This window comes from Lysinibacillus sp. RC46, from assembly GCF_041262385.1.
Classification (GTDB): Bacteria; Bacillota; Bacilli; order Bacillales_A; family Planococcaceae; genus Lysinibacillus.
The window spans coordinates 57,672-99,345 of sequence record NZ_JBGCCF010000019.1 but is presented as its reverse complement, the minus strand read 5'-3'; the positions used below and the strand labels follow the sequence as shown (position 1 = coordinate 99,345).

General features: G+C 36.7%; 42 protein-coding genes and 1 pseudogene (1 of these 43 running past the window's edge). 36 read left to right on the top strand and 7 right to left on the bottom strand.

The features are described 5' to 3' along the window. Positions 1-492 precede the first annotated feature (492 nt). Together ABH966_RS17260 and ABH966_RS17255 are read left to right on the top strand one after the other, a co-directional pair. Positions 493-1,341, top strand: coding sequence for a MerR family transcriptional regulator (locus ABH966_RS17260; RefSeq protein WP_370080483.1), 849 nt, complete (start codon positions 493-495; stop codon positions 1,339-1,341). Between the two features lie 87 nt (positions 1,342-1,428). Beyond that, positions 1,429-2,532: a C45 family autoproteolytic acyltransferase/hydrolase gene (locus tag ABH966_RS17255; RefSeq protein ID WP_370080481.1), complete on the top strand. Its 1,104-nt coding sequence runs from the start codon at positions 1,429-1,431 to the stop codon at positions 2,530-2,532. 264 nt (positions 2,533-2,796) lie between these two features. On the opposite strand, the gene ABH966_RS17250 is transcribed toward ABH966_RS17255, so the two are convergent. Further along, positions 2,797-3,384 (bottom strand): hypothetical protein, encoded by a 588-nt coding sequence (locus ABH966_RS17250; RefSeq protein WP_370080479.1) that lies wholly within the window; start codon positions 3,382-3,384, stop codon positions 2,797-2,799. A gap of 248 nt (positions 3,385-3,632) precedes the next feature. Here ABH966_RS17250 and ABH966_RS17245 point away from each other — a divergent pair, with 248 nt between their 5' ends. The 11 genes from ABH966_RS17245 (at position 3,633) to ABH966_RS17195 (ending at position 11,330) form a co-directional block, all read left to right on the top strand. Further along, a complete protein-coding gene (locus ABH966_RS17245; RefSeq protein WP_370080477.1) occupies positions 3,633-4,355 on the top strand; it encodes an ATP-binding cassette domain-containing protein in 723 nt (240 codons plus the stop codon). Beyond that, positions 4,352-5,101 carry an ABC transporter permease gene (locus ABH966_RS17240; RefSeq protein ID WP_370080475.1) on the top strand — a complete coding sequence of 250 codons (750 nt, stop codon included), beginning with the start codon at positions 4,352-4,354 and terminating at the stop codon, positions 5,099-5,101. The genes ABH966_RS17245 and ABH966_RS17240 overlap by 4 nt, the downstream gene beginning before the upstream one ends. Then, positions 5,102-5,488, top strand: a complete 387-nt coding sequence (locus ABH966_RS17235) for a group-specific protein (RefSeq protein WP_370080473.1) — start codon at positions 5,102-5,104, stop codon at positions 5,486-5,488. A 10-nt stretch (positions 5,489-5,498) separates the two neighbouring features. Next, complete coding sequence (locus ABH966_RS17230; RefSeq protein ID WP_370080491.1) at positions 5,499-6,002, top strand: RNA polymerase sigma factor; 504 nt, start codon at positions 5,499-5,501, stop codon at positions 6,000-6,002. Then, the gene (locus tag ABH966_RS17225) at positions 5,995-6,243 is read left to right on the top strand and encodes a hypothetical protein (RefSeq protein ID WP_370080471.1); all 249 of its coding nucleotides are present in this window, start codon (positions 5,995-5,997) and stop codon (positions 6,241-6,243) included. The genes ABH966_RS17230 and ABH966_RS17225 overlap by 8 nt, the downstream gene beginning before the upstream one ends. Positions 6,244-6,457: 214 nt before the next feature. Continuing rightward, positions 6,458-8,107 carry a sensor domain-containing diguanylate cyclase gene (locus ABH966_RS17220; protein ID WP_370080469.1) on the top strand — a complete coding sequence of 550 codons (1,650 nt, stop codon included), beginning with the start codon at positions 6,458-6,460 and terminating at the stop codon, positions 8,105-8,107. A 26-nt stretch (positions 8,108-8,133) separates the two neighbouring features. Then, positions 8,134-8,919 (top strand): nucleotidyltransferase domain-containing protein, encoded by a 786-nt coding sequence (locus tag ABH966_RS17215; protein ID WP_370080467.1) that lies wholly within the window; start codon positions 8,134-8,136, stop codon positions 8,917-8,919. 90 nt (positions 8,920-9,009) lie between these two features. Further along, positions 9,010-9,162, top strand: a complete 153-nt coding sequence (locus tag ABH966_RS17210) for a YpzG family protein (protein WP_370080465.1) — start codon at positions 9,010-9,012, stop codon at positions 9,160-9,162. A 159-nt stretch (positions 9,163-9,321) separates the two neighbouring features. Continuing rightward, complete coding sequence (locus ABH966_RS17205) at positions 9,322-10,329, top strand: hypothetical protein (RefSeq protein WP_370080463.1); 1,008 nt, start codon at positions 9,322-9,324, stop codon at positions 10,327-10,329. A gap of 120 nt (positions 10,330-10,449) precedes the next feature. Then, positions 10,450-10,974, top strand: coding sequence for a GNAT family N-acetyltransferase (locus tag ABH966_RS17200; RefSeq protein ID WP_370080461.1), 525 nt, complete (start codon positions 10,450-10,452; stop codon positions 10,972-10,974). Next, positions 10,971-11,330 carry a cupin domain-containing protein gene (locus ABH966_RS17195; RefSeq protein WP_370080459.1) on the top strand — a complete coding sequence of 120 codons (360 nt, stop codon included), beginning with the start codon at positions 10,971-10,973 and terminating at the stop codon, positions 11,328-11,330. Before ABH966_RS17200 ends, ABH966_RS17195 begins: the two co-directional genes overlap by 4 nt. A 45-nt stretch (positions 11,331-11,375) precedes the next feature. On the opposite strand, the gene ABH966_RS17190 is transcribed toward ABH966_RS17195, so the two are convergent. Next, positions 11,376-11,861: a GNAT family N-acetyltransferase gene (locus ABH966_RS17190; RefSeq protein ID WP_370080457.1), complete on the bottom strand. Its 486-nt coding sequence runs from the start codon at positions 11,859-11,861 to the stop codon at positions 11,376-11,378. Positions 11,862-11,930: 69 nt separating this feature from the next. Here ABH966_RS17190 and ABH966_RS17185 point away from each other — a divergent pair, with 69 nt between their 5' ends. Then, the gene (locus tag ABH966_RS17185) at positions 11,931-12,359 is read left to right on the top strand and encodes an NUDIX hydrolase (protein ID WP_370080455.1); all 429 of its coding nucleotides are present in this window, start codon (positions 11,931-11,933) and stop codon (positions 12,357-12,359) included. Between the two features lie 82 nt (positions 12,360-12,441). Here ABH966_RS17185 and ABH966_RS17180 read toward each other — a convergent pair whose 3' ends face one another. The 3 genes from ABH966_RS17180 to mscL form a co-directional block, all read right to left on the bottom strand. After that, positions 12,442-13,608, bottom strand: coding sequence for an aminotransferase class I/II-fold pyridoxal phosphate-dependent enzyme (locus tag ABH966_RS17180; protein WP_370080453.1), 1,167 nt, complete (start codon positions 13,606-13,608; stop codon positions 12,442-12,444). After that, the gene (locus ABH966_RS17175; RefSeq protein ID WP_370080451.1) at positions 13,592-14,725 is read right to left on the bottom strand and encodes a methionine biosynthesis PLP-dependent protein; all 1,134 of its coding nucleotides are present in this window, start codon (positions 14,723-14,725) and stop codon (positions 13,592-13,594) included. Before ABH966_RS17175 ends, ABH966_RS17180 begins: the two co-directional genes overlap by 17 nt. 598 nt (positions 14,726-15,323) lie before the next feature. Continuing rightward, positions 15,324-15,713 carry a large conductance mechanosensitive channel protein MscL gene (gene mscL, locus ABH966_RS17170; protein WP_370080449.1) on the bottom strand — a complete coding sequence of 130 codons (390 nt, stop codon included), beginning with the start codon at positions 15,711-15,713 and terminating at the stop codon, positions 15,324-15,326. Positions 15,714-15,881: 168 nt separating this feature from the next. Between mscL and ABH966_RS17165 the strand changes: the two genes are divergently transcribed. Beyond that, positions 15,882-16,577, top strand: a complete 696-nt coding sequence (locus ABH966_RS17165) for a lytic transglycosylase domain-containing protein (RefSeq protein ID WP_370080447.1) — start codon at positions 15,882-15,884, stop codon at positions 16,575-16,577. A 387-nt stretch (positions 16,578-16,964) separates the two neighbouring features. Here ABH966_RS17165 and ABH966_RS17160 read toward each other — a convergent pair whose 3' ends face one another. Both ABH966_RS17160 and ABH966_RS17155 read right to left on the bottom strand, forming a co-directional pair. After that, positions 16,965-17,222: a GlsB/YeaQ/YmgE family stress response membrane protein gene (locus ABH966_RS17160; protein WP_370080445.1), complete on the bottom strand. Its 258-nt coding sequence runs from the start codon at positions 17,220-17,222 to the stop codon at positions 16,965-16,967. 256 nt (positions 17,223-17,478) lie between these two features. After that, a complete protein-coding gene (locus ABH966_RS17155) occupies positions 17,479-18,021 on the bottom strand; it encodes a cysteine hydrolase family protein (protein WP_370080443.1) in 543 nt (180 codons plus the stop codon). 415 nt (positions 18,022-18,436) lie between these two features. Here ABH966_RS17155 and ABH966_RS17150 point away from each other — a divergent pair, with 415 nt between their 5' ends. The 21 genes and pseudogenes from ABH966_RS17150 to ABH966_RS17050 all read left to right on the top strand — a co-directional run. Beyond that, positions 18,437-19,612 carry an amino acid deaminase/aldolase gene (locus ABH966_RS17150; protein ID WP_370080441.1) on the top strand — a complete coding sequence of 392 codons (1,176 nt, stop codon included), beginning with the start codon at positions 18,437-18,439 and terminating at the stop codon, positions 19,610-19,612. Beyond that, positions 19,600-20,922: a D-arabinono-1,4-lactone oxidase gene (locus ABH966_RS17145; RefSeq protein WP_370080439.1), complete on the top strand. Its 1,323-nt coding sequence runs from the start codon at positions 19,600-19,602 to the stop codon at positions 20,920-20,922. Before ABH966_RS17150 ends, ABH966_RS17145 begins: the two co-directional genes overlap by 13 nt. Positions 20,923-21,264: 342 nt before the next feature. After that, positions 21,265-22,935: a dihydroxy-acid dehydratase gene (gene ilvD / locus ABH966_RS17140; RefSeq protein WP_370080437.1), complete on the top strand. Its 1,671-nt coding sequence runs from the start codon at positions 21,265-21,267 to the stop codon at positions 22,933-22,935. A 464-nt stretch (positions 22,936-23,399) separates the two neighbouring features. Next, positions 23,400-25,166, top strand: coding sequence for a biosynthetic-type acetolactate synthase large subunit (gene ilvB / locus ABH966_RS17135; RefSeq protein WP_370080435.1), 1,767 nt, complete (start codon positions 23,400-23,402; stop codon positions 25,164-25,166). Beyond that, positions 25,163-25,678 carry an acetolactate synthase small subunit gene (ilvN, locus tag ABH966_RS17130; protein WP_049664470.1) on the top strand — a complete coding sequence of 172 codons (516 nt, stop codon included), beginning with the start codon at positions 25,163-25,165 and terminating at the stop codon, positions 25,676-25,678. Before ilvB ends, ilvN begins: the two co-directional genes overlap by 4 nt. Before the next feature lie 98 nt (positions 25,679-25,776). Then, the gene (gene ilvC, locus ABH966_RS17125) at positions 25,777-26,811 is read left to right on the top strand and encodes a ketol-acid reductoisomerase (RefSeq protein ID WP_370080433.1); all 1,035 of its coding nucleotides are present in this window, start codon (positions 25,777-25,779) and stop codon (positions 26,809-26,811) included. Continuing rightward, a complete protein-coding gene (locus ABH966_RS17120) occupies positions 26,798-28,336 on the top strand; it encodes a 2-isopropylmalate synthase (protein WP_370080431.1) in 1,539 nt (512 codons plus the stop codon). Before ilvC ends, ABH966_RS17120 begins: the two co-directional genes overlap by 14 nt. A 188-nt stretch (positions 28,337-28,524) precedes the next feature. Further along, positions 28,525-29,625: a 3-isopropylmalate dehydrogenase gene (gene leuB / locus ABH966_RS17115; protein ID WP_370080429.1), complete on the top strand. Its 1,101-nt coding sequence runs from the start codon at positions 28,525-28,527 to the stop codon at positions 29,623-29,625. Positions 29,626-29,641: 16 nt separating this feature from the next. Further along, positions 29,642-31,051, top strand: a complete 1,410-nt coding sequence (gene leuC / locus ABH966_RS17110) for a 3-isopropylmalate dehydratase large subunit (protein WP_370080427.1) — start codon at positions 29,642-29,644, stop codon at positions 31,049-31,051. Between the two features lie 30 nt (positions 31,052-31,081). Further along, the gene (gene leuD, locus ABH966_RS17105; RefSeq protein ID WP_370080426.1) at positions 31,082-31,672 is read left to right on the top strand and encodes a 3-isopropylmalate dehydratase small subunit; all 591 of its coding nucleotides are present in this window, start codon (positions 31,082-31,084) and stop codon (positions 31,670-31,672) included. Positions 31,673-32,118: 446 nt separating this feature from the next. After that, entirely contained in the window at positions 32,119-32,292 is a 174-nt protein-coding gene (locus ABH966_RS17100) for a hypothetical protein (protein WP_370080425.1), read from the top strand. Between the two features lie 12 nt (positions 32,293-32,304). After that, positions 32,305-33,330: pseudogene (locus tag ABH966_RS17095) on the top strand (MFS transporter); the annotation flags it as partial. Further along, positions 33,327-33,500 carry a DUF2197 domain-containing protein gene (locus ABH966_RS17090; protein ID WP_370080424.1) on the top strand — a complete coding sequence of 58 codons (174 nt, stop codon included), beginning with the start codon at positions 33,327-33,329 and terminating at the stop codon, positions 33,498-33,500. The pseudogene ABH966_RS17095 and the gene ABH966_RS17090, both read left to right, overlap by 4 nt. A 92-nt stretch (positions 33,501-33,592) precedes the next feature. Beyond that, complete coding sequence (rbsK, locus tag ABH966_RS17085) at positions 33,593-34,474, top strand: ribokinase (protein ID WP_370080423.1); 882 nt, start codon at positions 33,593-33,595, stop codon at positions 34,472-34,474. Positions 34,475-34,707: 233 nt separating this feature from the next. After that, on the top strand, positions 34,708-36,558 hold the full coding sequence (locus tag ABH966_RS17080; protein WP_370080422.1) for a dynamin family protein: 1,851 nt from the start codon (positions 34,708-34,710) through the stop codon (positions 36,556-36,558). A gap of 144 nt (positions 36,559-36,702) precedes the next feature. Beyond that, positions 36,703-37,935: an RtcB family protein gene (locus ABH966_RS17075; protein WP_370080421.1), complete on the top strand. Its 1,233-nt coding sequence runs from the start codon at positions 36,703-36,705 to the stop codon at positions 37,933-37,935. A gap of 90 nt (positions 37,936-38,025) precedes the next feature. Further along, positions 38,026-39,021, top strand: a complete 996-nt coding sequence (locus ABH966_RS17070) for a LacI family DNA-binding transcriptional regulator (RefSeq protein ID WP_370080419.1) — start codon at positions 38,026-38,028, stop codon at positions 39,019-39,021. 101 nt (positions 39,022-39,122) lie between these two features. Beyond that, entirely contained in the window at positions 39,123-40,544 is a 1,422-nt protein-coding gene (locus ABH966_RS17065; protein ID WP_370080417.1) for an aldehyde dehydrogenase family protein, read from the top strand. A gap of 48 nt (positions 40,545-40,592) precedes the next feature. Beyond that, entirely contained in the window at positions 40,593-40,715 is a 123-nt protein-coding gene (locus tag ABH966_RS17060) for a hypothetical protein (protein ID WP_370080415.1), read from the top strand. Beyond that, a complete protein-coding gene (gene ahlS / locus ABH966_RS17055; protein ID WP_370080413.1) occupies positions 40,672-41,517 on the top strand; it encodes an AhlS family quorum-quenching N-acyl homoserine lactonase in 846 nt (281 codons plus the stop codon). Before ABH966_RS17060 ends, ahlS begins: the two co-directional genes overlap by 44 nt. A 17-nt stretch (positions 41,518-41,534) precedes the next feature. Continuing rightward, positions 41,535-41,674, top strand: partial view of an iron-containing alcohol dehydrogenase gene (locus tag ABH966_RS17050; RefSeq protein WP_370080411.1) — the beginning only. It continues 1,042 nt past the right edge of the window; 140 of the gene's 1,182 nt are visible here — the first part of the coding sequence; it begins with the start codon at positions 41,535-41,537; its stop codon lies beyond the right edge, outside the window.

Genomic DNA, 41,674 nt, shown 5'->3' with positions numbered 1-41,674 from the left:
CCGCGAAGCAAGGTGAATACTCGCGGAAGCAAGATGAATACTCGCGGAAGCAAGTCGAATACCCGCGGAAGCAAGGCGAATACCCGCGGAAGCAGAGCGAATACCTGCGGAAGCAAGGTGAATACCCGCGAAGCAAGGTGAATACTCGCGGAAGCAAGATGAATACTCGCGGAAGCAAGTCGAATACCCGCGGAAGCAAGGCGAATACCCGCGGAAGCAGGGCGAATACTCGCGGAAGAAAGATAATGCTCATTCGAACTAACAGTGCAAACATTCATTGCAGTAATATAAAGTATTAGAAATGCTCATAAATAATATTTAACCAAAAGAGTATGCTCAAATCAGAGCATACTCTTTTTGGGCTAGGGAGGACGTTTGTCATGTTGTGATAATGACATTGAATTTGAAACATTTACCACATTACAATCGTACGATATAGTAATAACTATGCGGTTAATCGAATTCAACAACATTTGAAAAGAAGGTTTTATTATGTATAGCATTGGGAAATTTTCGAATCTGTGCAATGTTCCTATAAAAACTATTCGTTATTATAGTGATATTGGGTTACTTGAGCCATCCTTTATAGACCAAGTGACAGGTTATCGTTATTATGATTACGATAAAATAAACGAGCTGAAGACTATACAGGTACTTAAACATTGCCATTTTTCATTAAACGAAATTGAACAGATTATTAAAGGGAAAAATGATAAGCAAGATTTAGAGATGAGATTAAATGAAAAAGTTCAGGAATTAGAGCATCAACAAGAAGTAATCGCTGAACAAATTCAAAATATTGTCCAAGTGAAAAATTCTATAAGGAACACTGAGACGTTTAATCCAAAGCCAATATTATCAAGTTGTTACATAGAAGAACGACCAAAAACACAGGTGCTTTCCATCCGTGAAAAGATACATATTATTGAAATGGATAAGCTAGTTCAAAAATTATTTGAACGAATATATGCGTATCAATTTGAGATAGATGGGGAGCTTGTTGCAATTCTCCACCAACAGGACAGGAACCAAAATATAGCAGATGTTGAACTTCTGTTACCAGTAAAAGCAACTCAACAAGGGGAGTATATTAAAGTAATACCAGAAGGCGAGTATGCTTGTATAAATGTAAAGGGACCGTATTCAGAGTTACATTTTGGCTATAGTCGCTTGCAGGAATGGCTGACTGAGCAATCCCTCCAAGCAGAAGGGACTTTTATGGAGCAGTACATAAAGGGGTTAATACCAACTGAAGTAGTTAATCCAATTAATATTAAACCAAATATTGAGCTACATCCAAATGATTTTTTGACAAAAGTATTTGTGAAACTAAGAAACTAGCTAAACTCTCCAGTAGATGGAGACTTTATTCTGTATTTAGCAAGGTAAGAAATGTCTTGCTACTAAAATATAGAACGGGGTATATCGATGAAAACAAATACAGGACAGTTTGCATTTCTTAAAGGTAGTTCATATGAGATTGGACAATCACAAGCGAGAGAATTTCAAAATAACCCTTTTGCAAAATCGCTATTCTTTACGGAAAATTTAACTTCTGACAACGCTTATTTTGAAATGAAAGCACAAATAGAGCAGTATTGCCCAGGTTTAAATAAAGAATTAGAAGGCTTTGCAGAAGGTTTTGGTTATGCGCCTGAACAACTAAATTTTTATCAAAATGCGTGGTTAATTCCTGGGGGATGTAGTTTAGGGGCTATTTTACCTGGAAAGATGGTAGATGGTAAAACATATGTTTTAAGAAATTATGATTTATCACCTGATATTTCGGATATGCGCTTATGTACTACTCGTGTTGAAGGGAAATATACTCATACAGGATTTTCTGTTTCAACATTCGGTCGAAGTGAAGGCTTAAATGAGAAGGGGCTATGTGTTGCATATGCATCATGTGGTATGCCTATTGGTAAATATCCTGGTATGAGACCACCAGTAGTACCTGGGTTACAGTTTATGGTTATTGTTAGAGCCCTATTAGAAAACTGTAAAAATGTCGAAGAAGCAATTTATATGGTTAACAATATGCCAGTAGGAACGAATATGAATTTACTTTTGGCTGATGCAAATGGTGACGCGGCTTTGATTGGAACATATGACGGCATTAAAGAAGTAAAACGTGCAGAACTTGATTATCTTATTGCAACTAACCATGGCCTATTTTCCGCAATACAAGAAATGGAGCCATGGAAGCTTGAGCATTCTCAATTAAGGTATGATATTTTAGAGGAGAAATTTAAGGAAAGTGGAAAAAGATCTATTGATGAAATCCAAGAACTTCTTTTAACAGAGTTTCCAAGTGGATTATCAGTTCATAATTATAAAGAAAGCTTTGGAACAGTGCATTCAATTTTGTTTAACCTTACTGATTTACAACTGGAATTTTCATTTGGCTCACCATTACAAAATCAGGTCAACAAAATAGACGTTGGTGAGAATTTAGTGAAAACACAAACATCTGTTGAATTTAATAATAAAAGCTATGGAACTGAATTTTGGAAAATAATAAAATCTTAAACAACAAAAAGACCTTTCCTTTGTGAGAGGCCTTTTTGTCGTGTCCGATTGTTAAAAAGAGAAAGAAATAAAACTCGCCAAATTTAACGCTAGGAGTTGACAATTACTAAAGCGTATTAGCTCGATAAACTTTACATATTATCAGTAGAAAAATCACTATGAGTTGAAATTTTACTTTATGGATCAAATATATTCTGGGGGCTGAGCGAGCTATACAGTGGCTATTATTCGTAGTCAATTCTCTTTATAGGACATACTTGTTTATTAACTTAATTCGTTCGTTACTACTTGGATAAATTCATCTCGATATTGTGATTCAAAAATAGTAACACCTTTTTCTCTGGAAAGTTGTTGTAACTTTTGAATCTTTGCTTCATCTTGCTCTATAAAGGCTTTTTCTACATTTTGTAAATCTTGCAAAATATGATGTATAAATGTATCTCCTTCTCTTTTGATATCTATAGCAATAAAGTCAAAAGATAAAAATGTTTTAGTAGGATTGATAATTTTATCAAACAAATAATTTAAAGCTTTAAAAGGGACATAAGGAATTCCTTTCTTATACTCATATTTCTCAATAATAGGTAGAACCTCATCAATAAATCTTTGTATTTTTTCTATATCGTAAAGCTTTGTATCTTCTAAATCATGCTTCTCAATAATCTGTTGTAATTTATCATATTGATTTTGTTCTAAAAGTTGCTTCATATAAAGGAGCTCTTCTTTGAATTTGGATCGCCCTTTTTTACTTAATTGTCGATGATCAATAACAGCGTATTCGATTAGCTCCCAGTCTATCTCTGGACCAAAATGTGGCCCTAAAAAATACTTAAGTTCTTCAAAATCGCTCACTTCAGTAACTCCCTTAATTAGTATTCTATTAATCGTGAAGTAAAAACAATAGAAAATTTCGTCTAACCACTCATCGTGTTAGGGTGGAATACCTTTGTTTTTACTTAATTTCCAATAATTATTTATTTTACATAAAAAATCATTATATAGAAACATATAATTTTATTTCATTTTTTTAAAAAATAAAATGAACCTTTTACAATCCCCATTTGTATAGTCAGTGAACATATAAAAAGGGAGGGTTTATTTTGGAACTTATTGTGAAGGATATTGTGAAAAAATATAATGGTGTGAACGTTTTGGATGGTGTGTCAGCCACATTTAAATTGGGCTATTGTTATTTATTATTAGGTCAGAATGGAGCGGGTAAATCTACTTTATCAAAATGTATAGCTGGAGATGTAAAACCTGATGGTGGTACCATTCTATTCAATGATTCGTCTAAAAATGTACAAGAGCAAGTTGCGTTACAATACCAATTTTTTTCGAGTTATCAGCATCTTAAAATTCGTGAAGTGTTGGCTCTTTTTACTACATTGACGAACAATAAAAATGATTTGGGAGAGCTATATGAAATATTAGGATTGCCAACTTATGACCACATCTTGTTGAAAAATGCATCAGGCGGTCAACGTAAAGCAGTATCCATCTTCCTTTCTTTTTTATTAAATAAACCAATCATCATATTAGATGAGCCGTTTGCTGATTTAGATTTAACAAAGAAAAAACAATTGATGTTTTACTTACAAGATGAAATTCGTCAACGTAACAAAATGATTATTATTATTAGTCATGAGGTGGCAGGGTTAGAACCTTTATTTGATTATGTAGTGATCTTAAAAGAAGGGAAGCTTATTGAAAATAGCACACAGGATGAACTCTATAGAAAATACACTGACGCGAAATTACCTGGAATCGAAGGTATCTACTATGAAGTGACAGGACAAATTTTAGGAGGAAAAGCGGGATGACTAAACAAATTGCAAAAATGTATATGTTAGAAAGTATTCGCAATCCAGGAATGACTATTGGGAATTTATTACCATCCTTTATATTTATGTTTACTTCAGTGATTTGTAAAAATATAGTGACTGGAGATGCGATAGATTTTATGATTAAAGGTCAGTTTTTACCAATTTCAATTTTAATGTTAATTTTCTCATTTGCATTTTCTAGCGCAACAATATATTTGGCAGATATGAAGGCCCATAGAACGTTTCAATGGGTACAGCGAACAGGCGTTAAGCCACACACTTACTATATTGGGATGGGAATCGGTGTTTTTACATTATTAAATATATTTTTAGTGTTACTACTCATTGGCTATTCCTTCATCATTGATATTTCATTTTCATCTTTTTTTATGATTATTTTGATTAGTAATTTTGTTTTACTGGCATTATATCCATTGAGCTTTATATTGGCAGGTCTATTTAAAAATGAGAAAGTAGCTCAAAGCATGTTAACGCCAATTATGATTTTATTCATGTTTTCAGTAACGATGACAACGGTGTTTTTAACACTTGCAGGGAAAAATCCACATGATTATTATATTTTTCTAAGCTGGAATCCAATGCTTTATTTAAATGATAGCTTGCAAGTGTACTTGAATTTAATTAACGAAACATGGCTTCCGCAATATCAATATTGTATAATTTTAGCAGTTATTAGCTTGGCGTTAGCGGTTATTGCCAAAAAAGTATTTAGAATGAGGTAGGTGATTCCTTTGCCAATTGGATTTATTTGGTCATTGGTTGTTAGTGGAATAATGATGATAATAATATTAACGCTTATGATTCCTATGGATAGAAAATATATTGTTCGTGAACATGGAAAAATAAATTATAAAAAAACAACGATTTATTTGCGTTGGAATGTATTTGATTCGCTAACACTTTTTTTATCGGTTTATACAATTTTCTGTGTGCAGGCGTTAAACATATTACTTTTTTGTGGAAGAACAATTGAAAATTCTTATGTGCAATTCTTTACAAATCAATCACAAGTTTGGATCATTATTATAGTAATTTATTTGGTACTACGTATTTCCGTGACATTAAAATCCATTAAGGCTCATTGGGGGGATGAGCTAGATGATGAGTAATGAGGAGTGGATGGAGGCCTATAAAAACGGTGAAGTAGAGGGCTTTGAACAGCTCTATAATCGTTTGTATGAGCCATTGTACTGCTTTTTATTTCGCTATACTCGGGAAGATCAGCTAAGCATTGATATTGTGCAAGATACCTTTGAGCGTTTACAATATATAAAAACAGATTTTGACCAGCAAAAGGGAACGATTAAGGCGTTTTTATTTCAAATTGCTTATCGCTTAATGATTAATAAATTAAATCGGCGTAAAAAATGGCGCACGCTCTTCCCGTTTTTAGTACCGACGTCAAGCCATCGAATGTCTGCTGACGAGAAATTAACGATTCAAGAAGCGATTCTTCGCTTACCGGATAAGCAACGAGCTGTTATTTTGCTCGTTTACTATCATGATTTGCCACAGGAGGAAATTGCACAAATTTTGTCCATTCCACTTGGTACCGTTAAATCGAGGCTACATAACGCGATAAGGACTTTAAAGGAAGAGCTAAAGGAGGATTTCGATGCTTAAGGATGAATTTCAAAAGGAACAATGGTTAAAAGACAGCTTAGATGATGATAAAGTGGAGATTCCCCAGCAGTTGATGAAATATAAGAAAAGTCGCTGGCAACGTTTTCTTCAGTATTTAGCCTCACCAACGAAGGATCCGTTAGAGTCAATATGTACATCTTCAGTTGGCTACACCTCTTTGAAAATAGTGCCCATTGTCGCGGCAGTATTTATTACAATTCTCCAAATTTTATTGCAATAAATTTTATGACTTACGTTAAATAAAACATTTGTAGCTGACGTTTTGCTTTCGCTACAGAAAATAATTGTAACTGCCGTTTCACTTTCAGTACAATTTGCTGAAAGAAGTTAAATTTCTCACTGCCACAATCACCCGGTTGTGGTATTTTTAATGAATAAAATACTATTCATTGCCCATTTTAAGGAAATATTTGGATTATTTGGAGGTAAATGCTTTGAGGGTTTTAAAAATGATTCCACATCCAAACACGATAAAAGGTCAGCTTCATCGAGCACTTGTTTGGATTACTTTTATTATTGGTCTATGTATTTTTATTCCAACGCTTTATATTGAATATCGGCAAACTATTCAACATCAAAATGAAGAGATGACATATTATTTGGATACCCAAACATATTTTTTTGAAAGCTGGTTATCAGAGCGATCCAGTGATATACATACATTAGCTAACTTAGATTTTATAAAGGCCTTTAATTATAAAAAATCACAAGCTTTTTTTCAAGATTTTAAAGAAAAAACAGATTTTACAGACTTAATATTCGTCAATAAAGAGGGCATCGTGCAATTTGATACAGTTACAGAAAATAATACATCTGGTGTTAGTGTGGATGTAAATGATCGTAAGTATTTTCAAATTGCTAAAAAAACGAAACAACCATACATAACAGATATTTTAATAAGTAAAGTTACAAAGCAGCCTATTATTGCATTTGCTTCACCGATTCTTAATGCACAGCAACAATTCAATGGTGTAGTTTTTGGCGCAGTAAATTTAGACACCATCGATCAACTGCTGCAAGAATCCAGAGTGGGCTTTTTAGGTCATGCTTATATTATAGATCAAGAAGGTACTATGCTCTCTGAATTTAACAATAAAAAACAACGATCTTCAGGAAATTATTTAGTTGATAAGCATATCCTAAACGCAGCCTTAAAAAATAAAACAAGCGGTCTCGAGCTTTATAAAGACGCGAATAATAAGTGGATTCTTGCTAAGAGTAAGCCTATAAATGGAGGGAAATGGTTTATCATATCAGAAATTGGTCTGTTAGAGGCCTATAAACCATTAATCAATAGATTTTTATGGATAACCATTTGTTTAGTAGTAGGGTCATTTTTTATGATTAAAATGATGTTACATCTCTCGAAAAGAATTGAAGAACCTATCCAGCAGCTTCTTACAGGTGTTAGAAAGGTAGAACAAGGTTTTTATGAATATCAAATAGATGATCAACAGCTGACGCCATATGCGCAAGAATTTCAGGAGCTTTGTGCGTCCTTCAATGAAATGAGCGACAAGGTGAGAAAAGATACTATTTTGCTAAAAGAATTATCGATTACCTGTCAGTTGACGAAGCTGTATAATCGTCGTTATTTGATTGAACAGGGGGAGCTTGCTTTTCAGAAATGTTTAGAAGAACAAAACCATTGTTCGTGTATAGCGATTGACATTGATTTTTTCAAAAAGGTCAATGATACATATGGACATTTAATCGGTGATGAAGTACTAAAGCACGTCGCAAACACCATTACAAATTCTGTGCGAAGAATCGACATTGTTACAAGGTATGGGGGAGAGGAGTTTGTCATTTTATCTCCAAATACTACGCTAGAGAGTGCAGTGGAAATTGCGGAAAGAGTCCGGCAACATGTTGAAGATCATCCTTATATTGCGGATGATTTTGAAATCAATGTGACAGTGAGTATTGGCATCGCAGGATACGGTCATTCTGAAAATATTTCAACATTTTACGAGCTGCTTGACAAGGCGGATCAAGCACTTTATATTGCAAAGGAAAGCGGTCGAAATCAACTAAGAGTATATGATAATACAGGTATAGTTGATATAGGACAAATGCTTTAAAAATTACATTTGGAAGTGGTTTTTATATGAAGGAAATAATACTTAGTAAATTAAAAGAAATTGAAAATGAGTATCAAGTGAAAATTTTATATGCAGTAGAATCGGGTAGTCGTGCTTGGGGATTTCCTTCTAAAGATAGTGATTATGATGTTCGTTTCATATATATTCATCAACCTCAGTGGTATCTTTCAATAGACCCTCAAGGGATTGGGGCAAAGAGGGATGTTATTGAAGTACCAATCAATGATTTGTTGGATATTAGTGGTTGGGAAATAACAAAAGCATTAAGGCTATTTCGCAAAAGTAATCCACCTCTTTTAGAATGGCTACGAAGCAATATTATTTATGACCAACAATTTTCATTTATTGACAATGTACGATCATTAGAAAAAGAAGTATTTTATCCAAATGCAAGCTTATATCACTATTTAAATATGGCAAAAAACAATTATTGTGAGTATTTACAGGGCTCTGATGTAAAAATAAAAAAATATTTCTATGTCCTCAGACCAATTTTAGCATGTAAATGGATCGAGAAAAACAATACGGTTCCACCAATTGATTTTCAGGAATTGTTAAATGAAATCATTTCTGACGGCCCTTTAAAAACGGAAATTCAGCAACTTTTGCAGAGAAAGATGGCAGGTGATGAACTGAATATGGAGCCTCGAATTGAAAGTATTAATGAGTATTTAGATAAAGAAATAATGCATATTGAGACATACTGTAAAAATCTTCATGTTAAAGTCGATGATCCTACACAAAAATTAGATGCGCTATTTAGAAGTACATTGCAAGAAGTGTGGGGTTAATGGTGATAGAAAACTGAATAATATTTTATTGCAAGGTCATACTAAAAAAGGTTTCACTTATGAAATCTATATTGATGAGGAGGATGGCAAATGAGTAGGTTCGAACAATTAGACCCAAAATCTCAAAAAATCCACCGCAACTGGTCAAGGATTAAACGCTTAAAATCTCAAGTAAATGGTGAAACGGAGATTACCCTCCATAACCGTATCTTGAGAAGTGAAGCAAAAGCCCGTCAGTTTTAATCAGCTAGAAAAGTAAGTGTCATCAAGCCCAGAAATTATTCTGGGTTTTTTTATTTTTTTTGGAATTATAAAAATGACCAATTATTATTCTATCTTCAATTATTTGTAATTTATCCGATATAGTCTTTAACACAAATAAAGGGGGGAGACATTTTTATTATGAAGATAACGTCCTATACTAATACGGTAAATTTTCTTCAATCAACGAATGTTAAAACTAAGGGGGGGAATTCTCGAACAGTAAAAAAAGAACAGGATGCTGTAACAATCGGAGCGGAAGCACGTAAATTATTCGATAATCAAATTCAATTGCAAGATGTACCAGACGAAATAGCTCAAAAAATAGCTTCAATTTTTAAGGATGGTGGGAAATTAAATTTTGTTGAAAGTGAGGAGCATCAAGCTATTCGTGCGGAACAGCAGGCGCGATTTGACGAAGCGATTGAACATAATGTTCTTGCTATAATTATTCCGCATATTCAAACAAATGAAAAGCTTGTCAATAGTTTAAATGGAGCGAGTCAGCAAGTACTTGATGCTACATACTCAACAATTTCTCAAAACTTTTTAGTGCACGATGTTGGCAATATGACTGAAGAACAACGTCAAGCTATGATTTCACTTGGTTTAGAAAAAGCACAATATATTGCAGATAACTATTTAACAGGGCAACAGGCAAAAGATTATATGGATGCCATGACAACGATTGCAAAATTTGCTGTCAATGGCGTTAAAAACGACGATGGCAAAGTAGTTTATGCGATCGAAAAGGGCCCTTTAGTACATGCACCTGATGATTATATTCATATCGATGATCTTGTGAAAGAAGCCTTCCCTGAAAAATGGCAGAGCTTTAAAGATAAAATAGTAGCAGCTACTGAAAAACAGGATCAAGACGCACTTCTTGAAGCATTCAAAGACTATAACCAACTAGTTAAATCCATTTATACAAATCAATCACATCTAGTACAAAAGAAAATTGAGAATTATAATGACTGGCAAGAAACAGTCAAAAATACAGTGATTTCAAATCATTTTAGTCAGTTAGATAAAACGTCTCTCTCTAATTTTGTTGAAGATATTATGACAAAAAATTCTTGGTTATCAAATGAATTTTTAGCGAAGGACTTAAAAAACTTCCAAAGATATCTGACTAGAAATCATTAAAATAGTCTCCTTGGGGTTCTCTACTTCTCCAAATAAGACTTTACGATAGACAATCGTAATTTCCGTTTATTAAATGAATTATCTAAAAAGGATTCTTAAGTATAAAAGGAGAGTGGGTTAATGATAGAAAAAATCAAAATTAGAGTTGCTTATCAAGAAGATGCTGAAGCCTTGTTGGAAATCCAAAAAGAAGTTTTAGCAGAAGAAACTTACTTAATCACTACAATTGATGAATTTCAGCGAACGATTGATGACCAAAGAGAGTGGATACAAGTGAAATTAGCAAATGAACGAGAAACAATTTTTATTGCACAATATCAAGAAGAAGTAGTTGGTTGGCTTGTATTTCAATCGCCACAAAGAAAACGATTAGCACATACAGGTACCTTTGGCATGATGGTGCTTAATAAATATCGTGGTCTAGGGATTGGCAAGCTCTTAATTGAAAAGTTACTAGAATGGGCAGAGCACAACCCTTATATTGAAAAAATTAGTCTTGGCGTATTTTCAACAAACGAAAGGGCTATTGCGCTCTATAAAAAGATGGGATTTATTGAAGAAGGAAGAAAAATAAATGACATTAAATTACATGACAATGAATATATAGATGATGTTTTAATGTACAGGATGGTATTAAAAAATTGAAAGGGAACTATGCTGACATGAAAAAATATAATTTCACACAAGAATTGGCCAATCAAATTAATAATTATCAATCGATAGATGCTTTTTATACGAAAATCATGAAAACGGTGGAACCTGCAAATATTGGCTTCATCTATATAGAGCCTGGTGGTGTTGTTGGGATGCATGAAGCGCCTGTACCACAGTTATTTATTGTGATTCAGGGTGAAGGATGGGTTTGCGGTGAGGATCAAGAGAAAGTAATGATAAAGTCTGGGGAAGGTGTTCTTTGGCAAACAGGAGAAGCACATGAATCCAGGAGTGATTCAGGCTTAACAGCACTTGTCATTCAATCCGAGCAAATCAATCTTGCATAGATTACATAAAAAATGTGTAACGGAGTAAGTTATAGCTCCGTTACACTAATTTATATTTAAGCCTAGTTTAACTGTTTTTAATAAATGACCATCAAATAACTCATCAAACTCCTTCAATATCTTGAAGCCCTTCGCTTGATAAAAGTTCATGCCAATCGTATTTTCCTTTTCTACACAAACTAAAAGTGATGTTAAATCTGGAAGCATTTTGATCACTTCCTGTAATAGGGCTGTACCAATTCCTTTGCCCTGAGTTTCAGGAAGTAAATATATTGAGTAAAGTTCTGCTTCACCATCTACAACATTTGAAAAATTCGCAAAGCCTACTATTGATTCTTCAAGTAAAGCAACTAAAAATAGACTTTTTTCTAAGCGACTTAGTAACCGATCACTACAATAAGCAGCTTCTAAAAAACGATCTTGAATCTCATTTGGGATAATGCCTTTGTATGTTTGATGCCAACTCTTTTTGGCAATTTCTTGCACAAAAATGATGCCATTCTTTTGCATATGCCGTATAATTGATATCAATACTTTTCACCTGCTATTCCAATTTTTCTATTTATTGTAACATCAAATCACGCGAAAGGGGATGACTTCATGCAAGTTGTTGAAAAGGCATTTGGCTATATTACGAGAGAGCATGAGGGTCAGTTACAAGTGCTAGTATTTGAGCAAAATACAGAAGGAGCAGGAATTCAAATTCCTAAAGGCACGGTAGAGGAAGGTGAAACGCCGCTAGAGGCAGTAACACGAGAGATGTTTGAAGAGACAGGTTTATCCTATTTAGAAGTGAAGGGGTTAATTGCCCAGGATTATTTTAATCATCATTCAGGGCTATTACAAAAACGCTATTTTTATCATTTAACGACAGATGAAAAACGAGATTCTTGGAAGCATTGCCCGACAGGCGTAAACGAAGCAGGCTTTGAATTTTCACTTTACTGGATAACAGATGAACAAGAAGTAACGTTGGCGAAGGGACATGGAGATTATTTATATAGAGTGTTAGCTCGTGTGAACAACTGATTGTTAAGCATAAACATATAGAAGGTACATTTAATGAACAAAACCGCGTTTCCGTAAATAGGAAACGCGGTTGTTTTGTTGTTTATATAGCCTTTGCGGCAATCACTTCCAATGCCTGAGCGAAATCGGCGATCAGATCGTCAACATGCTCAAGTCCCACTGAGAATCGTAATAATCCATCAGTAATACCACGTTTTGCACGCTCCTCAGGCTCCATTGCTGCATGACTCATTTTAGCAGGGTAGGATAAAATCGATTCAACGCCACCAAGAGAGACAGCGAAAACTGGAATTTTCATCGCTTCTACTAGCGCTTTTGCAGCTTCATAGCTTGGTAGGCGGAAGGATAGTACTGCACCTGCACTAGTTGATTGACTATGATGAATCTCATAGCCAGGATGTGTTGCAAGTCCTGGGTAGTATACTTGCTCAACAAGAGAACTTGCGGCTAAAAACTCCGCAATCTTTTGTGCCGATTCAGTAGAACGACTAAATCGCACATCTGTCGTTTTAATATTTTGCAATAGAGTAAAGCAGTCCTGTACACCTAAAATATTGCCAAATGAATTTTGGATAAAGTACAAATCCTGACCAAGCTTCGCGTCAGCTGTTACTGTCAATCCCGCGATAATATCAGAGTGCCCAGATAAAAACTTTGTAGCACTATGAATTACAACATCGACACCTAGCTCAAGTGAACGTTGGTGTAAAGGTGTCATAAACGTATTGTCTAAAAATGTTAAGCAATTATACTGCTTGGCAAGTGCTACTACTCCGCGAATATCAGTGATGCCAAGTGTTGGGTTTGACGGTGTTTCCATATAGAGTAGCTTTGTAGCTGGTGTAATGGCTGCTTCTACTGCCGCTAAATCTGTGAAATCAACGAAAGTGTGGGAAATACCGAAGCGTGGTAATACTTTGGAGACGAAGCGGTATGTTCCACCATAAACATCCTCCGTAATGACAATATGATCTCCCTGAGATAATAGCATTAATGCTGCAGATACAGCAGCAATCCCAGAAGAAAATGCATGGGCACGTACTCCGCCTTCTAGTTCAGATACTGCTTTTTCTAATGCATCCCGCGTAGGGTTGCCAGAACGTGCGTAATCATATTCACCGAATTCATCGATACTCTCCTGATGGAAAGTAGATGATAAATACATAGGCACATTGACTGCACCTTTTTTATTTTCATAGCCGTCACGGACACCTGAGTGAATGAGGCTTGTTTCAATATGCTGCTTCATTTTTAACCTCTTTTCTAAGGATATCAAATACTTGTTTTAAATCCGCAATTAAATCTTCAGCCTCTTCAACGCCAACAGAGAAGCGCAGTAATCGGTCACATACTCCACGTTCAATACGCTCCTCATAAGGCATATCTGCATGTGTTTGAGTAGCAGGATACGTAATAAAGCTTTCAACACCACCAAGGCTTTCAGCAAAAGTTATTAGCTTCAAGTTTCGAAGGAATGGGTCAATCCACTCCGCCCTTTCCAAGCGGAATGAAAGCATGCCACCTTTTCCTGTGTATAGCACGTCTGTTACAAGCTCTTCTTCCTCTAAATATGCGGCAATTGCTTTGGCGTTCGCATCGTGCTGCTTTAATCGAAGATGCATTGTTTTTAATCCACGAATAAGTAACCAGGAATCCATTGCACCTAAAACCATACCGCTACCATTATGAATAAAGCCAATGCGTTCGGCTAATTCAGCACCCTTTGCGACAACTAAACCAGCTAACACATCATTATGTCCGCCAATATATTTAGTAGCCGAATGAATGACAATGTCTGCACCTAATTCGATTGGACGTTGGAAATAGGGTGTATAAAACGTATTGTCGACAATTAACCATGCTCCATGCTTATGAGCTAATTCAGCATATACTTGCAAATCAAATTCCTGCATAAGCGGATTTGTTGGCGTTTCAATAAATAGAGCACGTGTATGATCATTGATTAATGCTTCTACCTGTTCAACTGATTCAAATTTTGAGTAGACAGGCTTAATATTATATGTGTCTTCAAAGAAATTAAAAAGTCGATATGTACCACCATATAAATCATCAGGCACCACTAATTCATCACCAGGCTTAAACAATGATAGAACTAGTTGAATAGCAGCCATCCCAGAGCTACAGGCAAAGCCCGCATCTCCGCCCTCTAAATCTGCAATTCCTTCTTCTAATAGAGCGCGAGTTGGATTTTTTGTACGTGCATAATCAAACCCAGTGGATTCACCGATACCTGTATGTTTGTAAGCTGTCGATAAATGGATAGGTGGGCTGACAGCGCCTGTTCTAGGATCACTTAAATTCCCAAGTTGTACAAGTTTTGTTTCAATACTTCTGCTGTTTGTCATGTCGTCACTCTTTTCTTCATCATAATAAAAGGGGAGTCTATTAAACCTTCTTTTCCCCATATTCTCAATAATTGTTACCAATTTAACATGTATACTAAAGAAGGACAAGATAATTTCAGAAAATTAGCGAGATTATTTATATTAAATCATCTAGGAATAGTAGGAGATAAAGGAGGGAAGAAAAGGTGGAACAGGAATGCTAAAAGATGTTTCTGTATGGCTTATACAGGAATTTGATAAATGAAGCTGAAAATGATTCGAAATTGTCTACCTTTATTAGTTGACTATACTAATTTCAGATTTTTCGAACGGAAAAGCCCAATCCTTCAGGTGTGGGATGAGAGTGAGGTCGGATACGGAGTGCTACTAAAAAACTGAAAGGTTTAATTATGAAAAAGCTGAATCTGAAGAAGACTATTCTAAAGTTGCTGTAAGGGTACTGAATCAACTTAAAACATCTGATATATATTGAATTTCTTCTCGATTAAGATCATCTTTATTTTGGAAGTTCCTAAGATTTTTTACTTAAAATTTAACAGAACCTAAAAAGAATCTGTCTATTACCTCGGATAAGTAGTGGTAATTAGACAGATTCTTTTTAAGCTTGTTCTTTTTTTAATAAATCTCGAATTTCTTTTAGAAGCTCTTCTTTAGCATCCAATTCTGGTGCTGGTTCTTCCACAACAGCATCTTCTTTTTTACGAGTTAGCTTTGTCATAAGTCTTAATGCCATAAATATTGCAAATGCAATTATTAAAAAGTCAAGGATTGACTGTAAAAATTCGCCTAATTTAACTTTCGCATCTCCTGAGCCAAACACAAAGCTCTCTGTTAAATCAATACCACCAGTTAAGACACCGACTAATGGCATTATGATATTTGCAACTAAGGAAGTAACAATTTTACCGAAAGCACCACCAATTACTACTGCTACTGCTAGATCGACAATATTGCCTTTCATAGCAAACTCTTTAAAGTCTTTCCACAAAATAAATTCCTCCTATTATTATCCATATAAAATAGTCGAATTATATTTTACTATATTTTTACCTTCCTTTTCAACTATTAAAGTAGTGGTAATTATATACTGAAAAATCTGCTATAGATTCGAAAATTTTGGTAATATAGAAATAGAATAAAAGATTAGGTGTGACATATGGCGAAAAAAAAGAAGAAAAAACCGATGCTATCGCCTTCCGCTCAATTAGGCATGATAGCTTTATTAATACCAATAGCGATAACTGTTTGTGTTTTCGCTTTTTTTGCATGGAAGGAGCTACAAACGTTACCTATATTTGAAAAATTAGCAAAGCAAAAAGAACTAGAAGAAATCCAACAAAATTTCGATATGAACATTCCTGAGCAATATATTCCCATCTATGTAGCAGCGGAAGAGAAATACGGCGTACCTTGGACTTTACTTGCCGCACATCATCGAATTGAAACACGATTTTCCTCAATGAAATCGCTCGTTTCACCAGCTGGGGCAGAAGGCCCTATGCAATTTATGCCTTGTACTTTTGTCGGCTGGCAACATCCTTCCTGCTCAGGGTTAGGAAAAGGGGATATATCGAAGGCTGAATTAATGAATCCAGAAACCATCAAAAAATATGGAGGATATGGTGTAGATGCAAATGGAGATGGTATAGCAGATCCTTATGATATTGAGGACGCTATATTTAGTGCCGCGAACTATTTATCGAAAAATGGTGCAGCAGATGGTCATATAAAGCAAGCTGTTTTTAAGTACAATCACAGTGATGAATATGTGAAAAAGGTGTTACATTATTTCAATTTGTATAATGACTATCATGATGAGTTAAAGGAAGCAATCGTTTATAAAGAAAAGTAAAATACCATAAAAAATATTGCAATTTGGCAAAGCGTGGGGTTGATTTCCGTTTCGACAGGGCGCTTTGTTGTTGCTGTCGCTACGCTTTCGCACAGAGCAAGCTTCCTGGGGGCGTCCGATGAGCCGCTTTACTCGCTTCAGGTCTCATCTGTGACGCTGATCCCTAAGGAGTCGCCCTGCCTTCACTCCAATCAACCACATCTCCTGGTATGTAATTTAAATTATTTGTAGTTATAAAAAGGAAATTCGATAATGGATATTTTACATGCGAAAAGGGACTCGACAAACTCATGTAAAGCGATGCCACATCAAAATATTTCCTTAATCATTTTATTTTCAAAAATATATGTAAAGAGCCATCAAAAATGATGGCTCTTTATTACATATTTAGGTTGCTTTACGCATACCCTTTAAAATAATGCTTACGATGAAGATCAGCACGACAGCACCGATTAATGCGGGGAATACGTAAAAATTACTAACTCGCCAACCCCAGTTGCCAAGAACCATACTACCGATCCACGAACCGACAACCCCTGCAACAATATTCCCAATGATGCCGCCGGGTACATTTTTACCTAAAATGACGCCAGCTAACCAACCTAATACTCCGCCGATGATTAAATACCAAATGAAGCTAATCATTTTTTTCATCTCCTTAAACTAAGATATAATGGCGATTATTTAGTTATGCCCTGAATGGAGTATATTACGCGTCTTGCTTCTTAGTAATTATTACAAATTCTCAATAAGGTTTTTATCTTCATTCAGCTTATGCTAACGCTTCGATTTTGCATAGACAAAAGTCATTTTCTGACGCTTCATTTTTGCGCAAAAAATATCTGTAAGTATTTTTTTCTGTAGCAAAGAAACTACAATGACGCCAAGGCAAATTGATTAATTAACAAACTGTTGCGCCTAATGTATGTTCAAAATGACGTAATGCCCATTCATGACCTGCAGCATCAAAACTTGCAACACCATCTGCATAAACAACAGTTGAAATGCCCAAATTATAAGCATCAACTGCTGTATGTAAAATACAAATATCAGTACAAACTCCAACTAAATGAATTTCTTTAATTCCTCGCTCATTCAATAAAATCGATAAATTGGTTCCGGCAAATGCGCTATAGCGAGTTTTATCGAGCCACAAAACTTTATCCTTGTGAAGGTTATAAATTTCGCCAACTTGCCCAAATAAAGGACGTCCTTTAGTGCCGCGAATATTATGTGGAGGAAATAGCTTTGTTTCAGGATGGAACGGATCATCTTCCTCATGTAGATCATTCGCAAAAACGACAAATTCGTTTTCAGTAATAAATTTTTGAATTAAGGATGAAATTTTTCTATCTAACGCTTGACCGGGCTCTCCACAAGTTAGTTTTCCATCAGAAGCGACAAAATCATACGTGTAATCAATGACTAATAAAGCCTTTTTCAACCTTTTCACTCTCCCTATAGGTATAATTTCACTTTTATCATGCCATATTTGGGCCTGTTTGTCAGAAAAATGATTCGATTTTAATATTACGAATAGTTTGAAAATTGATTTTTCTGAGAGTATAATGTGAAAAAAAGGAGAGTGGTCTATATGAATATGACAGCTATGAAGCGTTTAAATCGCCAAGGATTACTGATTGCAGGCTTACATCTGCTAGTATTGTTAAATTTAGCAGCGGATTTCATATTCTCCTCGTAATCTCTTAAAATAATAGAAAGGTGAGTTAAATGCTTGTCCATTATTAAAAACAACCGTGAAGGCAAATTTGATTACATGTCCACGGTTGTTTTTTATTGTCTAAATATAATTTTTAACAAGAATATCAAAGACAAAGTACAAATAAAGGAATGATAGCATGACCTCTAGATTTGATCACGCGTTTCATAAGCTTGAACGTCCATTTGCTTGGTTGGACTTTGATGCATTGGATCACAATATTTCAACCGTACACAATGCTTGTGGAGAGAAAAATATACGTATCGCTACGAAATCAGTTCGTTCTGTGGAGATATTACGTTATTTACAAAAAAGTCTACCCAATGTGACGGGATTTATGACGTTTACAGCGGCGGAAACAATATTTTTACTGCAACAGCATTTTGATGATTTATTACTAGGATATCCGGTGATGGAAGAAGCTGCTGTTCGTCAGTTATTACATTCCGTAAAGGCGGGAAAAACTGTCACTTTTATGGTGGATAAACGGGAACATGTCAATTTTTTGGCGGAGCTAGGGCAAGAGCTAGGCGTTCGTGTGCAAGTATGTATTGATATTAATGTATCCAATGATTTTAAGCTGCTTTATTTTGGTACGAAACGCTCTTCGCTCCATTCACTTGAGTCACTTACACCTTTCCTCGAATATATTAAAAATCAAGCATTTATTGAGGTAGTTGGAGCAATGGGCTATGAGGCTCAAATTGCAGGAGTCGGTAATCGTCCAGCCAATGCTGTTAAAGGAAAACTGATTGAAGTAATGCAATTGCAAGCTAAAAAGCAAGTTACCCAGTTTCGTAGATTAGCAATCGCGCATATTAAAGCATATTTTCCGAGCTTGCACTTTGTAAATGGTGGTGGTTCAGGAAGTATGGCATACACGGCACAACAGAAGGAAGTAACAGAAATTACAGTTGGCTCTGCATTTTATGCACCAGCTTTGTTTGACCAATTTACACATCTACAGCTAGAAAAGGCAGCTGGATTTGCTTTACGTGTAACAAGAAAGCCAGAAAAAAATATTGTTGTTTGTCATGGTGGCGGTTATACGGCGTCTGGGGCAATTAATATTGATCGATTACCAGTATTCTATGAACCTACCTTTTTTTCATATCTTAGCCTAGAAGGAGTAGGAGAAGTTCAAACACCTGTTAAAGTAAAGCGTAAAAAAGTTAATGTAGGGGACACGCTATATTTTCGACATGCGAAGGCTGGTGAACTTTGTGAAAGATTTCAACAACTACATGGGATTAGAGGAGACAAGTATGTAGGAGCTTATTCAACCTATAGGGGGGATGGTCAATGTTTTCTATAGATAAGTGGAAAAATGGTGAGAAGTGGACAAACTGGGCCGGTAATGTCATCTCATTTCCGTCTGAGATGTACTTGCCCCGATCAATTGAAGAGGTTACGGATATCGTGAAGCATGCACGTGAGTCAGGAAAAACGATTCGTGTCACAGGTGCAGCTCACTCTTTTAGCGCTGTGGCAATGCCTGAGCATATAGCACTTTCTTTACATAATATGCGTGGGCTCATAGCTGTGAATGAGGAGAAGCAAGAGGCGACACTTTGGGCCGGAACGTATTTATATGAAATAGGACCATTGCTTGCGAAGCATGGATTTGCCCTTATAAATATGGGGGATATTCAGGAACAGACGATTGCAGGAGCAGTGTCAACGGGTACCCATGGAACAGGTGTAACACTCGGTTCGTTATCCTCTGCCGTAACAAGGTGGGGTTTTGTAGATGGTACAGGTACTTATCGTGAGCATGTGAGAGGAATGGATGATTTATCTGAAGCTTTGCATGTTTCGCTAGGGATGCTGGGTGTGCTTGTAAAAGTAACAATTAAGGTGATACCTCTATATAGCTTACATTATGTGAGCACAAGAGATACGTTAGAAAATGGGCTGGCGATATTTGCTGAAAATATTCGACAGAATCGACATGTTGAGTGGTTTTATTTTCCGGGTAGTGAAACCATTCAAGTGAAGCGTATGAACGCTATAGCGCCTGTTTATCAGAGTAATTGGAATAAGAGAATCGAAACATTGAAACTTCAAATAGTAGAGAACGGTGCTTTTTTTGCTATGTCCGAGCTATGTAAATGGAGACCTTCGTTAAGTGGCGCTATGAGTAAATTTGCAGCAGCCAATGTTGTGGAGGGGGAGAAAACGGGAATAAGCTATGAAATTTATCCGTCTCCACGTAGCGTCAAATTCCAAGAAAGTGAATATGCTATTCCATTAACGCAATTTAAGGCATGTATGGAGGAGATCCACGCAACCTTTAAAAGTGGAATTTTTAATGTACATTTTCCGATAGAATGTAGGACGACAGCGGGAGAAGCAGGTTTTTTAAGTCCTACCCAAGGACAAGAATCAGCGTTTATTGCCTTTCATATGTATAAAGGAATGCAGGAAGAGCCTTATTTTGAATGGGTCCATACGATGATGAAGAAATATAAAGGACGACCGCATTGGGGCAAGCTAAGTCATTTAACTGCTAAATATGTCTACGAGCTATACCCAGATATCGAGAAATTTTTAGCCATTCGAAGTCAATTCGATCCTGATCATGTGTTTTTGACAGGGTACTTTAGAAAATTATTTACATTGTAAGGAAATAGCTATTCACTTACTTTTGAAGGATTTGGAAATATTATTAATGGATTATTAAAAAAATTAAAATTTGAACAAAATGTCAAAATATTCTCCAAAGCGAGATAAAAGTGATACTTAATGAGCATGAAAACGATTTCAAATTTTGTAAATTATTTAAATTGTTCAAACAATTCTAAAAATACTGTTGACTAGACCTTTTTTTCGTACTATGATTACAACAATTTAACACGTTCGTTACAGCAGTTAGTAATCTTCTAAGAGATTAACATATACGCAAACGGAATAGACAGAACATTTCGTATATAGCAACGAACATAGCAATAAAGAGGGGCGTTTAAAATGAGAAGTGACATGATTAAAGTAGGCGTAGATCGTGCGCCGCATCGAAGTCTTTTATATGCAACAGGCAAAGTAAAAGCGAAAGATTTAGGCAAGCCATTTATTGGGGTTTGTAATTCTTATATCGACATTATACCAGGTCACGTTCATTTACGTACATTTGCTGATGTTGTCAAAGAGGCCATTATTGAAGCGGGTGGTATTCCATTCGAATTTAATACAATCGGTGTAGATGATGGCATTGCAATGGGGCACATTGGTATGCGTTATTCTTTACCGAGTCGTGAAATTATCGCAGATTCTGCTGAAACAGTTATTAATGCACACTGGTTCGATGGAGTATTTTATATTCCTAATTGTGACAAAATCACACCGGGAATGTTAATGGCAGCAGTTCGTACTAATGTACCGTCAATTTTCGTATCTGGTGGTCCAATGGAGGCTGGTACTTCTGCTACAGGCAAGCAACTTTCATTAACTTCAGTTTTTGAAGGTGTAGGAGCTCATAAATCAGGCAATATGTCAGCTGAAGAGCTGTTAGATATTGAAAACAATGCATGCCCAACATGTGGTTCATGTTCCGGGATGTTTACTGCAAACTCTATGAACTGCTTAATGGAAATGTTAGGAGTAGCTTTACCAGGTAATGGAACAATCGTCGCTACTTCTGAAGAGCGCCATAAGCTTATTAAAGAAGCTGCTAAACAATTAGTCAGTATGATTAAAGAGGACATCAAACCTCGTGACATTATTACTAAAGAAGCAATTGATGATGCATTTGCACTTGATATGGCGATGGGTGGTTCGACAAATACAGTCCTCCATACATTAGCAATCGCCAATGAAGCTGAAATCGATTATAACATTGAAGATATTAATAAAGTCGCAGAGCGTGTGCCATATCTAGCTAAAATTATGCCTGCTTCAGATATTTCAATGGATGATATTAATAAAGCGGGTGGCGTTAGTGCCATTATTAATGAATTAGCATCTATCCCAGGTGCCATTCACCCGGATCGACCAACAGTTGCTGGAGTAACAATGGGTGAGCTTGTAAAAGATTATCATATTACAAATGCTGAAGTTATCCGTACGAAAGACAATCCGTATAGCCCAGTTGGTGGTTTATCGGTGTTATTTGGTAATATCGCGCCAGATGGTTCTGTTATTAAAGTAGGAGCTGTAGACCCTTCTATTAAAGTATTCAGAGGCGAAGCAATCGTCTTCGAATCACAAGAAGCGGCACAGGAAAATATCGATAACGGGACAGTTAAAGAGGGCCATGTAGTCGTCATTCGCTACGAAGGACCAAAAGGTGGCCCAGGGATGCCTGAAATGCTTGCACCAACGTCCGCGATTCAAGGTCGTGGTCTTGGCACAAAGGTTGCGTTAATCACAGATGGACGTTTCTCAGGCGCATCTCGTGGTATTTCAATCGGACATATTTCACCAGAGGCAGCAGAAGGCGGTCCAATCGCTTTAGTAGAGAACGGTGACATGATCACAATTGATCTACCAAACCGTACTATCAATTTAGAAGTTTCAGATGAATTATTAGCTGAACGTCGTGCAAAACTACCGGAATTTGAACCGAAAATTAAGCGCGGTTGGCTAGCAAGATATTCAAAATTAGTAACAAGCGCCTCTACAGGTGGCGTTATGAAAATTTAAAAAGTTAAAGCGTTGATGAGGTTAAAGGTTCTAGAGCCTTGTATTTACCAGAGAGCCGGTCGTGCTGGAAGCCGGCAATACAACTAGATCCGACATCCCCTCTGAGTGAGCTATTAAACGCGTATTCGCCATTAGATAGCTCCGGGCATAATCGAAAGTGCTCGTTATTAATGAATAAATAATTTATGACACCGTATTGGATGCGAATGATCTCGCATTGGTTCATAAATGCTAATATTTATTCACGAGGTAGCAATTATTTGCTATAAAAAAGGGTGGTACCATGGAAAGTCTTTTTCATCCCTACGTAAGGTAATTCTTTGCGTGTGGAGAAAAAGGCTTTTTATTTTTTTACGGCGTAAGAAAGAGTCTGTTATCTCTTTTCAAGGAGATGATCAGCTTGTAATACTTCAATGATGCGCATTACTAATGTGAAATTGAATGATAAGAAGGAGGCATATTTGATGAGTACGAATGTTTCTATCAATGAGAAAGAAGAATTAGCAACAGTAGCAAAAGTTGAACAAACCTATCAAGCGAAAGATGGTGCTGATGTATTAGTGCAAGCACTGCATGAACAAGGTGTTGAAATTGTTTTTGGTTACCCAGGTGGAGCGGTACTACCAATCTATGATGCGATGTATAAAAATCCGATTCGTCATATTTTAACTAGACATGAACAAGGTGCAATCCATGCAGCGGAAGGTTATGCACGTGTTTCCAATAAAACAGGTGTTGTTATTGCGACAAGCGGTCCGGGGGCAACAAACTTAGTAACTGGTATTGCTGATGCGATGATTGACTCCATCCCATTAGTTGTATTCACAGGTCAAGTTTCAACATCTGTGATTGGGACAGATGCTTTCCAAGAAGCGGATATTATGGGGATTACGACACCAATTACGAAGCACAATTATCAGGTACAGGATGTTAATGATATCCCGCGTATTGTTAAAGAGGCTTTCCATATTGCAAGCACTGGTCGGAAGGGTCCTGTTGTAGTAGATTTCCCGAAAAACGTTTCTCAAATGTTATTTGATGTGGAAAATCCACCACAGGCTCCTGATGAAATATATTTACCGGGTTATCAACCAACATATAAACCGAATTATTTACAAGTTCAAAAGGCCATTCAAGCGATTTCATTGGCCAAAAATCCAGTCATTTTAGCTGGAGCTGGTGTCCTCTTTGCAGACGCAAAAGAAGAGTTAACAGCATTCGCTGAAAAATATCGAATTCCAGTAGCAAACACTCTACTAGGACTTGGTTCAATCCATGGAGAGCATGAATTATTCCTTGGTATGGCAGGAATGCATGGAACCGCAACGTCGAACACAGCTATTACAAAATCAGATTTATTGTTGAATATCGGAGCTCGCTTTGATGACCGTTTAACTGGTAATTTAGCAACATTCGCTCCAAATGCAACAATCATACACATCGATATCGATCCAGCGGAAATTGGAAAAAACGTGCCGACAGATATTCCGATCGTTGCAGATGCTAAAGAAGCATTAAAAGCATTATTGAAAAAGGACTTCGATGGCCCTGATACAACAGAATGGCTAGCGTTCTTAAATAATCATGCAAAAGAATATCCATTATGGTACAGCAAGGAGTCAGCGGACAAAGAAGTTTTACCGCAGGAAGCATTAGAGCTTGTGCATAAAATTACAGAAGGTGACGCGATTGTCACTACAGATGTTGGACAGCATCAAATGTGGGCTGCACAATATTATCGCTTAAACAATGATCACGGATGGGTAACGTCTGGTGGACTTGGTACGATGGGCTTCGGCTTCCCAGCTGCAATTGGCGCCCAGTTTGCGAAACCAGACAAAAAAGTTGTTTCCATTGTAGGTGATGCAGGATTCCAAATGACTGCACAAGAGCTTTCTATACTACAAGAATTCAACTTACCGGTAAAAGTAGTGATTATAAATAATAGCTGTCTAGGAATGGTACGCCAATGGCAAGAAACATTCTACGAGGAGCGTTATTCATCTTCATTAATGCCGATCCAACCAGATTTTGTTAAATTAGCGGATGCATATGGTCTTAAGGGCTACCGAATTAACACAATCGATGAAGCGGAAAGTATTTTCCGCGAGGCACTACTTTCTGATGAGCCAGTGTTAATTGATTGTCGTGTTAAACAGAGCCAATGTGTTTACCCAATGGTAGCACCAGGTAAAGGCCTACATGAAATGATTGGGGTGAAAAAGAATTGAAACGAGTAATTACAGTAACAGTGATTAACCAAAGCGGTGTATTAAATCGCGTAACAGGCTTACTTATGAAGCGTCAATTTAATATTGAATCAATCACAGTTGGTCATACAGAACAGCCAAACTTTTCGAAAATGACTTTTGTTGTAAACGTTGAGGATGAGCGTAAAATTGAACAGCTAGTGAAGCAGTTATCGAAGCAAATTGATGTGTTAAAGGTCAATGACATTACAGATAAATCAATCGTGCTACGCGAGTTAGCGCTTGTGAAGGTAATTTCACCACCAAACTTACGATTGGAAATGAATTCAATAGTTGAACCATTCCGTCCACAAATTATTGATACAGCGAAAAACGTTGTCACATATCAAGTAGTAGGCGATCCAGATAAGATTGATGCCTTTATTGAACTAATTCGACCTTATGGTATTAAAGAATTAACGCGTACAGGGGCTACTGCATCTGTTCGTGAAACACAAAAAATCTCAAATACGCAGCTCTCTATTTTAAAATAGTTTGCATATAAAATTCACAGCTTAGGATGCGTAGCCCTTGTTGGCTTACTTGCATCCGAGGTTGAAAAAACAAACCCAAAATTAGGAGGAAACAAACAATGGCTACTATGTACTATGAACAAAACATCAACGAGGAAGTATTAAAAGGGAAAAAAATCGCAATCATCGGTTATGGTTCACAAGGTCATGCACATGCATTAAACCTTAAAGAATCAGGATTCGATGTAGTAGTAGGAGTTCGTCCAGGCGGATCATTCGATGCAGCAAAAGCGGATGGAATAGATGTAAAAACTGTTGCTGAAGCAGCGCAAGAAGCAGATGTTATCCAAATTTTACTTCCAGATGAGCGCCAAAAAGCTGTATATGAGGCTGAAATTGCTCCACATCTTGAAGCTGGTAAAGCACTTATGTTTGCACATGGCTTTAACATTCATTTCGGTCAAATTACACCACCAGCAGATGTGGACGTATTCTTAGTTGCGCCGAAAGGTCCAGGACACTTAGTTCGTCGTCAATTCCAAGAAGGTGCTGGGGTACCAGGATTATTCGCAATTCATCAAGATGCAACTGGTCAAGCAAAAGATTTAGCTCTTGCATACGGTAAAGGAATCGGTGCAGCTCGTGGCGGTTTACTTGAAACAACATTCAAAGAAGAAACTGAAACTGATTTATTCGGTGAGCAAGCAGTACTTTGCGGTGGTGCTACACAATTAGTAAAAGCAGGTTTCGAAACATTAGTAGAAGCTGGCTACCAACCAGAATTAGCATACTTTGAAACGCTTCACGAACTAAAATTAATTGTTGACCTAATGTTTGAAGGTGGTATGGCAACAATGCGTTACTCAGTATCGGATACTGCAGAGTGGGGTGACTATGTGGCAGGACCACGTCTTATCGACGACTCTGTAAAAGCTCGTATGAAAGATGTATTAACGGATATTCAAGATGGTACATTCGCTCGCCGTTGGATTCAAGAAAATGAAAACGGTCGTCCAGAATATACAAAATTCAAAGAAGCTGGTGCAAACCACCAAATCGAAGAAGTTGGTGCTAAATTACGTGCTATGATGCCATTCATCAACGAAGGTAAAGAAAAGGTTGTAAGAGAAGTGGCTGCAAGTGCGAAAAATTGATATTTTCGATACAACACTTCGCGACGGCGAACAATCTGCTGGTATTAATCTAAACACAGCAGAGAAGATTGAAATCGCCAAGCAACTAGAGCGCCTAGGAGTGACAATTATTGAAGCAGGTTTTCCTGCTTCGTCACCCGGTGACTTTGAGGCGGTAAATCGTATTGCAGGAACAGTGAAAAACTCGATCGTAACAGGCTTAGCTCGCTGTATACAAAAAGATATCGACACAACTTGGGAAGCCATTAAAGTGGCCGAACAACCACACATTCATATTTTCCTAGCAACATCTCCCATTCATATGGAATACAAACTAAAAAAATCACCTGATCAAGTGGTAGAACAAGCGGTTGAAGCCGTAAAATATGCGAAAAAATTCTTTCCGCTTGTACAATGGTCTGCAGAAGATGCATTTCGCTCAGATCGTGATTTTTTAGTACGTATTATGAATGATGTTGTTGCGGCAGGTGCAACTACCATTAATGTACCTGACACAGTAGGATATGCATCACCACAAGAATATGGTGCATTATTTAAATTCCTACTTGAAAACGTAAAAGGTGCTGATAAGGTAAAATTCTCTGCGCATTGCCATGATGATTTAGGTATGGCAACCGCTAACACGATTGCAGCCATTGAAAATGGTGCCTCACAAGTTGAGGGTACGATTAACGGTATCGGAGAGCGTGCTGGAAATGTAGCGCTTGAAGAAATCGCAGTTGCCCTTCATATCCGTAAAGATATCTACCCTGTAGCAACAGGTATTCATTTACAAGAAATTAAGCGTACATCTCAATTAGTCAGTAAACTTACGAATGTGGTTATTCAGCCGAATAAAGCGATTGTTGGTAAAAACGCATTTGCACACGAATCTGGTATTCACCAAGATGGTGTGTTAAAAAATCCTGAAACGTACGAGATTATTACACCTGCCCTTATTGGTGAAGGGGAGGTACCACTCGTTCTAGGTAAACACTCAGGCCGCGCAGCATTCCGTGACAGAGCGGAAACAATGGGATTCAATCTTTCGGATGAAAAACTAAATAAAGCATTTACTGAATTTAAAAAGCTTGCTGATCGTAAAAAAGAAATTACAGAAGAAGATTTACTAACGCTTCTTACTGAGCAACAAGTTCAAATAGAAGATGTTCCACTCTACGAATTAAAGATGGTACAGGTACAATATGGTACAGAAAATATACCAACAGCAACAGCGATTGTTTTAACACCAGAAGGTTTGGAAAAGACAGTTGTGGCAACAGGTTCTGGCTCAGTTGAAGCTATTTTCAATACGCTTGAGCAACTTGTTCAAGGAGATATTCATGTGGTTGATTATCGAGTTAAGTCTGTTGGTAAGGGACGAGATGCATTAGGAGAAGCTGTGATTAATATTCGATATGATGGCATTTCAACAACCGGACGAAACTCATCACAGGATGTTTTAGAAGCATCGGCAAAAGCTTATTTAAATGCGATTAACCGTCATTTAATACAAGCAAGCCTTCGTACACAGCCTGTAAGTTAATCGATCACCCAGCTTTTTATGAATTTAGTAGATTTAACGGTAGTGAATTGAGTCAGCATCATTCATATCCCAAAGGCAATGTGCCAATTTCGTGTAGTCGTAATATTGATGACCTCACCTATTAATATAGGTGAGAGTCTTACTAAAATAGCGTAGTTCAACGCTATACAAAGAAAGGTGTTTTGACGATGGAGAAAAAAATTACAGTACTTCCTGGTGACGGAATTGGGCCAGAGGTTGTTGCTTCTGCTGTACGTGTATTACAGGTGATTGGTAAGCGATTCAACCATACATTCCATTTAGGTTATGCAACAATCGGAGGCGCTGCCATCGACCAACACAATAATCCACTACCAGATGAAACAATTGAGATGTGTGAAAATAGTGACGCAGTTATACTTGGTGCCGTTGGCGGCCCGAAATGGGATAATAATCCACCTGAATTACGTCCAGAAAAAGGATTACTACGTATTCGCAAACACTTTGACTTATTCGCAAACCTACGTCCAGTAAAGGCGTTCCCGAGTTTACTAGATGCTTCACCATTAAAGCGTGAAGTAGCCGAAAACGTCGATTTAATGATTGTACGTGAATTAACAGGCGGCGTATACTTCGGGGAACCACGTATGCGTACTGAGAATGGCGCGATTGATACAACTGTTTACTCAACTGCAGAAGTTGAGCGTATTGTTGAAAATGCCTTTGAATTAGCACGTTTACGTGGAGGCAAATTATGCTCAGTTGATAAAGCAAATGTACTTGAAACAAGTCGTTTATGGCGAGAAGTTGTTGAAGCGAAGAAAAAAGAGTATCCAGATGTACAGGTGGAGCACAATTTAGTAGACTCAGTTGCGATGAAATTAATTACTAACCCTGGTCATTATGATGTGGTAGTTACTGAAAATATGTTTGGAGATATTTTAAGTGATGAAGCATCTGTTATTACAGGCTCTTTAGGCGTATTACCATCTGCATCCATTCGCGGAGATAATTTTGGTCTATATGAACCAGTACATGGCTCAGCACCAGAAATTGCCGGTCAAGGCGTTGCAAATCCAGCCGCAACCATTCTTTCAGTGGCCATGATGTTACAATATTCATTTGGCTTAAAAGAAGAAGCAGCAGAAATCGAACGTGCTGTAAGTGCAGTATTTGATGATGGCTATTTCACAGCAGATCTTGCGCGTGATGGTAGTCGTATACTATCGACGAATGAATGGACAGATAAAGTCATTAACGAGATTGATACAAGCTTTGTTTCAGAAAGCATTATGACAACATACATTTAAGAAATAGGTGAAGATAATGGGCAAAAATATAATTGAAAAGATTTGGGATAAACATTTGGTTTATCAGGAAGAGGGCAAACCGGACCTGTTATATATTGATCTCCATTTAATTCATGAAGTAACTTCTCCGCAAGCCTTTGAAGGTCTACGAATGAACGGACGTCAAGTGCGTCGCACGGATTTAAGCTTTGCGACAATGGATCATAACGTGCCTACAAAAAATCTACCAACGATTCATGATCCGATTGCGCGTAACCAAATCGAAACGTTAGCTAAAAATGCTGAAGAATTTGGCGTTGAACTTGCGGGAATGGGCCATCCTGACCAAGGAATTGTTCACGTAATTGGACCAGAGCTAGGTTTAACGCAGCCTGGTAAAACGATTGTCTGTGGTGACTCCCATACGTCTACACATGGCGCGTTCGGAGCGATTGCTTTCGGGATTGGTACATCTGAGGTAGAACATGTATTGTCAACACAGACATTATGGCAAAATAAGCCGAAAACAATGGAAATTCGTGTAGAGGGTGAGCTTCCTGTAGGTGTAGCTGCCAAAGATATTATTCTAGCGATTATTTCGAAATTCGGTATCGGTGTCGGCACAGGACATATTGTGGAATTCACTGGAGAGGCTATCCACAAGCTTGCTATGGAAGAACGGATGACAATTTGTAATATGTCAATCGAAGCGGGTGCAAAGGCAGGGCTAATTTCGCCTGACCAAACGACTGTTGACTATATCCGTGGTCGTAAACATGCACCACAAGGAGAAAAGTTTGAGGAAGCAGCAGATTATTGGTTAAGCTTAGCATCCGAAGAAGATGCAACATATGATACAGTTCGTATCATTCAAGCTGAAGAAATTGAGCCAATCATCACTTGGGGAACGAATCCGTCAATGGGTTCAGGTGTTTCAAGTAATGTTCCAACACAGGCCGATTATGAGGATGAGTCAGATAAAGCTGCTCTTCGCAAAGCACTTGCCTACATGGGCTTAGAGGAAGGTCAACCATTAACTTCAATCGATATTCAACACGTATTTATCGGTTCTTGTACAAACTCACGCATCAGTGATTTACGGGCAGCTGCAAATGTCATCGAAGGGCGTAAGGTACATGAAAATGTAACAGCAATCGTTGTGCCAGGCTCATATTCGACGAAAAAACAAGCAGAAGCAGAAGGATTAGATAAAATCTTTACAGCTGCTGGCTTTGAATGGCGTGAGACAGGTTGCTCAATGTGTCTGGCAATGAATGATGATGTAGTACCAGCTGGTGAACGCTGTGCATCAACTTCAAACCGTAACTTTGAAGGACGCCAAGGAGCTGGTTCTCGTACACACTTAGTATCGCCACCAATGGCAGCAGCTGCAGCAATTGCTGGTCACTTTGTAGATGTTCGTGAATTCGTAAAGGAAACTGTGTAATTTCCATTTACACGGAAGGGATGATTGCAAATGGAACCAATTAATATCGTAAACAGTGTGATAACACCACTCGATCGTAAAAATGTCGATACAGACCAAATTATTTCAAAAGAGTTTTTAAAGCGTATTGAGCGTACAGGTTTTGGTCAGTATTTATTTTACCATTGGCGCTTTGATGCAGAGGGCAATGAAATGAAGGATTTTGTAATAAACAAACCTGAATTTAAAGACTCTAAAATTTTAGTAGCTCAAGATAACTTCGGCTGTGGTTCATCTCGTGAACATGCACCGTGGGCAATCTTAGACTATGGCTTCAATGTAGTAATTGCACCATCATTCGCAGATATTTTCCATAATAACTGCTTCAAAAATGGGATTTTACCAATCAAACTAACTGCAGCAGAGTGTGATGAAATTTTAGCAAAAAGCTTAGAAAATCCGTACAAGATGGAAGTCAATTTAGAAGCACAAACAGTAACGGGTGAAGATGGTACAGTTTATAAATTTAGCATCGATCCTTACTATAAAGAAACATTGCTAAATGGTTGGGATGAGATTGCTCTAACCTTTAAATACGAAGAACATATTGCTGCTTACGAAGCACAGCGTATTGTATTTTAATAGATTGAGCGCTGACCTTTTGACTGAAGACATATTAAGTTGTCTTCAGTTTTTTTTGTTGCTTAAAGAAGGGGGGGCTTTGATTGAAGTGGAAATTGCTCAGGTAACAGGGAAACCTCCTAACTCCTATATTGGTAAATGATTATTCCTTACTAAATAACATAGTTCCAATTAAAAACCACTTTAGTTATTTAAATGTTTATTTTCAAAAAACGCAACAAATTGAAGTAATATTTTGATAATATAAAAATAGAGTTACGGGGAATAAATGGAACATTATCCAGATTATTGTCCCAACACTATAAGTTAGGGATGACATTTGTTAAAACATATCTCGTGCATATAAGTTGGGACGGAAATTATCTACACGTTTTCGTGATGAGTCAGTTTATTTAAACATTTACCAGAATACTTTTGTGAAAAGTAATAAAGGGAGGAACTATATAATGAAAATCCTTCGAAAATACAGCTTATTAATTGGAGGCTTAGGTTTTTCAAAATTAGGGGACTGGATTTACCTTGTAGCGCTAAATTTATTTATATGGCATTTAACACAATCGCCGGCAGCGATGGCTGGAATCTTTATTGTCGGACCAATAGCAAGAGTTTTAACAAGTTAGGTAGCTGGCTCTTTTATTGATCGTATGAATAAACGCAAGTTGATGATTGCAACTGATATTATACGAGGTTTCATTGTTTTTTGTATGCCGTTTATGGAATCAATTTGGCTCATCTATACACTGTTATTTTTAGCGAATATAGCGAGTAGTTTCTTTGGGCCTAGTAGTACATATTATATTACAAAGTTTGTTCCTTCAGAAGATAGACAACGATTCAACGCAATACTTGGCACGTTCAATTCAGGCTCGTTTTTAGTAGGTCCAGCTCTTGCAGGACTCCTCATCATGCTTTTTAATACAACATTTACGATTTGGTTTAACAGCTTTACATTTTTTGTTTGTGCTTTGATCATTTACTTATTACCTGATGTAGATGATGTGAAGGAAACTTCACTGCAACGTATTACTTGGCAAATACTAAAAAATGACTATCTAACTGTAATAGCTTTCATTCGACAAAATTCATTATTTATAATGATTTATTTACTGTTTCAAAGTACATTAATGATTGCTTTTGCGCTTGATTCTCAGGAAACAACATTTATAAAACAAGATTTGGCTTTATCCGATAGCTTATATGGAGCCTTTGTGAGTAGTGCAGGAGCTGGAGCAATTTTAGGTGGAATGGTTGCTGCAAGCTTCGCCAAAAAATGGTCCACTCGGTCATATATGGCTTTTGGTTTGTTCCTGACAATGCTGTTTTATACAGCTTTTTATGCCTCGACATCGAGTATTTTGACATTTGTAAGTTTCGTTTTTTTAGGCTTTTTTATGGCATTTAGTAATACTGGTTATGAAGCGTTTTATCAGCAAAATGTACCACCTGAAATGATGGGGAGATTCGGTAGTATTTCTAGTATTTTTCAAAATATTTTACAAATCTCCTTTACTTTACTATTAGGTCTGTTTGCAGAATTATTTACGCTTCAAATGACTGCAATTGTTTTCGGTATTATCAGTATTTTATTGTCAATCTCATTATATTTTGTGCTATATTCCCCGAAAAACTACATCGGGTTAAAGGAGGAAGTATCATGATTAGCTATAAGGTTCATTGTATTTTTTGTAAGAAAATATTTGAAGTTGTAGAAGGTACAAGGAAATATAAACTATATAAAGAAAATATGGACGGGAAGTTTTCCTGTGAAGATTGTGATAGAAAAATTGAATTAGAGGCAAGGAAAGGTTTATTGGGAAAAATTAATTGAAAATAACCCCATATTTTTCAAATGTAAATGACCTGTCCTTCTATTGTTTTCTCAGTTAAAATGGAAAAATAAGATGGAAGGTAGGTCAAAAGATGATTACAGTTATAGGTAGTATAAATATGGATTTAGTTGTACAAATGGGGGTTTTTCCAAAGCAGGGTGAAACGATTCTTGGTAAAGATTTTCAAACGATTCCAGGAGGAAAAGGGGCTAATCAGGCAATTGCTGCGGCACGTCTTGGAAGTGAAGTCACAATGATCGGCTGTGTAGGCTCCGATAGTTTTGGAGAAACATTGCGCACAGTTTTACAGCAGGAGCATGTTCAAACTGAAGCTATTACAAGCGTTTCGGCACCTACTGGGATTGCTAATATTTTAATCTACAATAATGATAACCGTATTATAGTAGTGCCTGGGGCAAATTATGAACTAATGCCTGCGCATATAGAGGCAGCGAAAGAAATCATTCAAAAAAGTCAAATGGTCATTATGCAGCTAGAAATCCCAGTGGAAACGACTGCTTATGCGATAAAACTTTGTAAAGAAGCGAATGTACCTGTTTTATTAAATCCTGCACCAGCGGCTAATTTTGATGTGCAATGGATGGAGGATATTACCTATATCACACCAAATGAAACGGAGTGTGCCGAAATTTTTGGAGATGATGTTGAGCGAATATTAGAAAAGTATCCTAATAAAATGATTATTACGCAAGGTAGTGATGGCGCACGCTATTTTGATGGTGAATATCCTATTCATGTTCCGGGTTATTTGACGAAAGCGGTAGATACAACAGGTGCAGGTGATACGTTTAACGGTGCACTCGCTTATGCTTTAGTAGAAGGGCAATCATTGGATCAGGCTGTGTATTTTGCAAATATTGCAGCTTCATTATCGGTGGAGGAATTCGGTGCGCAAGGTGGAATGCCAACACTTGGAGCGGTGTACTCACGTATGGCTGGAATTGAAGAATGAAGAAGAAACTAACTCTCTTACGAATTTATAATAATAATTTTTATTTCTTTTAGTCTGAATGAGTAATAATATCTGAGATAGTCTGTTCAATAGCGTAAGATTAATTACCTATTTGTGACACTTATATTTAAGTATATTGTCCTTTTTTGTCGTTATTTCTTAGTACTATGTATTAATAAGTGAATATTTTCATTTATAATAACTTTAGATACATACGAAAAGAGGTTTTGAGGATGACAAATATTGATAATGTGCCGATCGAATATACAGCCTCAGCGAATAATATTTTGCCACAGCTTGTTGATCATTTTCGACAATTACATGGCATTATTGTACAAAATACATATGTAAAAGATACAGCTAAACATTTAAATCGTATCATTCAAGATGCTAACAACGAAACGATGATTCTTATTGTTGGGAAAGAGCGTGTTGGAAAAACAACACTTGTAAATGGACTTTTAGGACGTCAAGTTTTGCCTGTTAGTGATCAGCATCCAACAGGGGTAAATACATTTTTGCGATACGGTGAGCATGAAGAAATAAAGGCGTATTTTTTAGATGGCGTTGTAGCAATATTCGATATGAGCAAGCTAGAATTATTGACAACTAGCGATACTTTTGCATCTCAAATACTACGAGAACATTTAGATTACTTAGAAGTATATTTGAAAAACGATTTATTAAAATCAGTAACAATTATTGATTCTGTTTCATTGGAAGCTGGGGGAGGAGAAATGGCCTACTTCCCAGAAGCATTAATGAACCGTGTTGACGAAATTTTTTGGGTATTACGCTCAGGTTCGATGGCTATTTATCCTGAAATTTTATTGATGGAAACGCTAAAAAACAAAGGTGTTGAGCCCCTTTGTGTCATCAATGCTATCGATTCAAATGAAAATACGCAGACGTTTATTAATGCTGAGAGAGAACGAATTGGACATTTAATAAGTGATTTTGTTGCTATCTCTGCAAGAGAAGCGATTGAAGCTAAACAGACTAATAGTGATGAGCTTTGGGAAAAAAGTCAGTATGAGCAATTAATTTCAGAAATTCATCGAGTTGCAGAAAATAGTGATAAGAAAACGTATGGCATTTTAATTCGCTTCTTGCAATGGCTTGAACGATTCCGCTTCGAATTAACTGTTATTCCACAAAGAGATCCATTCCAATCTGCGGTTGAGAACATTGAAAAGTATGCAGGCGATACACAATACGAATTTTCACGTTATCAACGTGATTTAGCGATTGTGACTGAATATGAGCAAGAATATGAGCAGGTTGCCAATGTATTTAAAAATGTTCAAACATTATACCAACTTTTACAAACCATTTCACAAAATGATTATTTACAGGATGAAATAGTGGAAAGCTTTACAGAAAAGGCTGTTTTTTATCAACAAATGTTACGAGAATATCGTAATATGCATAGCGATTATATACGTGAATATGATCGATTGGATGCCCAGCATAAAAAAATTCACGGAAAAGGTCTTATGAAGGCTATCTTTGGTCAGCATACACAAAATGGATTTTTCAAAGAACGTGTCAGCAAGTTAAATGAGCAGCAAGTTGTTTGTATTGCACAATATGAAAAAGTGCAAGAAGCGGAGGCAATGATGCTTCAGTCCATTAATTCAATACAAAGTTATCTTATGGAGTTAACGAAAAAACGTTTGGTACGTATTGAGCAGAAAGTGCAAGAGCTAAATCACCAACGTTCAAAAGAAAAACGCCAATTAAAGTTATACGCAAATAAATTAAATGAATTTTCTTGTTTAATAGAGGCGCAGGGCTATATTAAAGAAACTATTCAACCATTTTTAATGGACGAACAAATGCCGCTAAAAGAAAAAGATATTGTAATGCTAAAAGAAACGATTAACAGTATCATAAGCATTGACCTGACGAATAATGGTCTACTTGCACGTAGTCAAATGAACAATAAAATGGAGAGCACTGCGATTCCTTTCGATGTTCAGAAAAAATATCCTTTACATACGTTAGCTTTAGCAGAAGTAGATGTAAAATCAAACGATATACCAGAAATACCGAAAAAATTAGATATTCAATATGAAGAATAAACGTTAAAAGAAAATGTTCTAAAATTTATTTATAATTTTAGAACAATTTTTTATGTATTTTCTAGTTTTCTATAAATTGGGATTAATTATATAAAATTGAAACTAAATAAGACGATTTTCGTATAGATAGTAGGAGGGATTAAAATGATTCAAATTAAAGGACGTTTTACTGAAGCGAAAATTTATTCAAAGACAGCCTTACAATCAGCTATCGATCAAATTAAAGAATTGGCAAATCAAGCCTTTATGGAAGGAACAAAAGTACGGATTATGCCAGATTATCACGCAGGGAAGGGTTGTGTTATTGGTACAACGATTCAGCTTCAAAATCGTGTAGTGCCTAATCTTGTAGGCATTGATGTTGGTTGCGGTGTATTTGTAGCTGAGCTAAATGAGACGGATATCGATTTTTCTAAACTTGATGCTACAATTCGAGCACATATACCAAGCGGACAGAATATCCATCAGGAAGTATCTTCTGCACGTCATTTTGTTGAATTCGAGGGGAGACAGTTTGTAGCGAGTGGCTTAAAGGATGACTATACGAATCTATCGCTTGGTACACTTGGGGGAGGCAATCATTTTATAGAGCTTGCAAAAGACGAAGCAGGCACACATTACTTACTTATCCATACTGGGTCGCGTTATGTCGGAGCGAAGGTAGCGAATTGGCATCAAAAAAGAGCCTATGAAACATTACAACGAGAAGATTTAAAAGAAAAAATTGCCGATTTGAAAAATCAGGGGCGCGAAAAAGAAATTCAAGCAATGATTAAAGCTAGTAAAGAGCAAAACCCTATTGTACCAAAAGATTTAGCCTATTTAGAGGGTGAGTATTTCCATGATTATATTCACGATATGAAAATTGCTCAGCAATATGCTCGGATGAATCGTTGGACAATTGCTGAAACAATCTCCAAGCATATGAACTGGCGTTTTAACGAAACGTTCGATACGATCCATAACTATATTGATACAGAAACAATGACGTTAAGAAAAGGAGCCGTTCGAGCAAATAAAGGGGAGAAGCTCGTTATTCCTATGAATATGCGAGATGGCTCACTCATTTGTATCGGGAAAGGGAATGCAGATTGGAATTACTCAGCACCACATGGGGCAGGGCGAATGTATTCTCGCCGTGCAGCAAAAGAAGCACTAAACATGGAAGATTTTAAAGAGATGATGCAAGGTATTTGGACAACATCTGTAAACGAAGAAACATTAGATGAAGCCCCTATGGCATATAAGCCGATGTCAGAAATTACATCTGTTCTCGAGGAAACTGCAGATATATTAAAAGTGATTACACCTGTTTATAATTTTAAAGCTAGCGAAGTAGCTAAGCCTTATGAGCGGAAAAATAAAAATAATTCCTAATAATAGAAAGTGCTTGCATTCGTGGTTATCTATTAACAATATATCTGTAATGATATAAAATAGGCTTACAAAGATGAAGTGGGTGGTTTTTTGGTATCTTCAAAAGATGTGGCAAAGTATGCGGGTGTCTCGCAAACAACGGTTTCAAGAGTGTTAAATACTCCTGAACTCGTAAAGCCGAAGACTGTCGAAAAAGTAATGCAGGCTATTGAGGAATTAAACTATATTCCAAATGATGTTGCTAGATCGCTTGTACAGAAAAAAACAGGCATTATTACTTTGATATCAGGGCCTTTACATAATCCTTTTTTTGTCGATACAACAACTGCAATCGTTAATTATGTTAATGCTCGGGGCTATAAAGTAAATGTTTATTTTGGTACGGAAGATAATTTAGATTCTATTTATAATTCTGTTTTGGAAACCAGGGCTGATGCGATAATTTTATCGTCTATGTTATATGAAGATGACTTATTTTTTAAGCTTGAAAAACGAGGCATACCTTTTATCATGTATAATCGCAAGCATCAAGAAAACAGGTATTTTGTAGAAATTGATAATGTGGAAGCTGGCTATATAGCGACGAATCATATTTTAACTTTAGGTCATCATGACATATGCTGGATTGGCGGTCCACATGAAATAAGTACTTTTTATGAAAGGTACAATGGCTTTAAAAATGCATTAAAGGACAGCGGAATAGGTATAAATACAGTGCCAGCATTTTTTACAAATACTAAAAAAGACGATATTGAACGAATATTTGAAGAAATACTTAAGCTTCCTACGAGACCTACTGCTATTTGTGCCGCAACAGATGCAATTGCTATTGAAATTTTAAACCTTTGCTTAGAGAGGGGCTTTCATGTTCCTAAAGATTTTAATGTTATTGGCATTGATAATGTTGAGCTCAGTAAGCACCATTCAATTGCTTTAACAACAGTAGGTTTAGCATCCGAAAAAAACCTCGGATTTATTGCTATTGAAAAATTATTTGAGGTAATGGAGAAAAAAAGTACTTGCATCCAACAAACAGAATCTGTTAAGCTTTTCCCGAGAAATACAACATGTAAAAAAATAAACTGATGACCTCAGTTTATTTTTTAAAACTTAAAATGGTTACGTATTCATTTTTTTATTTTCAGAAATGAATACGTAACCATTCCGAAAGAGGAGTGAGTCAGGTCTTGAAAAAAAGCTTATTTATTAATGGACAATGGCAAATGACAGATGAATTTATGGAGGTTCAATCCCCCTACTCAAAAGAGGTCATTGCTCAATTTGCGATGGCAACTGAAGATGATGTACAGCGCGCAATTGAAAGTGCTCATTTAGCAGAGTCTGAAATGGCAGCTTTAACGGCATTCCAAAGAGCAGAAATTTTAGAACAATTATCTGAACTATTTGCAGTAAATAGAGATGAGGCAGCTAATATTATCTCATTAGAATCAGCAAAGCCGTTGAAGTATGCGTATGCTGAGATTGATCGAACGATTGAAACTTACAAATTTGCAGCAGAAGAAGCGAAGCGACTATCTGGTGAAATGATTCCGATGGATGCATCTAAAAGTGGAGAGGGTAGATTTGGTTATACAATCCGCGAACCATTAGGCGTTATTGCGGCCATTACACCTTTTAATTTTCCACAAAATTTAGTAGCCCATAAAGTTGGACCAGCATTAGCAGCTGGAAATACGATTGTTTTGAAACCTGCAACACAAACAGCTTTATCTGCTCATTTTCTAGCAAAACTATTGGCACAAACAAACTTACCAGCAGGTGCATTTAACTTAGTAACTGGGCAAGGAAAACTAGTAGGGGATGTATTTTTAGCACATCCAAAAGTAAAAATGATTACATTTACGGGAAGTCCTGCTGTAGGCATTTCTCTTCGTAATCGCGCAGGATTAAAGAAAGTTACATTAGAACTTGGTTCGAATGCTGGTGTTATTGTTGATGAAGGGATTCAACTCGATAAAATCATGGACCGAATTGTTATGGGAGCTTTTTCAAATCAAGGTCAAGTGTGCATCTCCCTACAGCGTATATATGTAAAAGAAAATATAATAGATGTATTTTTAGAAAAACTAAAAGCAAAAATAGAACAGCTAACAATAGGGGACCCACTAGATGTAACAACAGATTTAGCGATGATGATTTCAGAAACTGAGCAACAGCGTGCTGTCACATGGATAGAAGAAGCGGTAGCAGAAGGTGCCGAAGTACTGACGGGTGGTCGTATTGAAAATAATATTTTACTTCCAACAGTATTATTTAATGTATCCTCTCATAGCCGTGTATCTTGTGAGGAAATATTTGCACCTGTTGTAATTGTCAATACTGTTTCTTCAATAGAAGAAGCCATTGATGCTGTCAATGATTCAAATTATGGCTTACAGGCAGGAATATTTACACCTTCAATCGAGATGGCCTTTAAAGCTTCAAAGAAATTACAAGTAGGGGGTGTCATTATAAATGACGTTCCGACATACCGTGTTGACCATATGCCATATGGCGGCATTAAAGAAAGCGGAACCGGTCGAGAAGGAATCAAATATGCAGTTGAGGAAATGACAGAAATGAAGCTAGTGATTTGGAATAACAATTAACTTCTTCAGCGAATGTTTTATGTAGCGAAAGCAAAGAGTCGGCTACAAATGTTTTATGTAGTGAAAGCAAAGCGTCAGCTACAATTACGCCGAGGCACAAATGATTCAGAAATGGAGATGGTTGTAAATGAACATAATCAAACAGCATCCGAAATTGTATGTTATGGATAATGGAACAATGCGAATGGATAAAAACTATATGATTGCCATGCATAACCCTGCAACGATCGATCATCCAAACCAGCCAAATGAATTTGTAGAATTTCCAGTTTATACAGTATTAATTGATCATCCAGAAGGAAAAATATTGTTTGATACAGCTTGTAACCCAAACTCAATGGGACCTGAAGGACGCTGGGGTGAATTTACTCAAAAAGCATTCCCAATTAATATGCCAGAAGAATGCTATTTACATCATCGTTTGGAAGAGTTAAATGTGCGTCCAGAAGATATTAAATATGTTGTTGCTTCACATTTACACTTAGATCATGCAGGCTGTTTAGAACTTTTTACGAATGCAACAATAATTGTGCAGGAAGATGAATTCAATGGAACTTTACAAACATATGCAAGAAATGTAAAAGAAGGTGCATATATTTGGGGTGACATTGATATGTGGATAAAGAACAACTTACAATGGCGCTTAATTAAGCGTGGTGAGGATAATGTGAAGCTTGCAGAAGGAATCCAAGTTTTGAATTTTGGTAGCGGTCATGCATGGGGAATGCTAGGTTTGCATATTAATATGCCAGAAACGGGTGGAATTATTTTAGCTTCAGATACCATTTACACTGCTGAAAGCTTTGGGCCACCTGTCAAGCCACCTGGAATACTATATGATTCTGTTGGTTATAATTCTACGGTTGAACGAATTAGAAGATTAGCAAATGAAACAAATTCACAAGTTTGGTTTGGTCATGATTCTGCCCAATTTAAGTCTTTTAGAAAATCGACAGAAGGTTATTATGAATAGATAGGAGCATAACAATTATGCATAAATTAACTTTTACTCCTGCAAGTTATACAGGCTGGGGTTGTTTGAACCAGTTATTACCAGAAGTAGAAAAATTAAAGGTGAAAAATATTTTAATTATTACTGATCCATTTTTAAAAGAGTTAGGTTTAACAGA

Bases quoted from the DNA above. Each gene is read 5' to 3' on its own strand.
- ABH966_RS17260 (WP_370080483.1), top strand. From the start codon at position 493: ATGTATAGCATTGGGAAATTTTCGAATCTGTGCAATGTTCCTATAAAA.
- ABH966_RS17255 (WP_370080481.1), top strand. From the start codon at position 1,429: ATGAAAACAAATACAGGACAGTTTGCATTTCTTAAAGGTAGTTCATAT.
- ABH966_RS17240 (WP_370080475.1), top strand. From the start codon at position 4,352: ATGACTAAACAAATTGCAAAAATGTATATGTTAGAAAGTATTCGCAAT.
- ABH966_RS17230 (WP_370080491.1), top strand. From the start codon at position 5,499: ATGGAGGCCTATAAAAACGGTGAAGTAGAGGGCTTTGAACAGCTCTAT.
- ABH966_RS17225 (WP_370080471.1), top strand. From the start codon at position 5,995: ATGCTTAAGGATGAATTTCAAAAGGAACAATGGTTAAAAGACAGCTTA.
- ABH966_RS17215 (WP_370080467.1), top strand. From the start codon at position 8,134: ATGAAGGAAATAATACTTAGTAAATTAAAAGAAATTGAAAATGAGTAT.
- ABH966_RS17210 (WP_370080465.1), top strand. From the start codon at position 9,010: ATGAGTAGGTTCGAACAATTAGACCCAAAATCTCAAAAAATCCACCGC.
- ABH966_RS17205 (WP_370080463.1), top strand. From the start codon at position 9,322: ATGAAGATAACGTCCTATACTAATACGGTAAATTTTCTTCAATCAACG.
- ABH966_RS17200 (WP_370080461.1), top strand. From the start codon at position 10,450: ATGATAGAAAAAATCAAAATTAGAGTTGCTTATCAAGAAGATGCTGAA.
- ABH966_RS17185 (WP_370080455.1), top strand. From the start codon at position 11,931: ATGCAAGTTGTTGAAAAGGCATTTGGCTATATTACGAGAGAGCATGAG.
- ABH966_RS17180 (WP_370080453.1), bottom strand. From the start codon at position 13,608: ATGAAGCAGCATATTGAAACAAGCCTCATTCACTCAGGTGTCCGTGAC.
- ABH966_RS17175 (WP_370080451.1), bottom strand. From the start codon at position 14,725: ATGACAAACAGCAGAAGTATTGAAACAAAACTTGTACAACTTGGGAAT.
- ABH966_RS17165 (WP_370080447.1), top strand. From the start codon at position 15,882: ATGGCGAAAAAAAAGAAGAAAAAACCGATGCTATCGCCTTCCGCTCAA.
- ABH966_RS17160 (WP_370080445.1), bottom strand. From the start codon at position 17,222: ATGATTAGCTTCATTTGGTATTTAATCATCGGCGGAGTATTAGGTTGG.
- ABH966_RS17150 (WP_370080441.1), top strand. From the start codon at position 18,437: ATGACCTCTAGATTTGATCACGCGTTTCATAAGCTTGAACGTCCATTT.
- ABH966_RS17145 (WP_370080439.1), top strand. From the start codon at position 19,600: ATGTTTTCTATAGATAAGTGGAAAAATGGTGAGAAGTGGACAAACTGG.
- ilvD (WP_370080437.1), top strand. From the start codon at position 21,265: ATGAGAAGTGACATGATTAAAGTAGGCGTAGATCGTGCGCCGCATCGA.
- ilvB (WP_370080435.1), top strand. From the start codon at position 23,400: ATGAGTACGAATGTTTCTATCAATGAGAAAGAAGAATTAGCAACAGTA.
- ilvC (WP_370080433.1), top strand. From the start codon at position 25,777: ATGGCTACTATGTACTATGAACAAAACATCAACGAGGAAGTATTAAAA.
- leuB (WP_370080429.1), top strand. From the start codon at position 28,525: ATGGAGAAAAAAATTACAGTACTTCCTGGTGACGGAATTGGGCCAGAG.
- leuC (WP_370080427.1), top strand. From the start codon at position 29,642: ATGGGCAAAAATATAATTGAAAAGATTTGGGATAAACATTTGGTTTAT.
- leuD (WP_370080426.1), top strand. From the start codon at position 31,082: ATGGAACCAATTAATATCGTAAACAGTGTGATAACACCACTCGATCGT.
- ABH966_RS17100 (WP_370080425.1), top strand. From the start codon at position 32,119: ATGAAAATCCTTCGAAAATACAGCTTATTAATTGGAGGCTTAGGTTTT.
- ABH966_RS17090 (WP_370080424.1), top strand. From the start codon at position 33,327: ATGATTAGCTATAAGGTTCATTGTATTTTTTGTAAGAAAATATTTGAA.
- rbsK (WP_370080423.1), top strand. From the start codon at position 33,593: ATGATTACAGTTATAGGTAGTATAAATATGGATTTAGTTGTACAAATG.
- ABH966_RS17080 (WP_370080422.1), top strand. From the start codon at position 34,708: ATGACAAATATTGATAATGTGCCGATCGAATATACAGCCTCAGCGAAT.
- ABH966_RS17075 (WP_370080421.1), top strand. From the start codon at position 36,703: ATGATTCAAATTAAAGGACGTTTTACTGAAGCGAAAATTTATTCAAAG.
- ABH966_RS17060 (WP_370080415.1), top strand. From the start codon at position 40,593: ATGTTTTATGTAGTGAAAGCAAAGCGTCAGCTACAATTACGCCGAGGC.
- ahlS (WP_370080413.1), top strand. From the start codon at position 40,672: ATGAACATAATCAAACAGCATCCGAAATTGTATGTTATGGATAATGGA.